Raw genomic sequence first — 57,671 nt, 5'->3', positions numbered from 1 at the left:
AAATTTTTGCGTTAAACAAGAAAAAAATAACTGCTGTAGATGATTTGACCCTTCATATAGAAGAAGGTGAGATATATGGAGTGATTGGATACAGCGGAGCGGGTAAAAGTACGTTCGTACGCCTGCTTAATCGATTGGAGGAACCTTCATTCGGAAAGGTAACCATCGATAATCAGGAAATAACAGGATTAAGTACAAAGCAGCTTCGTCTGGCCAGACAGGACATTGGAATGATTTTTCAGCATTTTAACCTGCTTTGGTCGAGAACGGTTGCAGATAATATCGCATTTCCGCTTGAAATAGCGGGGATTCCTAAAGCAGAGCGCGCTGAACGGGTACAGCAGCTGATTGATCTTGTTGGACTTAGCGGCCGAGAGAAGGCATATCCTTCCCAGCTGAGCGGTGGGCAGAAACAGCGTGTCGGCATTGCACGGGCATTGGCGAATAATCCAAAGGTATTGCTGTGTGATGAGGCGACATCTGCATTGGACCCAGAAACGACAAACTCCATTCTCAATTTATTGATGGATATCAATCAGAAGTTCGGGTTGACGATTATTCTCATTACCCATGAAATGCATGTCATTCGTAAAATTTGTAATAAGGTTGCTGTCATGGAGCAAGGGAAAATTGTCGAACAGGGGCAAGTGCTTGATGTTTTCACCCATCCAAAGCAACAGGTGACAAAGAAATTCGTGGAACAGATTATGGGTGCGAGTGAGCAGGATGATGATATTTCAGAACTGATCAGCACCTATAGTGATGGTAAGCTGCTAAGATTGCACTTTATTGGAGAGACAACAAACCAGGCTCTGATTAGCCAGGTGGCGAAGAAATTCAATGTAGAAATAAATATTTTACAGGGGAAGATAACCCAGACAAAGGCTGGCGGGTATGGAACACTATTCATCCAGGTTAAAGGGGAAGATGAAGAAATCGAAACGGCAGTTCGCTTTGTTCAGGAAGAAACCTCGGTAGAAGTGGAGGTTATCCCAAATGTTGACTAATTTATTTCCGAATATAGATATGGAGGATTTCTGGGTTGCTATCTATGAGACATTCTATATGACGATTCTTGCCTTAATCGGAACGTGCATTTTAGGTCTTGTTTTAGGATTGCTTTTGTATCTGACAACCAAAGATGGAATCTGGCAAAATAAATATATTAATTTAATTGTGGCAGCCTTTGTTAATATATTCCGGGCGATCCCCTTTATTATATTGATATTACTGCTTTTCCCATTTACAGATTTTCTGATAGGGACAATAAGGGGACCGAATGCAGCGCTTCCTGCATTGATTATCGGTTCTGCGCCATTTTACGGCAGACTTGTTGAAATTGCACTTAAAGAAGTGGATAAAGGAGTCGTTGAGGCTGCCAAAGCAATGGGCTCCAAAACAAGCACAATCATTTTTAAAGTGCTTGTACCGGAATCCATGCCCGCTCTTGTTTCGGGCTTAACCGTGACGGCGATATCATTGATCGGCTATACAGCAATGGCTGGAGTTATTGGTGCAGGGGGACTTGGTAACTATGCATATTATTTCGGATTCCAGCGCCGGGATTTTGATGTTGTTTTCCTTTGTACCATCGTGATTGTAATCATCGTTTTTATTTTCCAATTTATTGGTGACTTTATTACAAACAAGCTGGATAAGAGATAAGTTTTTTTGATTGAAAATCGGCTAAGGCCATTTCAGATATATACAACGTACAGAAGAAGGAGAGAATGTTCATGAAAAAGTTTCTTGTATTATTAGCTATAGCATTTGTACTATTCCTAGCTGCTTGTGGAGGAAATGACTCAGATGATGGGTCAAATGAAATTACGGTAGGGGCATCAAGTGTTCCGCATGCGGAGATACTGGAAGAGGCTAAACCGTTATTGGAAGAAGAAGGAATCACGTTAAATATAGAAGAGTATCAGGATTATGTATTACCGAATGACGATCTGGATAACGGCACACTGGATGCAAACTACTTCCAGCATATTCCGTACCTGGAGCAAACAGTAGAAGATACAGGGTATGAGATTGAGTCAATCGGCGATATCCATGTGGAACCTATGGGTGTCTATTCCAAGAATATCTCCAGCACAGAGGATATTCCAGAAGGCACAGAGGTAATTCTAAGCAATTCCATTGCAGAACATGGCCGCATTCTATCCTTGTTTGAACAAGAAGGATTAATCACCTTGGATGAAAGTGTAGAAAAATCAGCTGCAACAATAGATGATATCGTGGAGAATCCAAAAAATCTGACTTTCTCACCAGACTACGAGCCGGCATTTTTGCCTGAGCTCTATGAATCAGAAGAAGATGCTTTAGTTGTAATCAATACAAACTATGCAATTGGAGCAGGATTAAGTCTGCTTGAGGATGCGCTGTTCACTGAAGGTGAAGAATCAGAGTATTTCAATGTTATTGCCGTAAGATCTGAAGACAAAGACAATGAAGCATTAAATAAGCTGGTTGACGTTTTACAATCAGAAGAGATTCAGAACTTCATGATTGAGAATTACGAAGGCGCAGTTGTGCCGGTCGGCGACGAAAACGAATCAGCTGAATAATAGTTGGCCGTCAGTTTCCTGTTGTTGCAAAGTGTATGATTCCTTTCAGCTCTTCTGTCTTATGAAATGTGGTTTAAACCAAAGTTGAATAGGGAATCGTCCTTTTGGAAATGATGAAACAAAATCGAAAGGATGGTTCCCGATTAATAGCGGAATGGATTTAAATTATACGTCGGAAATGGAAAAGGGATTAGCTCAATCACGTCATATTGGACATGAGGAATATGGCAGAAAACTCGATAAGCGCATCGAGGTTGAGAAACAGCGTGAACAGGAATATAAAGAAGCCAAAAAGATTGCCGCTGAAATGGATAGCCAACTACCTAAGTAAAGATCTGAAATGCCGAAGCTCATTTTTTGAGCTTCGGCATTTTTTGGTTTATCCTGTACATATTGCAGATATGAAATGGGACATGGCGGTACTCATTAAAGATATGCTATTTTTCAATTAGACCAACTTGGAAAAGTGGGAAAAAATCCCCGTAATCTGCTAATCTAAAAGAGTTGATAATTAATTTGAAATGCTTTAAGATTATAATGAGAATAAATTAAGAATGGATGTAATTCCATTTAAAATCTAGAAAATACAGTATTTGGAGGTATAAGTTATGTCAGGATCAGTTTTAGAAATTAAGAATCTTCATGTATCCATTGAAGACAAAGAGATATTAAAGGGTGTTAACCTTACAATAAAGGGTGGAGAATTCCACGCAATTATGGGACCTAACGGAACAGGTAAATCAACACTTGCCTCTGCAATCATGGGTCATCCAAAATATGAAGTTACCGAAGGAAGCATTCTTCTGGATGGTGAAGACGTACTTGAAATGGAAGTTGATGAGCGCGCACTTGCCGGACTTTTCCTTGCAATGCAATACCCAAGTGAAATCAGCGGTGTAACTACTTCAGATTTCCTTCGTTCAGCAATCAATGCACGTCGTGAAGAAGGCGACGAAGTATCATTGATGAAATTCATTAAAGAATTGGATAAAGATCTTGATTTCCTTGAAATTGATCAGAACATGGCTACACGCTATTTAAACGAAGGCTTCTCTGGCGGAGAGAAAAAACGTAATGAAATTCTTCAATTGATGCAGTTGAAGCCTGCCATTGCAATTTTAGATGAGATTGACTCCGGTTTGGATATTGATGCCTTGAAAGTTGTATCAAAAGGAATCAATAAAATGCGCGACGATAATTTTGGTTGCTTAATCATTACCCACTATCAGCGCTTATTAAACTATATTACACCGGATTTCGTCCACGTTATGATGCAAGGCCGGGTTGTTAAATCTGGTGGACCTGAGTTAGCGAAACGCCTGGAAGAAGAAGGCTATGAGTGGATTAAAGAAGAGCTTGGTATCGAAGACGAAACAGTGGAACAAAACGCGTAACGTTAGGAGGGGTAATATGACTGTTGAAACAAAATTTCCATTTGATAAAGAATATATAAACCAGTTTTCCGAAGAACGAAATGAGCCAAAATGGATGAAATCGTTACGCGTGAACGCATTAGAACTAGCTGAAACACTTGAAATGCCAAAACCTGATAAAACAAAAATCGGTAAATGGAATTTCAGCAAGTTCAAACATGAGTTCACTTCAGGTGATGCGGTATCCTCCATTAAGGATTTGCCTGCAGAGATGCAAGCCTATTTTGACGGAGAAAATATTACAGAGAACCTTTTGATTCAGCGGAATCATTCTGTAGCATATGCGACATTAAATGAAGAGCTTAAAGCAAAAGGTGTCATCTTCACGGATATTTTCACTGCATTGAATGAATACAGTGAGCTGGTGGAAAAATATTACATGAAGGATGCTGTAGCTGTTGATCAGAACCGTTTAACGGCACTTCATGCAGCATTAATGAACGGTGGGATATTTGTTTATATTCCGAAAAATGTTCAGGTTGAAGAACCATTGCAGGCTATTTTCTGGCAGGAAGATCATGAAACAGCACTGTTCAATCACGTATTGGTTGTAGCAGAAGAGGGCAGTTCCCTTACTTATGTAGAAAATTATATTTCACAAAATGCTGAACAAGAAACTGTAGCAAATATAATAACCGAAGTATTCGCGCATGATAATGCACAGGTAGCATATGGAGCGGTTGATAATTTTGCTGCTGGAACGACAACATATGTAAACCGTCGCGGAGTCGCCGAGCGTGATGCGAAACTGGACTGGGCTTTGGGACAAATGAATGACGGAAATACAGTTTCTGAAAATATTACGTATTTGCTCGGTGATAATGCTACTTCTGAAGCAAAAGCCGTTTCGGTAGGACGCGGCAAACAAACACAGAATTTCACATCAAGCATCCGTCAGTATGGAAAGCAAACAGATGCATATATCTTACAGCGTGGAGTTATGAAAGGCAGTGCAACAACAATCTTCAATGCGATTGGTAAAATAGAGCACGGTGGATCGAAATCGAATTCCGAGCAGGAATCCCGTGTACTTATGTTAAGTGAAAATGCACGCGGAGATGCAAATCCAATTCTTCTGATTGATGAAGATGATGTTACTGCAGGCCATGCTGCATCTGTAGGACGTGTTGACCCGCTTCAAATGTATTATCTGATGAGCCGCGGATTGAAGCAGGAAGAGGCAGAACGTCTTGTTATTCATGGTTTCTTAGCACCTGTTGTATCTCAAATTCCTATTGAATCTGTAAGGAAGCAATTGACACAGGTAATTGAAAGGAAAGTTAATTAATGGATATTAAAGCCATTAAAGACCAATTTCCTATCTTAAATCAGGAAGTCAATGGACATCCATTAGTATATCTTGACTCATCGGCAACATCACAAAAGCCATTATCTGTCATCGAGGCAGTCAACCAATATTACCGTGAGGATAACTCGAATGTTCACCGCGGTGTGCATACCCTTGGTACAAGGGCAACGGATAAATATGAGGGAGCCCGTGAAAAGGTTCGCGGATTTATCAATGCGGAGAGTACAGCAGAGATTATTTTCACTCGTGGAACGACTACATCGATTAACACGGTTGCATATAGTTATGCACGAGCCAACCTAAAAGCAGGCGATGAAATTGTGATTACGCCAATGGAGCATCATAGCAATATCATTCCTTGGCAGCAAGCGGCAAAAGCAACTGGTGCAACATTGAAATACATTCCATTGCAAAGTGATGGTACGATTTCATTGGATGATGTCCGTTCTACGGTTACTGAAAACACTAAATTAGTTGCTGTTACCCATGTTTCCAATGTACTTGGCACAATCAATCCGATTAAGGAAATTGCCAGGATAACACATGAAAAAGGTGCAGTGATCTTAATTGACGGTGCGCAGGGCGCTCCGCATATTAAAGTGGATGTTGCAGATTTGGACTGTGATTTCTATGCCTTCTCAGGACATAAAATGTGTGCTCCAACTGGTATTGGGGTATTGTATGGTAAGAGAGAACTTTTGGAAAACATGGAACCAGTAGAATTTGGCGGTGAAATGATTGATTTTGTCAATCTCTATGATTCCACATGGAAAGAGCTTCCATGGAAGTTTGAAGGCGGGACACCGATTATTGCAGGTGCTATTGGTCTTGGTGCAGCAATAGATTTTATTACAGAGGTCGGCCAGGAAAATATTCTGGCACATGAACAGAAATTAGCAGATTACGCAATGGAACAATTGCGGTCAATCGATGATCTTACCATATATGGTCCTGAAAAACGCGCAGGACTGGTTACATTTAATCTAGATGATGTGCATCCGCATGATACTGCAACAGTGCTTGATTCTGAAGGTATCGCAGTACGTGCCGGCCATCATTGTGCACAGCCATTGATGAAATGGTTAAGTGTTTCAGCTACTGCACGCGCAAGCTTTTATCTCTATAATACCGAAGAAGATATTGACTTGCTTGTGAATGGACTGTTAAAAACAAAGGAGTATTTTGGGAATGTCTTTAAATAACCTCGATACACTTTACCGACAAGTTATTATGGATCATTATAAAAATCCGAGAAACCGGGGAAATATTGATGGTGATTCCATCACAGTCGATATGAACAATCCCACATGCGGTGACCGGATTCAACTGCAAATGCAGGTCGAAGATGGTATCGTGAAGAATGCCAAATTCGATGGGGAAGGCTGTTCAATCAGTATGTCATCTGCTTCCATGATGACCCAGGCGGTAAAAGGGAAGAAAGTGGAGGACGCTCTAAGAATGTCCCATGAATTCTCTGAAATGATGCTTGGAAAAGATGTAGATACAGAGGGATTTGATTTGGAAGATATTGAAGCACTGCAAGGTGTCTCCAAGTTCCCTGCAAGGATCAAGTGTGCAACCTTGGCATGGAAGGCAATGGAAAAGGGTGTACGCGAAGATTAAGGTATGTAGTATTAAAATACCAAGAGGAGGTATTATGAATGGCTAAAAAAATGCCGGAAATGGAAGAATATAAATATGGATTTCATGATAAAGACGTCTCTATTTTCCGTACTGAAAGAGGCTTAACACGCAGAGTCGTTGAAGAAATCTCCAAAATGAAAGAAGAACCTCAATGGATGCTGGATTATCGTCTGAAAGCATTGGAGCATTTCTACGAACGCCCAATGCCGCAATGGGGTGGAGATCTTTCCGGACTGGATTTCGATGAGATTGTCTATTATGTAAAACCATCTGAGAAGCAAGGTAAGACTTGGGATGAAGTACCAGAGGAAATCAAACAGACTTTTGACAAATTGGGAATCCCTGAAGCGGAACAAAAATACTTGGCTGGTGTGTCAGCACAGTATGAATCAGAGGTTGTCTATCACAGCCTGAAAGAAGACCTTCAGGAGCTCGGAATTGTATTTAAAGATACAGATACAGCATTAAAGGAAAATGAGGATCTTTTCAAAGAATATTTTGGTAAAGTAATCCCTTATTCAGACAATAAATTTGCTGCATTGAACTCAGCAGTATGGTCTGGCGGATCCTTTATTTATGTACCAAAAGGCGTACAGACTACTACACCGCTGCAGGCATACTTCCGAATTAACTCAGAAAACATGGGACAATTTGAAAGAACGCTGATCATTGTGGATGAAGGTGCTTCTGTACACTATGTGGAAGGCTGTACAGCGCCTGTTTATACAACTAATTCACTTCATAGTGCGGTTGTTGAAATCATTGTTAAAAAAGATGCGTATTGCCGTTATACAACGATTCAAAACTGGGCAAACAATGTCTATAACCTGGTTACAAAACGTGCAGTGTGTGATGCCAATGCCACAATGGAATGGATTGATGGTAATATTGGGTCCAAATTGACCATGAAATATCCAGCAATCTTATTAAAAGGTGAAGGTGCACGTGGTAACACGTTGTCCATTGCCATTGCTGGTAAAGGCCAATTGCAGGATGCCGGTGCTAAAATGCATCACTTGGCGCCAAATACGTCGTCGACTATTGTATCCAAATCTATTTCCAAGCAAGGTGGTAAAGTATCTTATCGCGGCCTTGTTCATTTTGGACGTAAAGCAGATGGAGCACGTGCGAACATCGAATGTGATACGTTAATCATGGATAATGAATCGACTTCTGATACTATTCCATACAATGAAATTCACAATGATAACATTTCTCTGGAGCATGAAGCGAAAGTTTCCAAAGTGTCTGAGGAGCAATTATTCTACCTGATGAGTAGAGGATTGTCTGAAGAAGAAGCGACAGAAATGATCGTTATGGGCTTCATTGAACCATTCACGAAAGAACTACCAATGGAATATGCCGTCGAAATGAATCGATTAATCAAATTCGAGATGGAAGGCAGTATTGGTTAAAAGAGAAATAGCCTTTTTATAACAAGGCTTTGAGAGGTTTTTATAAAGTATGAAATTATCGGCGTGCCGATTTTATGCCGATTTGAATTTATCTTTTAGTGTAGGAGGCGAACTTTTTAAGTTCGTCTTCTTCTATTTTTTCAGTAATATCCAGATAAGTGTCCGCCGTTGTTTTATGGACTTATGCCCCAAGCGATTTGATACATATATAAGGCTTACACCTGATTCGAGAAGCAGTACAGCGTGTGTATGTCTAATACCATGTGTGCCTTTATCATTAACACCTGCTTTTTTTATTGTAATAGGTTTTACTATTTGAAATAATTGTTATTGAACGAACAGGAGAGGTAATTTAACAAACAATTAGGGATATGTGTTACCAAATATGCAAAGGGGGTGCAAAAATGAAGAATATTTTTAATCAATCACATGCAGAGGAAATTTTAAACCGAATTGACAATTTAAGTCCAAATTCAAAACCGCAATGGGGTAAAATGGATGTAGCCAAAATGCTGGCACATTGTTCATCCTTTCAAGACATTGCAATGGGAAACACTTCTCCTTCGAGAGGTTGGTTAGGGATATTAATTGGAAAGTTCGTAAAACCAATTTTTTATAATGACAAGCCACTAGCCCAAAACATGTCAACAATCCCTGCCATTATAATTGTAGATGAAAAAGAATTTCAAACCGAAAAGGAAAAGTTAAAACATAAAATAATGATGTTTCAAAATAATGGCCCTCAAAAGTGTACAAATCATCCACATCCTTTTTTCGGTAAACTTACTTCCGAGCAATGGGGAAAAGGAATTTATAAGCATCTTGACCATCATTTAAAACAGTTTGGTGTTTAGTAAAACCAATGTGGAGACTTTTTTCACTAGCGGGAGCATTATTACTTCAATAAGACCCTTCAAACTGTCCTGCTTATCATCTGCGCTCGCATATAATGTATTCCCACACCCGACAGACACACGCATATTTATTCTTTTTCTGGATCACATCGAGAAAAATTTACCCAATTATCTTGTCGCTGATGCAAGTTATGGAAGTGAACAGAATTAAAAAGATGCCACCGAGAACCGAAAACTTACTCCGCTGATTACATGTAGCATGTATCGGAAAGAAAAAGAAAGATAAGGTTAACGCGTTTAACCTAGCCAATTGAGAATATAGAGAAGAAGACGACTCATTTACCTGTCCGAATGGTAAAAAATTGGAATTCCAATATCTATCCAATCGAACTGGCAAATATGGTTTACATGTTAATACCCATCCATTCGACAAATTTCGGGGAGTGACAGGCACTGTGATATAATGGTTTATGAATGTTTATCCTGAGGGGTTATATAAATGGAAGAGAAACTTTACTTTTATTATACGAATGATTTACATAGTAACTTTGAACAGTGGCCAAGAGTGACCGGATTTTTAAAAACGAAAAAAATCTGCGTCAGCGTAATGGGGAATCGAACTGGATCATTGATATTGGTGATCATGTTGATCGTTCCCATCCGATAACGGAAGCCTCTATGGGTAAATCCAATGTGCAGCTTCTTAATGATGCAGGCTATGATTTTGCAACGATAGGGAACAATGAAGGGATTACTTTATCACATGATGATCTCTATCATTTATATGATGAAGCAGAATTTCAGGTTGTCTGTGCCAATTTGACGAGCCTTGATGATATCGTTCCACCATGGCTGCAGCAAACAATTAATCTGCAGACAGTCAATGGCATAAAAATAGGAATGATTGGTTTGACTGCACCATTTAATGCATTTTATGAATTGCTGAATTGGCATGTCACACCAGAATTTGATGCGCTTGATAAGCATATCGCCAAATTGAAAGCATCAGCCGATATCATTATTGTATTGTCGCACCTAGGGATAAGTGTCGATCAGGAGATTGCAAGAAGATATGATGATATTGACGTAATTATCGGTGGACATACCCACCATCTGATAAAAGACGGTGAATATATAAATAATGCGGTGATCACCGCAGCGGGCAAGCATTGTTCCTATATTGGAGAAGTCGTCCTAACATGGAGTCATGAGAAGAAAAAGCTCGTGAAGAAAGAGGCATATGCCACAGATATCACAGAGGTGGCGAAAGACATGCAAACAGAGCGGAAAATCCACAAGATGCAACTGAAAGCAGAAGCATTTCTAAGTGAAAAAGTGGTGCATCTTGATAAGCCATTAGAAGTCAGCTGGTATACCGAAACAAAGGTAATGGAGGAATTGACAAATACAATCAGGGAATGGACAGAGGCAGATGCTGCCATGCTTAATTCCGGGCTGCTGCTGGATGGCTTGCCGGCGGGGAACGTCACCTATAGAGACGTTCATCGTATCTGTCCGCATCCAATCAATCCCGTTGTTGTCGACCTTAAGGGGGCGGAACTGATTGAAGTGATCCGTGCGTCGCTTTCTAAGGAGTTTATGGAGTATAGATTAAAAGGATTTGGTTTCAGGGGTGAAATGCTTGGAAGGATGGTTTTCTCCGGACTTGAAGTTGTGACGGGATTACACAAAGACGGTAATGAATATGTCCAGCAGGTGATGCTGGACAATGGTCAGCCTGTCGATCCGGATAAGACATATTATATCGCTACAGCCGATACCTTTACATTCGGGAGACTCTTACCCGAAATTGCCAAATCGAATACAAAGCAGTATTTTGTGCCGGAGTTTTTAAGGGATTTGCTTGCCGATACATTACGCAAAAAATTCGGCTAGGAGCAGTCATTCAAGCCCGTTTCAGTCAGGATTGTGACACGATGCCTCCCATTTGCATATTTATATAAAGTAAAATGTGAAGGAGGCATCATAATTATGATTACGATCAATCCGCTTGAAGTCGATGGCATGATATTTACTGCAGTAAGTGTAGAACTTCCAAAAACGACGCTGTTAACAATATCCAATGACATCGGATATATTATGTGTGCTGCATTGGACGTGGATATTTTCAATGAGATTCCCAAATTAAAGGAACGTGAAGTGGTTGCAGGCCGAGCTGTTGGGGTACGAACGATTGAACAGCTGCTGCATGCACCGCTGGAAAAAATCACAGATGCTTCAAAGGCCTATGGATGGGAAGTCGGTATGACAGGAAAAGAGGCTCTGCTGAAAATATCGTAGTTAAGAATGTCTTCCAGCCGGGAGACATTTTTGTTTTTGGCTGTTTTCTCAAAGATTGTTGTTTTTCATAAAATATATAAATTGCGAAGTAACTTGATGATGTGCTTTATCTCCACTCCAGAAATACACTGCGCTTTCCGCGGGCTCGCACTAAGCCTCCTCGCTCGCAAAGTTCGCTCTCTGCGGGGTCTTAGCGTCTTCGCTTTCCCGCAGGAGTCTCCGTGTATTTCCTCCGTTGTGATTTGGCTTTCTGTATCAAATTGCTGATATTCGATTATAAGGCTAATTGATTGTAGCGCAGGGCAGTCGACTCCAGCGGGAAAAGCAACGGCTGAAGATCCCGCAGGAAGTGGGTTTCTTCCGAGGAAGCTGAAGCGGTGCCCGCGGAAAGCGACTGCTCGGAGCGGAAATCGGCAGAGTCTGTTACGTCACAGTATCCATCAAATACAAAGTTAGAAATAACAACAATAATTACGAAAAGAGCCTTGTTTTTAGTTTAATTTAGTCGATGGAAAGTGTATTCATTAATATTTTCTTGGCAAATCTCTATGTTTTCTGATACTATTTAATAAGACTATAGTCTCATTTTGTTGAATCATGTCGACGTTAGGGGATCACTATGAAACTTGCGAGTACGAAATCTATTAAGCCTGGAACAATTCTTGCACAGTCTATTTATAATGAGAATAGTGTTGTGCTGCTGGCGAAAGGTATGTCTTTAACTGCCAAGATGATAACTAGGCTATTGGATCAGGGTATAACATACATATATGTAGAAGATGAGTTTACGAATGATATCTACCCAGAGTCCGTTATCCCGGATAGGCTGCGGAGAGAAGCTACAGAGTCACTCAAGAGTACCTTTAAGCAAATCAAACAAGAAGGACCACTTCGGAACTCTTATATATTAAATAAAAATGAGAAGAATCTTGGCAATATCGTGGAGCAGATCCTTGCTGAGATACAAAACAATGAAAAGTCTTTAACCCTTCTTTCGGATATATTTATTTCAGATGACTATATCTTTCAGCATTCGCTTAATGTAGCAATTTATTCCCTGGCGATTGGCGTAAAATTGAACTATTCAAGGAAATCCTTAGTGGAAATCGGAGTCGGAGCCATGCTGCATGACGTCGGTAAGATTTTTATCGATCCGGAGATTTTGAACAAACCAGAACAGTTAACAGACAATGAATTTGAAATCATTAAAAGTCATACACAGATTGGATATGATTATCTGAGGAAGCAATCAGATCTTTCTGCTGTTGTGGCGCACTGTGCCTATCAGCATCATGAACGGTTGGATGGCTCCGGCTACCCGCGTGGAATCTCAGAAAAAGATATGCTGCCGTATGCCAAGCTTATTGGTATTGCTGATGTCTTTGATGCTGTTACAAGCAATCGAATCTATCGGGATGCTATGCTCCCGCATGAAGGCTTGGAAATTCTTTATGCTGGTGCGATGAATCTTTTTGACAAGGAGATGGTCGAGGCATTCAAGAAGAGTATTGCTGTGTATCCGGAAGGCTTGTCTCTTGAGCTTAGTGATGGCAGGCAAGGCATCGTTATCAGACAGAATAAGGAGCTTTGCGACCGGCCAGTCCTTAGAATTGTAAAGGAAAATGGCAAGAAGCTGACAGATACCTATGAGTGCAATCTAGGAAAAGTCGTTAATCTTACAGTAACGTCGGTTTTGACGGATTAACCTATTCCCTTGCTCGAAGCAACAAACCACTAAAAAGACAACTTGGTTTTTAATATTCTAACCCCCTTAAAACAAGCATAAATTGTTTTGAGGGGGTTTTAGGTTTGAGACATAAGCGGCGTTTTCACAAAAAATTTTCATTGCCTCCAAGGAATTATATTTTGTTGCTTACGTTAGTGATTTTTGCAAGCAGTGTGAGCTTCAGCATATGGTTTATCGATAAACGGATTGAACCGGTATTGATGGATATAGCGGAAAGAAAAACAGATGAGTTTGCCACCAGGGCAATCAATTCAGCTGTCCGATTTGCAGAAGAATATAGCTTTGAAGACATGTTAAATATTTCCTATGATAACGAAGGTAATTTTACTACATATAACTGGAATCCATCTGTTATCAGTGAAATTAATCGTGTGGCAACAGATCGCGTGGAAGAATTTTTCCTAAATGTAAACAGGGGTGACCCTATATCCTATGATTACTCCCTCCATGATCCTTATAATTATGGGGAAGGAGCTGAAGGCCGCGCGGAACAGGACCCAACATTGGTGGAAGTGCCGCTCGGACAGGTAACTAATAATACGGTGTTGGCTAATCTTGGCCCGAAAATACCTATCAATCTGGAAATTGTAGGTGCCGTGCGGACAAATATCGTACGGGAGGAAGAGGAATTTGGAATAAATGGGGCATGGGTATCACTGTATATTAATGTGGAAGCAGATGTTCAAATTGTAATTCCCTTTACATCAGAAGTAAAGACAGTGCACACCGAAATTTACCTTGATGGCGGAGCGATTATGGGTAAAGTACCTGATTTTTATGGCGGGGAAGGTGATGGTCCTTCCATTGCAGTTCCGAAAGATGACTTGCAGAGTGAATGAAAATCTTGTATAGTAAGGCTATAATTAAATTATAAACCTTATCAGATCGGTGAGGTAGAGGCGCAGACAATATGAGTAGTCAACTGGAGAATGACAACTGTGATGGTTGATAAAAGGATTGTTTGCCGAAGCGTAATGAGGGTCAGACTTATTATTGCTGGTACATCTTTGAACAGGGGATGCACTGTCATGCTAACGAATGTGCATGGAGAACTACTGATCGAAATGGAGGATAACGTATATTGTAAAAGCAATGATGGGTTATTTTCTGTCGTTGTTTTTTTGTGCTCTTTTTTAGAGTATCAGACGTATGCCCTATAAAAGCATTTCGTACTCAATTCGTTCATTCCCGGCACATTCAAAAAAATTCGTGGAGGTAATCATCAATGGAAGGCACAATTTTTTCGATTATTCCAGCACTGCTAATGCTGATACTTGTAATCTTAACAAGAAAAGTATTACTCTCATTAGGTGCAGGAATTATTGTTGGGGCGTTAATGGTTCATGATTTTAATATTTTAGAATCGATTACAGAAATATGGACTGTTTTTTATCAGATTTTCTATTCGGAGGGAGCCTGGAATACAGGTAATCTGCTATTGCTTGGTTTCCTATTATTGTTAGGTATAATGACAGCATTCCTGCAAGCTTCAGGCGGGAGCAGAACGTTTGGGGAATGGATGATCCAAAGGGTCAAGACACGTACCGGCGCACAGGTGATGACAGGTGTTTTAGGAATAATCATATTTATCGACGATTACTTTAATAGCCTGGCTGTTGGGCAAATAGCAAGACCATTAACAGACCGTCATAATATTTCAAGAGCAAAGCTTGCTTATTTTATTGATTCTACATCGGCACCGGTAACGGTTATCTCGCCGATTTCGAGCTGGGGTGCTTATATTATAGGTATTCTAGGTGGGCTGTTTGCGGCCAATGGAATTACGGATATGAAACCATTGCAAGCATTCATCCAGATGATTCCGCTCAATTTATATGCACTCTCGGCCTTATTGCTCGTATTTATGGTGGCCTATTTGAAAATGGATATCGGACCGATGCGCCGTCATGAGGAACGCGCCATTCGAACTGGTGCTGTATTGAATCCGGAACAGGATAACGTAGCAGGGGACTTAAGCGATACATTCGATCCCCATCCATCCGGGAAGATCTATCACTTGATTGCACCAATCATCGTATTGATTGCAGCCACCGTATTGTCTATGATTATCACAGGTGCAAATGCTAGTGATGGCAATGCAGATATTCTATCGATATTTGCAAACACAAATGTTAATTTATCCTTATTTATTGGCGGGGCAGCAGCCGTGTTCACTTCGCTTATTTTCCATCTCGAATTAGGCAAGCCAAAAGCGAATATAGGAAGAATTTTTGCTGAGGGTATTAAAACGATGCTTCCGGCTATCTATATTCTATTATTAGCTTGGATGATTGGAACCATCATCGGAACACTTGAGACGGGTACCTATTTAGCACAGATTGTAACCAATGCGTCAATCAGCGCGTCCATGATCCCGCTTCTTTTCTTCGTTATCGCTGGATTGATGGCAGTTGCCACTGGAACATCTTGGGGAACATTCGGTATCATGCTGCCGATTGCCGCAGAAGTTGCAATTGTATCTGACATCGACATGCTGCTGCCATCTTTAGCAGCAGTACTTGCCGGGTCTGTTTTTGGGGATCACTGTACACCGATTTCCGATACGACAATTCTATCTTCAACTGGTGCCGGCGCGAACCATATTGACCATGTGCTGACACAATTGCCATATGCATTAATTGCAGCTGGCGTATCGATTATAGGCTATATCCTGATAGGCTTGACAAATACCACGATTATCCCATTGCTCGTTACGCTTGGATTTGTTCTGATCATCGGATTTACCGTTCATACAGTTAAAAATGGAAAAATAAAAAAAGCATAAACCTTGAAAGATAATCTCCCATTGCCTTGATGGGGGATTTTTCTATTCTATCAAACTAATAGCAGTAAATATTATTTTGACATAGTTAAAAAGTACCGTTATAATACAATAAAAATCAGAAAAAATAAAAATATTGAAACATTCTATGTTTCTGATTTTTGAAATAGGATATTAGAGAAGAAGGGGAGGAATATCGATGGAAGCACGTTCTCAGTGGGGGACTAGAGCTGGTTTTATTCTGGCAGCAGTTGGATCGGCTGTTGGGCTGGGTAATATTTGGCGTTTTCCTACAGTCGCATATGAAAATGGAGGAGGAGCGTTTTTCATTCCATATTTATTTGCACTGCTCACAGCAGGAATACCAATTCTGATTATGGAATTTACAATGGGACATAAGTATCGTGGTTCTGCTCCATTATCTTTTAAACGTATGAATAAGAAAACAGAGTGGCTTGGATGGTGGGGCGTTTTAGTAGCATTTGTGATATCTACTTATTACTCTGTCATCATTGCCTGGGCAATATCATATTCTGTTTTTTCAGTTAATTTGAGCTGGGGTGCAGATACAGAGGGCTTCCTATTTGGAGAGTACTTAAATTTATCGGTCGATCCCGGACAGACGGGCAGCTTAGTACCTGGAGTATTGATTCCGTTAATCCTTGTTTGGATTGTTGTACTGGGTATTTTATTTAAAGGAGTCAAAAAGGGAATTGAAATCGCGAATCGAATTTTCATACCTGCATTAGTAATTATTTTTCTTATTATCGTTATTTATGCATTAACACTTCCTGGTGCCTTTACTGGGCTTGAGGCTTTCTTTGCACCAGACTTCAGCAGGATAGCGGATGCGGATGTGTGGGTAGCTGCTTATGGGCAGATATTCTTTAGCCTGTCGATTGCATTTGCCATTATGATTACGTACTCCAGCTATTTGCCGAAAAAATCCGATATCACAAACAACGCGTTTATCGTTGGCTTCGGTAATTCCAGCTTTGAGTTGCTGGCAGGCATTGGTGTCTTTTCGATTTTAGGCTTTATGGCAACATCAGCCGGAGTCGCTGTCGAAGATGTAGTGGCTGGTGGTGTTGGTCTGGCGTTTGTCGTCTTTCCGGCCATCATTAATGAGTTTCCAGTATTTAATGAATTCTTTGGTTTTCTTTTCTTTGCATCACTGGTACTGGCTGGTTTAAGTTCATTAATTTCGATTACAGAGACATATGTTGCCGGACTAGTGGATAAATTCAATATCTCAAGGACGAAGGCTGTATTATTTGGTGGCGGCCTGGCAGCTATCTTATCTTTGCTTTTCGCGACCCAAGGGGGAATGTATTTCCTTGATGCAGCAGATTATTTTATTAACCAATTCGGAGTTGCATTGGTTGGATTGGTCGAAGTCGTCATGGTTGCCTGGGTATTGCGAGAGCTGAAGGGGCTTCAAAACCATGCAAATGAAATCTCAGATATCCGATTAGGGTCATGGTGGACCATCTGCATAAGCATTGTAACACCAATTGTTTTGGGATATATGATGTTTGGTCTTTTCAAACAGAATCTCATGAGGGAATTTGCAGGCGATACTGGTAATTATGAAGGCTATTCAGACACATTTATCCTCTTTGGCGGATGGGCTGTTGCTGCCGCGGCATTGCTAATAGGTATCCTGATTTCATTCAGCAGATGGAAAACTTCAGAAACAATAGAAGAAGAAATCCAAAAGACTGGGGAGGCAAAATAAATGAGTGCTGGAGCAATTATTGTGATGATCCTCGGAATGCTGATTTTATGGGGTGGACTTGCAGCAAGTATTTGGAATGCTATAAGAACAAAATGATTTAAATAAAAGGGCTGTACCGAAAGTTGATTTAAGACTTTTGGTATAGCCCTCTTCTTATTGGTCCTTTTGTTTAGCGATCCGTTCCCACTTTTTCAGATAGGGAAAAGGGTCAAATGACCATTCACTGTACCCATTATCCTTATACATTCCGTAATGTAAGTGTGAGGGGAATTTTCCGGATGTCCCAGGTGGTCCATATCCTGTCGACCCGACACTGCCAAGTACATCTCCCGGCTTCACAACCTGACCGACCTTTATATCCTCACTGAATCCGGTCATATGTGCATAATAGTGGTAGATATTGAATATATCCCTAATTCCAACACGCCACCCGCCATACAAGTTCCAGCCCATCATTTCTATCACCCCATAGGTAGTTGATTTTACAGGCACACCATGGTCTGCGAAGATATCTGTTCCTTCGTGCTGGCGCAGTCCGCCAAAGCCTCTCCTGTCACCCCACGTGCTGCGGAAGCTATAATTATAATCGGTGGATACCGGAAAATCCCTGTCCGTTAAATTGATTTCTTGAAAGGTCTCAAATACTTTAGAGGTATTCATAATGGTTTGAACGGTTAAATCGCGTTTATAGTGATGCCAAAGTGCAATTTTGATATCATCCCTGTCAGGACCATATTCAAGCAGTATCATTGCCATCGTATACAGAACATCTTCTTCATTACTTGGATCAGCAACTCCGTCACCATTACCGTCTTTTCCTTTTCCGCTAAATGTATCAATTACAGTGACATCTTTTAAGAAAGTACTGTTTCCTGGTCCATACCAAATTTCCGGCTGAATGTTTATTGAAATGACTTGCTCAGGATCATCGCTGTTTTGAACATTGCGTTCATAGTTATCAATAGCAGCAAAGTAGTACCAGGGAATCTGTGTCAGTGCCTCTGTCTTTTGGAAGAGAGCCATGCGTTGATCATAGATCGTTTCTTCTGCAAGAATTTTAGCTGGCAGCAATAGTAACAGGACAGTAAATAATGCTAAGGGTACCCGAAAGGGCATTTATCTCACCTCCATATACATTTTATTTTTTGTTCGAGTCGTAATTGGAAAATTATTGTACTGGATTTCCCTGATTTTGACTGCCTTGAGAAGATTTTTGCATCTCTTTAATGATCAGATTAATCGTATTATCATAATTTCGGTTCTCTGATGAAGAATTATGCAGACTTTGAATATCCTGCATTAATGTTTCGTTATCAGATACGTAAATATCAAAATAACTAGGCATGATTGACATGGCTGTTTTTTTGGTGATGTCTGCAGCTTTTTGCTCATCTGTAGCTTCTGAGCGCTCATAAGCAATGAGAACTTCCTGATCTGTAACAAGTGTGGCAACCTCTTCAAAGCCATCGCTTCTTAGAATGATCCTGGTAATCATATCGGCCATTTCATTCCGATCGATTGAAATGGCCTTATCATTATTCTCATCATCGTTTTGGAATTGATCCTTGGTATATCGAACATAGCCTAACTGTGAGTTCATGTCCTGATTAGTCGGTTCCGGGGAATTTCTTGCCGGATCCAGTTCATCTGCAATCTGATCGTTTTTATTCATTGTATTATTTGTCGTGGCACATCCTGTAAGGAATATCGCAGCAGTAAGAAATAGTGTTAGTGTATATAGAAATTTCATCTTTTTTCCTCCTACAAATTAAAGTTTTCCGTTAAAGTTCCTGTTTAGTTTTTATTTTTGTTCCATTTTAGTTACTATTTTAGTTTCTTTAAAAAGCAAAAAATAATGCATGCAATATTTCTGGTTTACGCATCAATTCCTGTGGTAAACTGGAAATAGGCTAAGTGGGGTGAGTTTCTTGATCGAATTGAATGGAAAGAACTATGAAGTCATAGAAGATATAAAAGATGGTTTTCAGGAAGAAGCTTTAAAACTTCGGTATTCCGATATCCTGGCGAAATACGACTATATTGTCGGGGACTGGGGATATGATCAGCTCCGTTTGAAGGGATTCTACAAGGATAAAAATTCAAAGGCGTCGATTGATTCTAAAATTGGCTCATTGGATGATTACTTGCTGGAATACTGTAATTTCGGCTGTGCATATTTTATTTTGAAGAAAGTACCAAAGTAGATAAGAATAAGGACTGGAATTCACGACATCGAACCCAGTCCTTATTTTTATTCCATCGTTTCTTCATCATGAGGAGGATGTGCACCCTCGGCTTGTCTAGGCAATCCATCATGCTGATTCTTATCCGGAAAGACATATGCACTGTCGCGATACTGGCCTTCTAACCACGGGGAGTCCTTTCCAGTAACCTTTTCTTTTTTATGGATGGATGAGCCATAGGAACCTTCTGGGAACTCTTCGGGTATTAACTGATTTTTTTGCCTGTCTACATTACTGAAATCTGAGAATTCCTTGTTATCATCCTTCATCTTTGTTTTGCCACCTTTCTCCACAAAAGGGAGGGATGATTCTGTAATAGTATGTACGGCATTGGAATGTATTATGAAGCCCTAACCAAGTGAAAATGTAAGTGCTCCAAAAAAGCAGCCAATCCAATGGAAAGGCTGCTTTTTCTGATTGTTATTTATAAGTTACTTTTCACAGCGTACATAGCCTCTGTATTTTTTCTCGAGCAGCTTGCCCAGACGGAATAAGGCATCCTCATTGCCATTTGCGCTCATGATTTGAACACTGATTGGCATATTATTCTCATCTAGTCCTATAGGAACAGTTAATGCTGGAAGTCCCCATACGTTGGCATATGCTGCATATGGCATGAACTGCAGAAACGTTTTTCGAACCGAAAAGATTTCCTTAAATACCTGACCGTGAAGTGATGCACCTGAATGGTAGACAGGAAAAATCAGCAAACGATTTTTCAAGTAGCCTGCCAATAATTCATCGCCCTGCTCCAATGTTGCTTCAATTTCACGGATCCGCTTTTTGGAGGGGCGGAACATCTTTGCGCCGATGATAGCCCATGAAAGGTATGGATGTACCTTGGTCCGCTGGGTTAATTTTTCCTTGAAGAAAGAAGTGTAAACATTCGATCGATCATTGTTGTATGCCTCTTTTTCAATTAGCTCGCTACCTTCAACGGACAAGATTTCCTGCCAGATTAAAGAACTGTTTTTGAAATAAGGAGGAATAGCACGCTTTGTTGAATAAGTCTTTTCAAGAAAGGTTTCCAACTGATTCAATAATTCCTTCGTTTTCTCGGATAATGGATAATCGGTATTTCCAGGCAGGATTTCGATTCTAAATTGCTGCAAGGGCTTGGATTTTAAGGATTTACCTGAGAGAATACCATATATTAATTTCATATCCTGTACCGATTTTCCCATTGGTCCGATGGAAAGCATTCGGCTCTGCAGGGGATTGACAGCTTGCGGAAAATGGCCTGCAGAAGATACACTGTACATTCCCGGCCTGAATCCGATAACCCCGTTAAAATGAGAAGGAAACCGGATAGATCCCCCAATATCAGAACCAATGCCAGCAGCAGCTCCACCGACTGCCAGGAGTGCACCTTCACCACCACTGGAGCCACCGGCCGTCCGCTCCAGATCCCAAGGGTTATTTGTTCTGCCGTATAATTTATTATCTGTTTCCTGACAAAAACATAGAGCAGGTGTATTTGTTTTACCCAATATAATAGCGCCGGCATTTTTAAGCAGGCTGACAACCTCTGCATCTTCTTTGGAAATCAGGTCCTGCCGATGCTCGAGCCCGCCAGTCGTTTTCATGCCTAATACATTTAAAGATTCTTTCATACTGATTGGCACACCGTGCAACGGTCCTTTTATCTGATTTTTTTCAAGCATGGCATCGAGTTCCTTCGCTTCTTCCAATGCTTTATCGAAGCGTTCCTCGACCATTCCATTAATCTCCGGATTTACTCTCATAATATGTTCGATATATGTATGAACAACATCCACGCTCGTCAGTTCACCATTTCGGATGGCATTTCCCAAACTGGTTGCATCCATGTCTATGATCAATCTAGCTTCCATTTCCTACCCCTCGTTAAACGTATTGTTAATTTTAAATATATCATGTTTTAGCTTATAATCAATAAAGATTATGATATGATAAAATTATAGGCAGATATTGGGGGTAATATGTATGTATTTTGTAGATCGCAGCAAGATTGAACAAGTGCTATCCTTTATGAAAAAAATATTGAATGAAGTGAAAAAAGAATCATCATATACGGAGTTTAAGGATAAACTAAGCCTGGAGCGAATGGTTCATGTCCTGATTGAATCCACACTGGATGTCGGTAACATGATGATAGACGGATTTATCATGAGGGACCCTGGCAGCTTTGAAGATATCATTGATATCCTTGTTGATGAAAAAGTCTTGCCGCAAGAAGAAGAAGCAGCATATAAATCATTTATCGGGCTTCGAAAAATGCTGATCAATAACTATACAGAAGTCGATCATGCTGTATTGCTTGATAAGATGAATGAACATTTGGATGTTCTGGACCGTTTCAGTGTCCATATTGGACTATACTTGGATAACGAACTTGAAGTAGTGAATGCCTTCTCTAATGAGTGAAGGGTATGATATAAGTTTAGTGAAAAAGAAGATTGAAAATAACTATTTCCACGGGAAGATGAGCAAATCATCTTCTTTTTGGTTCGAGGAGTGTCTTACATGAAGAAGTATAAAGGTTATTTAATTGATTTGGACGGGACAATGTATCGTGGTACGGAATCAATTGAGGGGGCAGCAGAATTTGTGGATGAGCTTTCCGGTAAAGGCATCCCATATTTGTTTGTTACGAATAATTCCTCTAAGACGCAGGAGGATGTATCGAATAAATTAAATTCAATGGGAATTGCCGCATCGCCGGATCAAGTGGTGACAACGAGCCTGGCAACGGCAAACTATATCCGGTCCAGAAAGGAAAATGCTCGCTGCTTTGTTATTGGAGAAGAAGGGCTTGTCCAGGCCCTGGAATCGGCCGGCATGACAATTGCTGAATCGGAGTGCGATTTCGTCGTGACGGGAATCGATCGGCAAGTGACGTATGAAAAATTTACAAAGGCCTGTCTGGAAGTGCGAAATGGTGCACGGTTTATTTCCACAAACAGTGATATAGCTATTCCGACAGAAAGGGGACTGCTCCCGGGAAATGGGGCATTGACATCTGTTGTTACTGTAAGCACAGGGCAGTCACCAACTTTTATTGGTAAACCCGAGGCAATCATCATGGAGGAGGCACTTGCCATTTTAGGGCTAGCAAAAGAAGAAACCTTGATGGTTGGAGATAACTATCATACGGATATAACGGCAGGTATTCATGCAGGTATGGATACTCTAATGGTATTTACCGGTGTCACCCCATTTGAAGAACTGGAAAGATTGAGCATACCGCCAACACATTATGTTCATGATTTAAGAGAATGGATCGGGAGCATGTAAAAGAATTATCGAAAGGGGCAGGATTATCTTTGCTTCTTTGTTGGAAATACTCAGCGTCAATAACAGAAAACACACAGCAGCTTTATGACATCCTTCATAATGAAATTCAGTTTTGGGGAGTCATTGGGAGTGTGCTGTGTGTTTTTTATTTCATATTAGTGTTGGAAAAAGCTATAAAATGACGATTTCATCTTGATGATAAATGTCATGCATCCACTTCATCCAGGTCTTCTGCATCGCTGTGCGCCAATCTGCTGGAGGCCGCAGCGGCTATCGCACCAACAATATCGTCCAGGAAAGTATGAATTTCTCCACTGGATTTGTCATTTAATTTTTTCAGGATTCCCGGTTTTTGTTTATCGATGTAACCAAAATTAGTAAGGCCAATCGATCCATATACATTCACAATAGATAAGGCAATGACCTCATCTACACCATACAGGCCTTCATCAATCTCGATTGTTTTTTGCAATGGCTGAGCAAGTTTTTTCTGTTCAGCGAGAACATCCAATTCAATTCCTGTTAAGATTGCATTTTGCACTTCCCGTTTTGACAGAACACGGTCCACGTTATGACGGCATTCATGCATCGTCAAATTCTCATGGTACTGTGACTGCAAATAATAGACCAGTTCAGCAATATCATCGAGCTCTACACCACGCTGCGTGAGTAACTGTCTTGCCTTAACCTCTAGTTCGCTTTTATTTGTATATTTCTCCATAAGATCACCTTTTCGTTTTTTTAGTTAAATTATCTTTCATCTATTCATACACATGTATTAAAGAAGAAAAAAGGGGTGATTGCTTTGCCTTTACGAGAGATGCTGAATATCCATTATCGTATCCATACGGAAGATAAATTATTTTTAGGCGATAAGGAAGGATATAGACAGGGGGATAGCATCTATTTTACCATTTCAGGAGAGAACAGGGAAACGATACTGTTGGAGCAGGCAGCTCTTTCTTATTATCTAAAGGAAAATGATCTTGAAATGCTGGCAGTACCAATCCCAAACGCGGCAGGGGAATGGTTCACAAATTTTGCGGACAATAGCTGGATGGTCATGCAAGTGCAGCATTTATCCAAACAGAATGGTAAAACAAAAGGAATCCAGTTAGCGGAATTACATCAGACTGGTGCCAGTTTTAACTATGAGCCAAAATCAATTTCCAGTTATGGACAGTGGAAAGAATTGTGGATTGAAAAAATAACCGCGTTTGAAGGTAGAATAGAAAGCAATGCTTGGGAAACGCCATCAGAATATTATAGGCTGCTGATGGATTTCCTTCCATATTTGATCGGAATCAGCGAAAATGCTATCCAATACCTTCAGGAAAGTGAGCGGGAGCAGCGTATCCTCCAGTCGGATCAAGGAACAACGACTTTTATCCGGTATGATGGGAATGCCAATCAAACGATTATTTGGGCAGATCAGCTGATGTATGATCATCCTTCAAGAGACATTGCTGAATATATACGTTCCGTTTTCCTGAAAAATGACCGCCATGAAAAGATTATCCGATTTCTGAATGATTATCAGACCATCTCACCACTTTCAGTATTCGGATGGCGCCTCCTATACGCCCGGTTACTATTTCCAATTCACATCTTTGACTTTATTGAGCGTGGATTTGACTCGCCAAATGAAACTGAATTGCAGCAAATGATTGAGATTCAGACAGACTATCAGAAGCAATTGCGTGATTTTTATAAATTTTCAGGGGTCGATACTGCGCGCTGGGGGATTCCTGTGGTAAACTGGTTGTAAAAGATGTCAAAAGAGGCGATTATATGGGAAAACCAGCCATTTATATTACGAGGAAAGTACCGGAAGATTTGCTGTCGAAGTATGAAAATCAATTTTCAATCAAGATGTGGGAGAAAGAGGATGAAAGGGTACCGAGAGGAATTTTATTAAAAGAGGCTGAATCTGTTGATGGTTTATTGACAGTGCTTAGTGATCAGATTGATGAAGATCTTTTGACAAATGCCGCCAATTTAAAGGTTGTCGCCAATTTGGCGGTGGGGTATGACAATATTGACTTGTCTGCTGCCGATAAACATGGGGTTGTTATTACAAATACCCCAGACGTGCTGTCAGAGACGACCGCAGATCTTGGATTTGCACTCTTAATGGCGACAGCAAGACGGATTGTCGAGGCGAATGAGTTTGTAAAAAAAGATAAGTGGAAAGAATGGGCACCATATTTACTTGCTGGCACAGATATCCATCATCAGACTATCGGAATTCTCGGTATGGGAAGAATTGGTGAAGCTATCGCCAGACGGGCCGCGGGATTCAATATGAACATTCGGTATCACAACCGCTCACGGAAGATGGAAGCGGAAAAGAATTTAGGGGCAGTTTATTCTAGCTTTGAAGATCTGCTGACAGAATCTGATTTTATTGTTTCTGTTGTTCCATTAACCGAAGAGACAGCAAATATTTTTAATAAAAAGGCTTTTGAAATGATGAAATCAAGTGCAATTTTTATTAATATATCACGCGGAGCAGTCGTAGATGAAGCAGCATTGCTAGAGGCATTGAAAAGTGGCGAAATTAAAGGGGCAGGTCTTGATGTGTTCCGTGAAGAACCCGCTGGCTCAGAAAATCCTCTTGTTGGTCTTCAGAACGTTGTCTGTTTACCGCATATTGGATCTGCAAGCGTCGACACCCGTACAACCATGATTAAGCTTTGCTTGGAAAATATAAATGGTGTTATCAGCGGAAATGGAGCGAAGACACCTGTAAAATAGCCCATTAAAAAAGGCAGACAATAACATTTGTCTGCCTTCTGATATATAAAGTTCTTTAGAATACCTGTTCAATCTCTCTTACTCCAGGAACTTCTGCCATCAAGGCACGTTCGATTCCTGCTTTTAATGTAATGGTAGAACTTGGGCAGTTTCCGCATGCACCCATGAGACGAAGCAGAACGACACCATCATCATCCACATCGATTAACTCCACATCTCCACCGTCACGTAGTAAGAATGGACGTAATTTATTCAATACTTCCTGTACTTGCTCTTGCATGATCCACCTACTCCTTTCCATACTTTCATTATAAATTGAATTCGATTAAAAATCTATCTGAAATTATTTATTCATATACGGTCATTTATATTTTATCTTTATATAAAGATTTTGTAAAATAAAAGAAACTACACAAAAAAATGAAGGCAGGACCGTTTAAGTGAAAAATCGAACCATTGAATGAAGCGGTATTCACCGGTTTACAGAAGGGGGTCAGAAAGTGGATAATGAAAAAGTGATGATAACTGTCTATGGGGCAGAGCAGATTTGCGCCAGCTGTGTTGGAGCTCCCGGGTCGAAGGATACATACGAATGGCTGCAGGCTGCAATTGGGAGAAAGTATATTGATGATGCAATTACATATGAATATATTGATATCAATCAGCCTCCCGATGAGGAAAAACACAAACAATTCGTCGAACAGATAGTGGAAGAGGATCTATTCTACCCGATTGTTTTTGTCAACGATGAAATGGTCGCAGAAGGGATACCTCAATTGAAGACAATCTATAAATCCTTGGATAAACACGGCATCCGACTACAGGTATAAAAGAAAGCAGGGAATGATAATGGAAATACCTTTTATCAAAATGCATGGACTTGGTAATAATTATATATATATTGATTTATTTCAGCATCAATTGGATGAAAATCTGCTATCAAATATTGCAGAGAAGGTGTCAAACGTAAATACAGGAATCGGATCAGATGGCATGATATTGATTCATCCCAGTGAACATGCAGATCTTGGTATGAGGATATTCAATAAGGATGGCTCTGAAGGCAAAAGCTGCGGCAATGGGTTACGCTGTACCGCAAAATACGCTTATGAACATGGTATCATTTCAAAAGAAAAATTCACGATTGAAACAAAAGCAAATATTGTGGAGTCGGAAGTTCTGCTTGCAGATGGTCAGGTTCAGGAAATAACAATCAATATGGGAGCACCGCTGCTGCGCCGTATGGACATTCCGATGATGGGTAATGATGATTCACAGGTGGTATCTGAACCATTTATCGTGAACGGCAAGAAGCTGGAAGTGACAGCTGTGTCTATGGGAAATCCTCATGCAGTATTCTTTGTGGATAATATTCATGATGCACCATTGCATGAACTGGGACCTGTAATTGAAAAGGATATGCGATTCCCGGAAGGAGTCAATGTTGAGTTTATCGAAGTGGTGTCAGCCAATGAAATAAATTTCGCCGTATGGGAACGTGGATCCGGTATAACACAGGCATGCGGTACAGGTGCATGCGCATCTGTTGTCGCTGCCATTTTAAATCAACAAGTGAACCGAGATGAGGATGTGATTGTCCATCTTGCCGGCGGAGATCTAACCATTAAATGGGATGAAAAAGGGGATGTCTGGATGACTGGTGGAGCAGATGTGATTGCAGAGGGAGTCTACCAATATCAAATAGTTGAATAACACGATTTCTATTTGTATACTTAGAGTAGTAATAAAAGGAGGAGGTCCGTCATAATGGTCATTAATATTACGGATAATGCCAGCACCCAAATCAAAGAGATGATGAAGGAAGAATCAGAAAATGTGCATTTTCGCTTTGGTATCAAAGGCGGCGGCTGCAGCGGATTATCCTATTCAATGGGCTTTGATTACGATATAAACGATGAACTGGATGTAACGTCTGAAATAAACGGAATACCAGTTGTACTTTTCAACCAGGATATCCCGATCATAGAAGGAACGACAATTGATTTTAAGCAAAACATGATGGGCGGGGGATTCAGTATTGATAACCCGAATGCTATCGTATCATGTGGTTGTGGATCATCCTTCCGTACGGCTACAAACGTAGGCGCACCAGGGGATTGTTAATAGAAACCGGAGTGTAACGAATACGCTCCGGTTTTTTGCTGGAGAAGTATGGAAGCAAGCCCGTGGTCAGTGTGGGTCGAAACGAATGCAGTAGCTCGGGCTGGGTGCGGAGCGTGTGGTGTGCTCGGCGGAGTGTGCTGTTTTGAAGGTGGTTTGCGCATTCGAGGCTTTGATCACTGTCGCACTTGAGTGATTTACTGTCCGAATTCAAGGAAATTCAGGCTGGGGACAACAGTAAAATATCGATCTGAAAGTGATAGCCATTCTTCCATGGAAGGCGCAGATCATGAAAGAAATGATAATCCTGTTCAACGAAGTTCAGGTGGTAAAGCAATGACCGTTCTCCATGATAACCTGCATAAGCGATGCGGAGATCTTCTTCTATACGATTACGTGCGGGATGGTCGGGAGGCAGTCTGCTCAGTAGCGATTCTTTTTAACGAATGGAAAAAGGAAAGGAATAATCTTTCTGATTAAACAATGTATCACTCAATGTATGAATTATATAAAGATTCGCTGTTTCTCTTCCAAGATCCTTCTCTTATAGCAAAGAAATTGAGAATTAAAAACGGAACGGCTGCAGCACTATTGCTTCTATCAAATTTTCGTTCTTTTCATTCCTTTCTTTCTTTCTTTCTTTTTAACTTGCAGCTGATAAAAAAAAGACCTCCCAGTGCCCGAGGCTGCTGAAAGGTCTGTCTCCAGTAAATTTGTAGCCCTTAAAACATGGCTGTAGAATGCTTTGGCTGAATACGTGCTTTTGGATCGATATAATTTTTGGCATTATTAATGGCTGTTGGACCTTCGCCGAAGCCCGTTACAATCAATTTGACTTTTCCTTCATAGGTGCAAATATCACCTGCTGCGTATATTCCTGGGATATTTGTTTCCATTTTTGTGTTGACAAGGATGCTGTTTTTTTCAATGTCAATTCCCCATTCCTTGATTGGACCAAGACTTGAAATAAAGCCATAGTTGCAGATAATATCATCTACTTCAAGTTCCAGTTTTCTTTCACCCTTTACTTCATCGAGGATGATCTTGTCAATTTTATCGGAAATGATAATGTCTGAAGGTGTAAATGGTGTCAGCACCTCTACAGAAGATGCCATTAATTGCTCCACACTATGTTCATGGGCACGGAATTGATCGCGGCGATGAACGAGTTTAACACTTTTTGCAACCTTCTCCAGCATGAGAGCCCAGTCAACAGCAGAATCTCCGCCGCCTAGCAGTACGACATTTTTGTCTTTGTACTGGTCCATGTCTTTGACATAATAATGCAGATTTTTGCCCTCAAAGCTTTCACTTTCACCGAGATTAAGCCGGCGTGGCTGGAATGCACCGTTTCCGGCAGTAATGATGATGGTTTTTGTATAATGAACTTCTCCTGTACTGGACGTCATTTTAAAGGAATTATCTTCAAGGCGTTCCAATTTGTCCACTGCCTGTCCAAGTACAATTTCCGGATCGAACATACTTGCCTGTTCCTCGAGCCTGTCCACGAGTTCTTGCGCCCGGACCTTTGGAAATCCTGCGACATCATAAATATATTTTTCCGGATACAGGGCAGTCAATTGTCCGCCTGTATGTGGTAAGCTCTCAATAATTTTGACACTTGCCTGGCGCATTCCACCATAAAAAGCAGTGAATAATCCTGTAGGACCAGCACCAATAATAGTAATATCATATATTTTTTCAGACATAGCAAACCCTCATTTCTATCAATAAATTTTCCATTCCCATCGTACCACAAACCCTGAGAGCATGGTATTATTGCAAACTTTTTTAAGACCGATCCTATATTTTGAAAACAATTAAAATTGGAAAAGAGGGCTTTGGGGTTGAATTACTTATGCAGAAAGGCTAATATGGGTAGGTATATTTTACAGAATGATTACAAATAGATGATAATTTGGTTACTTTTAATATATTGATAGGTTGTTTGCAAATAAGGACATCAGAGAAAGAGAATGATGGAAACAGAAAATGGAGTAGTGAGAAATATGAAAAAACCACATATAGTTATCCTGGGAGCGGGATATGGAGGGATGATGACTGCTGCAAAACTGCAAAAGAGCATGAAAGCAAATGAAGCAGTCATTACCCTCGTTAACAACAATGATTACCATTACCAGACGACATGGCTGCATGAAAATGCTGCAGGAACACTTCATCATGAGCGCACTAAAATTAAGATTAAGGATGTCATTGATTCGAGAAAGATTGAGTTGGTATTGGATGAGGTTATATGTATTAAGCCAGAAGAGAAATTGGTCAAGCTGGCGAAGCAGGAACTGACATATGATTATCTCGTTATTGGATTGGGGTTTGAACCAGCAACATTTGGAATTCCTGGACTTGAAGAAAATTCATTTAGCATTGGAAACATAAATAATGCCCGTGCTATCAGGGAGCATCTTGATTATAATTTCGCCAGTTATCATAATGAGTCGGAGAAGAATGCTGCCCGTCTTAATATTGTAATCGGCGGAGGGGGATTTACTGGAATCGAATTTGCCGGGGAATTGGCAAATCGTATACCTCAGCTTTGCAAGGAGTACGATATCGAGAAAACCCAAGTGCGTTTAATTGTCCTTGAAGGAGCATCAACGGTTCTTCCAGGATTTGATGAGAAGCTTGTAGCCTATGCCATGAACTCATTGGCTTCAAGAGGCGTGGAATTCATTAATGAGGCACTATTGCAAGAATGCAACAGTGACAGCATTGTTTTTGAAAAGGACGGAAAACGGACGGAACTTCCAACGATGACTACCATTTGGGCTGCAGGAATTCGTGCAAATACAGTTGTGGAGAAATCAGGATTCAGGACAAATAGCGGCAAAGTGGAGGTACAAAGCGACATGTCTACTCCAGACTTTGACGATGTTTTCGTGATTGGTGATTGTTCGCTCATCTTGGACCATGACACCGGGAGACCATTACCTTCAACTGCCCAAATTGCAATACAGCAGGCAGAAATCGTTGCACATAATGTAAAGGCAAAGGTTAGAGGCTGGAAACTGAAAACATTTGTGCCCAACCCTCTCGGAACAATTGCATCACTAGGAAATGATGATGCAATTGCTGTCGTTTCAGGCCGCCGATTATTTGGCTGGAAGGCATCGGTCATGAAGAAAATGAGTGATAACCGCTATCTTCTTAAGCTTGGTGGTCTTGGTCTTTTGATGAGAAAAGGTAAGTTTAATTTCTTTTATTGATATTTAGTTTGGACAATAAAGCAAAGGCAGGCGTACTGCCTTTGCTTTTCCATTGTTTTATTATAGAATTACAGATGTAACTTTACATAGAAAAAGCGAGAGGAGCTATCGCAATGATTCAGTTAATCGTATCCATTATGCTTTATTTGGTTATATTTTTTGGAATAGCTTTTATTCTGAATATGCTTTTAAGGCAAACATGGCTTATGTCATTTCTTTACCCATTTGTTGTAATCATAATCGTTGATAATATCTCCACACTGGAATATTTTACAAATACTGGAGAATCTTTCAATCAATTGGGAGCAAAAATCACTAGTTTAGAAGTTGCAGACGTCCTTATTTTAGCTTCTGGTCTAATTGGAACGATTGTTTCTGGTATCGTCATTAAATTTTTGAGGAAGAGCGGATATCAAATGTTTTAATGATTGATGAATAAAATTTTAATAGATTGGAAATGATGACATCCAAGAGGTGTTATTTATGAAAATCAAAAATTTTATTTGGCATGTCGGAATGCTGACGCTGATTATGGTTCTATTTTTTCAGGCAGCCACATCCGTCCAGAACGTGGAATGGAGCGAAAGAAAGGCTGCAGCAGCAAGTGTTCAGCTTGATAAACTAACCGCTAAGGAAACACCGGAGTACAGACAAAGCGCATTAAAAGCAAAGGGCTTGAATATTGCCAAGACAAAGCAAAAGTACATTTCAAGCGACGAGATAGATGGACCTAAAACAATTGAAGAAGCAATCGATTTCCAGCAGTTTCCAACGGCAACCGTTTCAGCTACAGGATATACAGCCGGAGTGGAATCGACCGGCAAAACAGCTGATCATCCGGAATATGGCATCACATATTCAGGTGTGAAGGTGAAACGAGACTTGTATTCTACTATTGCAGCAGACTTGGACGTCTTTCCAATTGGAACGATCCTGTGGGTGCCTGGATATGGTTATGGTGTGGTTGCAGACAAGGGCAGTGCCATCAATGGCAATAAACTTGATTTATATTACCCTACAGTTGATGATGTCTATGCGAAATGGGGGAAAAAAGAGCTCGAGGTCTATATCGTGGAAATGGGCGATGGAACCCTGTCGGAAGAACAATTAATGCAACTGAATGAAAATGAAGCACTGCAGGTATTCAGACAGCAAATCAATGAAAGCTAAAATCCAGAACAGTGAAGAAAAAATGGCTCCCAGAGATGGGGGCCATTTTTTAATGGAATAGCGGAAAGAGCAGAAAAGCTATAAGAACACCTGTCAATCCGCCAAAAAACACTTCGATTGGCTGATGGCCGAGCAATTCTTTCAATTCCTGGCGTTTCTCATATTCTTCCTTTTTATTCCATCCCTTCGCACTTTCAGTGAAAAATTGAAAGTCCTTGATGAGGCGGTTCAGAACGGCAGCATGTTCCCCGGCCTGTCTTCGTACTCCAGATGCATCAAACATCGTAATGACACTGAAAATACATGCTAATGCAAAGACACTTGATGTAACACCTTCGACAATTCCAATGGCAGTTGCTAATGCTGTTACAGCAGCAGAATGACTGCTTGGCATGCCTCCAGTACTGAAGGCTAGGCCAGGTTGAAATTCTCTGGTAAATAGCAACTTGATGGGAATCTTAACTACCTGTGCAAATATAATTGCCGTTAATGCTGCCCACAAGGGGAAATTGGAAAACAAAGCCATAAGCAAAATACATCCTTCCTGCTGCTTCATCCTGATTGAATACCGTCTAAGCACGGTTTATCTCCATGTATTGGTGTTATTTTACCATACCACTATGGGGAGGTAAACGGATGTCTAAGACTGCTTGGAAATTTAAACTAAACTCCTGTATTTTTTAGTGTAGCAGGGATTCTTTTCACCAGTTTTACCATAAAAAACGCAGCACAGACCGATAATACAGCATCTTTTAGAATAAAGGGGACCATCCCTGCCCACGCAATCATATAAGTGACATCGAGTCCAAGCCATGTGTTCATGGCGAGATACATGTAGGATACCCCAATCAGATAATTGACAAACAAACCAATCATAGTCGTCCATGTATAGTAGGCGATTGACAGGGCAGGGCGGCTTTCGGTGAGCCATCCTACCACATATGCGACAAAAATAAAGGAAATGATGAATCCGCCGGTCGGGCTGATCAGGGCAAAGAATCCTCCCTTCATTCCAGCAAATACAGGTACACCTGCCGCACCAATAAGCATATAGACGATCATTGCAATGGCACCCAGCCTTTTGCCGAGCAGCATTCCTGCTAATACTGCAAAGAATGTTTGCAGTGAAACTGGTACGGTAGCTCCACCGATTGGAATAGTCAGAAAAGGAAACCAGACGGCAATATTTGCTCCAATGACCATAAGACATACAAATAATGCACCGTATGTTAAATCAATAGGTCGTAATTTCTTCATGTTCTCTTCCCCTTTTTATTTTGGCTGTTTTCTTATAGATTGTTGTTTTACATTAAAGATATAAACCGCGTTACTGATAGACGCAGGTGCATCTAGCGGGGGCTTAGCGTCTTCGCTTTTTCTGTAGACAAAAAAGCCAAAGTAAATTACCTCATTCTATGATGCTCTGTCAATTATTTATAGCAATTATAGTGTGGTATTCCCCACTCCGGAAATACACTGCGCTTTCCGCGGGCTCGCGCTAAGCCAGGGTACGACTTGCGTTTACTTCCTTGTTCCCTTGCACCGAGGAAGCCTGCTTCGAAGCGTTGCTGGAAGACGTAGGTGCATCTAGTGGGGTCTTAGCGTCTTCGCTTTCCCGCAGGACAAGGAAGGCTACGGCAGCTTAACACCGCACGCAGAAATTGCGAATGCAATTTCAAGGAGTCTCCGTGTATTTCCTCCGCTATGATTTGGTTTTCTGAGTCAAATAACTGATATTCATTATTAAGCTGATTGATTGTAGTGCAGGGACAGTCGACTCCAGCGGGAAAAGCAACAGCTGAAGATCCCGCAGGAAGTGGGTTTCTTCCGAGGAAGCTGAAGCGTTGCCCGCGGAAAGCGACTGCCCGGAACGGAAATCGACCGGAGCAGTTATCGGGTTTACTGAGTGCTTTCTTTATAGAATAAATCCATAAAAAATTTGAGATGGTTGGTAGAAGCCAAGAAGCTGAAGCGTTGCCCACGGAATTCAACTGCCCGGAGCGGAAATCTATCCTCTGCTGTTACATCGCAGTTTCCATCAAATGCAAAGTTCAGAATGCACAATACTTAAGAAAAAGCCTTTATTTTTGATAATAATCGGTTAGGGGAATAATGTCAACCTAATTTAAAAATAGGGTGACAATCAAAAGCAGACTGCCCAATTCTGGACAGTCTGCCGGCATAATTCATTATTTGATGATTGCTTCCAACGCGATTTCCATCATTTCGTTGAAAGTTGTCTGTCTTTCTTCAGCCGTAGTTTCTTCTCCGGTGATGACATGGTCAGATACGGTCAGCACAGATAATGCCTGGCGTCCGTATTTTGCAGCCAAGGTATAGAGTGCAGTTGATTCCATCTCGATTGCAAGCACTTGATATTTAGCGAGCAGTTCATTGACTTCCTTAGCATTGTCGCGGTAGAATGTATCACTTGTAAAGACATTCCCGACACGTAGACGAAGTCCTTTTTCTGTTCCGGCGTCATAGGCATTTTTAAGTAAATCGAAATTGGCAAGTGGTGCATAGTCCATGCCATTAAAAATCAATTGGTTCATTTTGGAGTCAGTTGTAGCTCCCTGTGCCAAAATCACATCGCGGACTTTGACATCTTTTTGAATGGCACCACAAGTACCAACCCGAATCAATTTTTTTACATCATAGCTTTGGATCAATTCATTAACATAAATGGAAATGGAAGGGACACCCATCCCAGTGCCTTGTACAGAGACACGTTCTCCTTTATATGTACCGGTGTAACCATACATTCCCCGTACTTCATTGTACAGCGTTGGATCCTCCAGAAAAGTTTCAGCAATATACTTTGCACGGAGAGGATCTCCCGGCAAGAGAATCTTGTCAGCAATTTCGCCTTGTTTAGCACCTATATGAACACTCATTGTACTTCCTCCTTGTTTCATCAAACGTAACTATTCAAAATAAAGTTACCACACCAACTGCCTAAAGACAACTATCCTCCTCGGCTAAGATTTCATGTTCTTACTGTTTACTAGGAATGTTTTGTATCACAGGAAAAAGCAGCAACGGCCGACTATCCCTTTAATCATCCGCTTTCCGCTCCGGTCGCTTTCGCATTCCTCAGAAGCAAGTCCGGCTTCTTATGGAATTTCAGTGCGAGCCCGCTGAAAGCACAGAGTATTTTCAGAGGTGGGTGAAGCTTATCATCAAATTTCATCAGTTTATAGATTTATCGCCGTATGTTCTATTTTCTTCGGCAAAAACAGTAATCTTTAAGAAAACAGTCATTTTTTAGAGATATTTGTTTCATAAATGATTGAAATTGTATATAATATACTTAGGTTTATGTGAACCAATTAACAGGAATGGTTTAAAGAATAAACAAATATAGCGAATAGATTTGGAAGGATGAGACAAAATGAAAGCACAAACATTTACGATTACAGCTGAAACTGGGGTTCATGCGAGACCTGCAACTTTGTTGGTTAACAAGGCTGGACAATATGATTCTGAGGTAGAGGTATCCTATAAAGGCAAAAAAGTGAACCTGAAATCAATCATGGGTGTTATGTCACTTGGAATTCCTAAAGGTGCTGAAATCGAAGTTATTGCTGAAGGTAATGACGAAGAAGAAGCATTGAACGGTATTGCAGAGGTCATCAAAGAACATTTAGGTGAATAATTTACGAAAGCTAGAGTTCATATTATGTTCTCTAGCTTTTTTATTTTTTGCGGCATCTTTACAGTTGATGCTGAAGTTTTAATAATACATTTGATAATACTGCTTTTCCAGACCATCCAATTTTTTCAGGGATGCTGCTCCAAATTCATTCTCCTCTGCTTCCAACTTTTGCCTGTAACTTGCGACTGCCTGCTTTAGGGAACTTCCATATGCTGGTATCTGTTCGTTAAACGAATGAACGGCAGCTTTTTTGACATTCATCTTTTCGTGGAATGCAAGGGCCTTACGCTGATGGAAAAAGACATCCTCCAGCTTGCCGTAATTGTGAAGATCACCCTGCAGCGGATGTTTAATAACGGCAAGTACTTCAATCAGATAATTCTGTCCGCGGTCCTCTTTAACTTCTCCGATATATGTGCCTGAATGATAATGTGCTTTTACAATTTCTCCAATTGCGGCTTCTGTCATAAATATCACTCCCCTTTGCTACATTGTGCCAAAAATTCAACAGATTGGCGAACTTTTTACGTTGCATCGGGAAATTTGCTATAATGGACATAGAAGGATGTGAAGCTATTATGATGCCATTTCTTTATTTTCCGGAAGATAAATCGGAATATATTCCAGCTGTGATAACACTTGCGATCTTTATGATTTTAGCTGTGATGGCTTTATATTTTATGATAAAAAAATCCAGAAAAGATGAACAGGATTTTAATCAGCAATACAATCAGCAATTAGATCAAGTCAACGACACAAATAAATCGAATCATTAAGCCGAGTCTCCTTATTTTTGTTAAAAGATAGGGAGGCTTTTTTGGTTAGTTTATCTCTTATTTGCAGATACTTAGAAAAAGAATGCAAAAGGAGCTGGCAATATGCGTTTTCTTATTTTTATTCTCATTTCCTTATTGGCAGCGTGTCAGCCGGACAGCCCAACAAGTCAAAAAGTGGAAATGTACAATGCCTCCGGCGATATGGTGGGAACAGCAACTTTGAATGAGCAGAATGACGGGGTAGGAATCGAACTTAAACTAGAGGGGCTTACACCTGGATTTCATGGGATACATGTACACGAATTTCCAAAATGTGAAGGACCTGATTTTACAAGTGCAGGCAATCACTTCAATCCGGAAGGGAAGGAGCATGGATTAATGCATCCGGATGGTCCCCATCTGGGAGATCTGCCTAATATCGAAGCAGATGCAGGTGGTCTTGCAAATGCAGAACTGATGCTTGCAGGCGCGACACTGCTCGACGGGAAAAATTCGCTTTTGAATGAGGAGGGCGTATCATTGGTTGTACATGAAGGACAGGATGATGGGGTCACTCAGCCAAGCGGGGAGTCGGGAGTAAGAATTCTCTGCGGAGAGATTAAAAAAGATAATGATAGCGGCACATCCGAAGAGTCGCCAACAGACCCAACAGAGTTTAATGAAGAACAGGAAGAAGAATAGGTGTCTGCAAGGCCATGCGCTAGCAGCCTAAATAAAAATGCAGCAGCCGAAGCTGCTGCATTTTAAATGGAATTTACCGCTTTTATGATACGGTTTACACCCTCTTCAAGTGTTGCGCGTGGGCAGGCAATATTAATTCGCATGAAATGCTCGCCTTCTTCTCCATAATCGACACCGGCATTTAGACCAACTCTGCCTTTTTCAATCATGAATTTTTTTAATTCCTTACTATCCATCTCCAGTGCACTGCAATCAATCCATAGTAAATAGGTTCCCTCTGCATGGATGACTTTAAGTTTGGTATTTTTTTCAAACATCTCCTTTACGTAGCTTGCATGGCTATCAAGTATTGTAACGAGTTCGTCAAGCCATGCTTCCCCATGCGTATAGGCTGCTTCAAGTGCTGTGTTGCCCATCGTATTTAACATATTATGGAATCCCTGCTTATTGAATATGTTGTCCAGTTTTTCCCGATTGTCCTTATTCGGTGTGATGACATACGATGCATCAAGCCCAGCCAGATTAAAGGTTTTAGAGGGAGCCATACACGTAATAGTCTGGTTCGCAATTTCCTCTGAAAGGGATGCTATTGGATAATGCTTCTGACCCGGAAATATAAGATCGCTGTGTATCTCATCGGATAAAATGATAACATTATATTTTAGGCAGAGTCTTGCTATTTCCAGCAGCTCTTCCTTTTTCCAAACCCTGCCGACAGGATTGTGCGGTGAACATAAAATAAAGGCCTTTACACCGGTTTTTAACTTCTCTTCAAAATCGTCAAAATCTATCATATAATAGTTGTCCACATTCTTGAGCGGATTCTTCACAACGATTCTGTCGTGTTCTGTAATAACATTGTAGAACGGATTATAGACAGGAGTTTGGATTAGTATCCTGTCACCTGGTTCGGTAAAAGCCTGTACAGCCATATGTAAGCTTGTTACGACACCTGGACTGTAGGAAAGCCATGTTTTATTTATGGACCATTGATGTCTTTTCTCAAGCCAATTAATAATGGAACCAGATACATCATCATCGATAACGGTATAACCATAGATACCATGCTCCGCACGTTTGATTAAGGCGTCATTTACTTCTTTCGGTGCTTTAAAATCCATGTCTGCAACCCACATTGGATGGACATCCTCAGACTGGAATATTTCCTTCAGCATATCCCATTTAACAGATCTTGTGTTTCTTCGATCAAAGATTTCTTCAAAGATACTCATCATCATCCTCCTCGTGTTCATTATTGCTATTATAGCGAAAATACATAAAAAAAAGCAAAGCGCTGATACGCTTTGCCTACAGGGGGAATACGAGAAAGTCTTACAATTATAGTATTACCCCGTCCGAAATAATATAAACAATCTTTTTTACTTTTTTAATAAATATGGAACTTTTTCATTTATTATTCCATACAAAGAGAATTATAAGAGAGATTTAGAATCAATTAACGTTATTACAAACGTTTTTCCAATTCTTCTTTTTCTTTTTCAAATCCAGGTTTTCCTAGCAATGCAAACATATTTTTCTTGTATGCTTCCACGCCTGGCTGGTCAAATGGATTGACTCCAAGCAAGTATCCGCTGATTGCACAAGCTTTTTCAAAGAAATAGACCATATATCCGAATGTATAGGCATCAAGTGCAGGTACTTCCACAATCAGATTTGGTACATCACCATCCGTGTGGGCAAGCATTGTACCCTGGAATGCTTTATCATTTATCTCGTGAATTGTTTTTCCGGCAAGATAGTTCAAGCCATCTGAATCATTTTCTTCAGCTTCCAATATCAATTCTTTTTTTGCACTGTTGACATGAAGCACTGTTTCAAAGATATTGCGACGGCCTTCCTGAATATATTGTCCCAATGAATGAAGATCTGTTGTGAAATTAGCGGAAGAAGGATAGATAGCTTTCTGATCTTTTCCTTCGCTTTCGCCGAATAACTGTTTCCACCATTCAGAGAAATATTGCAAGCTTGGCTCATAATTAATAAGCAGCTCGGTTACCTTCCCTTTGTTGTACAGAACATTTCTAACTGCAGCATATTGATATGCCGGATTTTTTTCTAGGGATGGCTCGGCAAAATCATTCATGGCATCTTTTGCACCTTGCATCATGTCATCAATCGAAATCCCGCTCACTGCAATTGGCAGCAGACCAACAGCGGTCAGGACGGAATAACGGCCGCCGACATCATCAGGAATGACAAATGTTTCATATCCTGCCTCATCTGCAGAGGTTTTTAATGCGCCTTTTGCCTTGTCGGTCGTTGCATAGATACGGCCTTTAGCTTCTTGGGCACCATATTTTTCTTCTAGGTATTTTTTAAAGATGCGGAAAGCTACAGCAGGTTCTGTTGTTGTTCCGCTTTTTGATATCACATTAATGGAAAAATCACGATTCTTCAGTATGTCAAAAAGCTCGCTGATATAAGTGGAACTTAAATGATGGCCGACAAAAATGATTTGCGGCACTTTGCGTTCCTCTTTAGATAGCAGGTTCTGGAATGAATGGTTAAGCATTTCAAGTGCTGCGCGTGCACCAAGATAGGAGCCGCCAATCCCGATTACAAGCAGGATATCGGAATCGCCTTTGATTTTTTCTGCACTCTTTTTGATTCGGGCATATTCTTCCTTATCATAGTTTTCCGGTAAATCAATCCAGCCAAGAAAATCATTGCCGGCACCCGTTTTTTCATGAAGCATATGATGAGCTGCTTCAACGAATGGGCTCAGGTTTTCGACTTCCTGTTTATTAAAAAATTTCAATGCTTTATCATATTTAAATGATACATGTGTCATGGTTATCCTCCTTGTAGCTGCAGTAATTATACAACTTTACTTTAAGCTATTGGAATTGTAATATCAAGAACAATGCTAGTTTCGGGGAAAATAGTTGATTTGGTGTTTGGGAAAAGGGAGGAAAAACAGAAAAAAAGAGGCCTACTCTGGTATGTCATTTCACCAGGTATGCCTCGTTCTTTTTACTTCTTTTCAGATTGGTCGATCCATTCTTGAAGCTTGTCTTTCAAAGTATTGAAACCAGCTGTATCATTTTCCTGTTTGAAAGCAGGTTGTGATTTTTTAGCTTTTGCTGCAGGTTTCTTCGGTGCTTCTTCTGTAGCGCGAATAGAAAGAGATACTTTATTTCTTGCATCATCAACATTCATCACTTTTACTTTAACGTCGTCTCCAACTGATAAATGTTCGTTGATATCTTTAACATATCCGTGTGTGATTTCTGAGATGTGAACCAAGCCTTGATTTTCTTCGTCTAATGCAACGAATGCTCCGTATGGCTGTATTCCTGTAACTTTTCCGTCTATTATTTGACCAGCTTCAAATTTGTTAGTCATGCTGAACAACTCCTATACCAATATTCGATTCTTTATACACAATATATTATTATAGCACAATAACTTTAATCTAGCTAGAAGTAAATTTACCATTTCGTTAATGATATAAGAATATCACCTTTTAATAGAAGGAAGTTTGCCTTTGGGTGGATATAATGCTCATTTTCACGAATGATTCCGATTAGCAGTCTGCCTTTAGCCAATAGATGATTTAATGCCGTCTGATACGTCTTATTCTCACATTCGACCGGAAGCGTAATATGTGAGAACTGCTGTTGGACCAGTATCTGAATCACATCTTCAAATGGTGTAGCGGATTTGCTGTGGGAGAGTTCATGAAAAAATAAACCGCTCATAAAGTCATTGGAACGGATGATTGTCGAGGCTCCTGCCCGCAAAGCATTTTCAATCTGAATGCGAGAGAGGATCTCTGCAATGATTGGTATATCTTTGTTATTGCCCCGTGCTGCAATTGTTGCGAGTATGGTGTAATTATCTGCCTGGCGTTCATTCTTGGCTATATCGGCGCTAATCAGGACACGGGCGGCATAAGCGATATTAGCTTTAGCCAAAACGCTGTCCTCGGTTGCATCTCCATGAATGAAATGGACCGGAAAATCAGTAAAACTTATATGCCGCAGCGTCCTATCAATTAGCACCATACGCATGCTGGGATACTTTTGTGCAACAATATCGATCAATTGCCTTGTTCTTTCATTCCAGCCGATGAAAATATAATGGTTGCTTCCCCGGAAAGGAAGTCTTCCATATTCAAGATCCTGCTCACGCTTTACCGTAGCTGCTGACAGAGATGTAATATAGAAGGCAAGCAGTCCTCCGCCAGACAATATCAGCAGAATGCCGACAATTCTTCCTGTGGGGGTCAATGGGACATAATCGCCATATCCAACTGTTGCCCCGGTCACAAAAGCCCACCAGATGCCATCGAATATAGATGGGAACTGAGCAGGTTCTGTTAAATGGATCAGTAGTCCGAAGAAACTCATGAGGAGGAAAATGGTAATCAACAGCTTAACAGCGGTTGGAAGACGGAAATAGATATGTTTCAGTAACCGAATGTACATAGCTTCACCTGTGTAATGGATTTTTCATTAGTATGTGCGAAAGTGGGGGAAAGGTATACAGAGTTGTGATTGCATACAAGCAGTAGCGGATCGGTTTTCTTCCCGAAATTTGATATCAGCGGTTGGAGTATACTCTTCCAATCGCTGAATTGGATTGTTATTGCAATACTTCCTTTAAGCTCCCGTAAACGTCTGACCAGAACTCGGTATGATCCCGATATGATTTAGTCATGAACAGATGGACTTCACTGGATTTTTCTTTGAAGTCTTCTGCATCCTGTGGAGGCAGTTTGCTGCGGGAGTGATCGACAAATTCCTGGACTCTGGCTGCACGTGGACCCCATTTGGCTGTTTCATTTCCGTTTTCGTCAATAAAAATAAAGATCGGAATGGAACGAGATTTACCGTTTGTTAGATATTGATCCATTAGTTCGAGATTCTGATCCCGTAAAAGCATTTTCACTTGAATATCAGCCGCTTCTGAAATCCTTAATAGAATGGGGATGTTCAGCATGGCATCTCCACACCAGTCTTCAGTGAGAACTATTGCCCTGAGATTTTGATTTCTAATTTTCTCGAAAAATGCTTCATCATTCGGAATGGTAAAGTTGTCATAAATATAGAGAAAATCCTCTTTATGCTTTTCCAATGACTCAATGTAAAGATCGGGAATCATACCTTTTTCAAACCATTCATTCAGATTCATATCAAAAACACTCCTCATTCCAGCAAGATAGAAAGCTTGTACTGAAAGTTTACCCATAATCTAGTAACGAGTAAACAAAACTGCTCTTCCATGCTATGATGGAGCTAAATAAGGAGGAAGTATCATGTCAAAAGTAAACCAGAACTTTTTAATGGAACTCTTGAAAACACCATCACCGTCAAGTATGGAAATGGAAATTCAAAAGAAGTGGATGAATTATGTGAAGGATTTTGCAGATGAAATCAGGACGGATAATGCAGGAAATGCTATTGGCATTTTGAATCCTGAAGCTCCATTTAAAATTTTGCTTGCAGGGCATTGTGATGAAATTGCGCTTGTCGTGAACCGAATTGATGAGAGTGGTTACCTGCACTTTGATAAAATGGGTGGAATTAATCCAAAAGCAGCAGTAGGCATGATGGTAACCGTGCTAGGGTACAGTAAAACAGTGACAGGGGTCATAGGAGTTAATGCACAGCATCATGGGGGACTAAAAAACGATTTTGGTTTGGAAGACCTCTTTATCGATTGTGGATATAAGTCAAAAGAAGAAGCAGTGCAAGATATACAAATCGGTGATTTATGTGTCTACAAAACGGAGCCGGAGATTCTTATGGACCGCTATGTCGCAGGACGCGGACTCGATAACAGAACCGGTGCATTTATAGTAGCGGAAGTTCTAAAACGCCTATCGGAAACAGACATCAATGTCGGTGTATATGCTGCCAGCACAGTTAATGAAGAGACCAATTTGGGTGGTGCGTACTTTGCAGCTGCAGGAATTGAACCAACCATGGCCATCGCCTGTGATGTGACTTTTGCCACAGACTATCCGGGAGTCAATAAAGATAAATACGGAGATATCACGCTTGAGGGTGGGCCGGTACTTGCAAAAGGAGCACCAATTAATATTAAGATCAATAAATTGCTGGAGCAAGCTGCCAAGAAGCTGAATATGGACGTTCAATATGAACTGACCCCAAGAATGACAGGAACAGATGCCGATAAAATGCGGCTGACAGGCAAGGGAGTGCCGGTTTCCCTCGTATCATTGCCATTACGTTATATGCATTCCCCAGTGGAAACAGCAAGTCTTGATGATATTGAAGAAGAAATTGAACTAATGGTAACAATGATTGCTGATATGACCGGAAAGGAGAGTTTAAATCCGCTCGAGGATTAGAAATAGGACCTGCAATTTCCCGTCCGGAGAATTGCAGGTATTTTTATGCAAAAAACACATCTAGTTAAAAAGATTCAGTGATACACAATCTAGTACATTAACCCCGCTTAATCATGGCTGCTGACTTGAATGGTTACGGTCAATAGTCCTGTTTTTCCTCTTTTCAGAAAACGATTCCCCCCAAAAAAAGATTTCATTAGTCATTTTGATGCATTTTTTCTTTTTCACTTCCGCAAAAGGAAGGTAAACAAGCCAGAAGACCTGATAAATCATGAAAAATGGCTATTTTGAGATTGAACACAATCCAGAAAAATTCCTACTTATCTATCAATTTAGAAAATTCGGATTTTATTCGACTCCGTTCGACATGAATACTCATTACACTCAACTATAATTGTTTTAACAACGAGATTCTACATACACACCGCAATTGCTCGAAAATCGACATGATTTTTTGAAAAGGAGGTTACGGTGTTTTTTGTATGCAAAGATGTCGTATTTTGAGCTTGTGAGGGAGCATGGTTTCAAAAATTGAGGGGAGGAAAAAAATTGAGACTGAAGAAAAAGCGCCAAGTAAAAGCCTTTAGTATTGCAGCATCATTTTTAATGACATTTTCTCTAATTACACCAGGGCTCACACTAGCTGAATCAAACAGTAAGGCAAGCTATTCTCTAAATGATTCCAATAAGGTTTCCGAAGTTAAACTTAGTGAGCGCCTGCTGACGAAATTTAAAGACGACAAAAAAGTTACTTTCCTTGTTAAATTTAAAGAATCAGCTGATGTAGAGAAGGCAGTCGCTGCAGCAAAGGAGAGTGCAAAAAAGTCTAGTCTTTCTGCACAGAAGACAGAACATATTCAGCGGTCTGCGGTTATTTCAGAACTGAAAGAAACAGCCTTGACATCACAGCAGGAGGTTAAGGCATACTTGGAGACAGAAATTGAAAAAGGGAATGCAGAAGCTCTCAAATCCTACCATATTGTCAATGGTATGGCAGTTACTGCGACAAAGGAAGTAGCAGAAAAGATAGCTACATTTGCCGATGTAGAAAAAATCCTTCCGAATGAAACGCGTGAACTCAATACGACAGTATCCAAAGACACAGAAGCTCCAAAATCCGATATCGCTAATGTGGAATGGAACGTTGATCGTGTTGGCGCACCTGGAGCTTGGGATATGGGATTTGATGGTTCAGGTGTCGTTGTAGCAAGTATTGATACCGGTGTTCAATATGATCACCCAGCACTTGCAGAAAAATATCGCGGGTATGATGCAGCTACAGGAGAAGTTGATCATACGTATAGCTGGTTTGATGCAACTGCGGGCGAAGGAACACCCTATGACGATCAAGGCCATGGAACGCATGTGACAGGAACAATGGTCGGCAGTGAGCCGGATGGAACGAACCAGGTTGGTGTTGCTCCCGGCGCAAAATGGATTGCTGTTAAAGCATTCACTGCAGCGGGCGGAACAGATGCTGATTTACTGGAAGCGGCTGAATGGATTCTGGCTCCAAACGGTGATGCTTCGATGGCTCCAGATGTTGTAAATAACTCATGGGGCGGCGGACCAGGTCTTGATGAATGGTATCGCGACGTTGTCATTGCATGGAGAGCGGCAGATATCTTCCCTGAATTTTCTGCCGGTAATACAGATCTATTTAACCCAGGAGGGCCTGGATCGATTGCTAACCCTGCAAACTATCCGGAATCTTTTGCAACCGGTGCGACAGATATCGATGATAACCTAGCATCCTTTTCTTTGGAGGGACCTTCACCATATGAGGGGGATATCAAGCCGGATATATCTGCTCCTGGCGTGAATATTCGTTCTTCCGTCCCAGGCGGCAATTATGAAGGGGGATGGAACGGCACGTCCATGGCAGGTCCTGCTGTTTCGGGTGTTGCTGCGCTACTGATTCAGGCAGATGCAAGCCTTTCGATTGAAGAATTGGAAGAAATCCTTACAACTACAGCACAGCCACTAACTGACAATGAATATCCGGAGTCTCCTAATATGGGATTCGGCTATGGTTTGGTTAATGCATATGATGCGATTTCATCCATTGTATCCGGTCTTGGAACATTGGAAGGGCAAGTGACAATGGAAGGGGAAGATACAGAAGCCCCTGTATTTGAACATGAGGCACCAGTGGAAACCTATGAAGGTATGAAACTTGACTTGACTATTCATGTAACTGACAATGTCAGTGTCGATACGGTAGAAGTAGTCTATGGCGATGGTGAAGTCATTGAAGCTGAACGTATAACAGGCGACTTTCTATCTGGTGAATATGCAGCAACGATTCCACGTGAGGCAATAACTGGAGACTCATTCAGCTACCATATTGTAGTCAATGACTTTGGCGGCAATGAAGTAAGCAGTGAGGATTATACGGTTGCTGTCCACCCGGGCATCACGACAGGATATTCAGTTGATTTTGAAACGAACCCGGCTGGATGGACTCTATTGGGAACAGATAATAACAGCTGGAACCATGGTATACCATCATCAGGACCTGGTGAAGCGGCCTCCGGTGAATATGTTTATGCTACAAACACCGAAGGAACATATGCGAATAATGAAGACTCAAGCCTTGTTATGCCTCCAATTGATTTACCTGAAGGAGAATCCTACCTGCAGTTTAATCAATGGTATAACATTGAAAATAACTGGGATTTCGGACATGTTTTTATATCAACGGACCAAGAGAATTGGACCCAGCTATTACGTTTAACCAATACTTCTGATGGATGGGAGCAAACGGAAGTTGACCTTTCAGAATATAGTGGAGAGCGTGTCTATATTGCTTTCAATCTTAATACGGATGGAAGTGTATTGAAGGATGGCTGGTATCTTGATGATGTAGCATTGTCAAATACATCATTAGGCTTAGAAGAGCCAGCGGCATCTTTGGGGATTATTGGCAATGGCAACAGTGCCAATGAAACTAAGAAGAAAGAAGAAAAGGTGAACCCAGATAAGCTGCAGCCTAGCATGGAGAAGGCCCAATCTGAATCAGCAGCTGACGATACTGGAGTTCATCCAATGCTGCTTCCGCTTGGTGCACAAGTCAGTGTACTTGAAAGCGGACGGTCGGTAAATACAAATCCTGCAGATGGAAGTTACACCTTCATGCATGCTGCCGGTGAATTTACAGTAATTGCTGAAGCATACGGCTACCATTCCGAGGAGCAAGCCGTAACAATTGAAAACGATGCTTCAACTAATGCCGATTTCACACTGGAAGAAATTGACCAGTATACCGTCTCAGGAACGATTACAGACGAAAATACGGGTGAAGCTGTTGAAGGAGCAACTATTCTATTGGTTGAAGATGCTAACATTGAACCTGTTGAAACAGATTCAGATGGCAATTTCTCCATGACAGTATATGAGGGAACGTACACATTGAAAGTTGTTGCACGAGGATATCATGGTACGGAAGCTGAAGTAGACCTGGCAGGCCAGGATGCTGAAGTTGATATTGCGCTTGAGCCATTCTACACTGTTCCTGGCGGAGAAATCGGATATGATGATGGAACCGCTGAAAATGCGCGTGCATTCTATGATGCAGGTAATGGCTGGGCAGTAAAAATGTCCTTACCTGAAGGAGAGGAATCAGCTGTTGTAACAGACGGTGTATTCCAATTCCACGGAACAGATTGGCCAACCCCAGGTGGAACTGAATTTGCAGTGGAAGTTTGGGATGCTTCTGGGCCAGATGGTACACCGGGCCAAAGACTTGCAGGTCCAATCGATGCCACTGCCATTAGAAGCTTGGATGAATGGACAGTTGTTGATCTAAGCGAACACGCCATTCAAGTAGATGGAGATTTCTATATGGTATACATTCAATCGGGGGCCAATCCAAATGTACCTGGTCTGGCAACAGATGAAAATGGACCAAATGCCGAGCGCAGCTATCAATATGTTGGTGGAGCTTGGTCACCAGCTCCGGCAATAGAAGGTAATTATATGATTCGGGCCCGTTTAGCATACGGAGTAGAGAATCCTGTCATTACATCACCTGCTGAGGATTTCATTACAAATGAAACAGAGTTGACAGTTGAAGGATCTGCTTCTCCAACAACTACCATTAAGTTAACGAACAATGGAGAAGAAGTTGATACAGCAGAAGTAGGTGACGACGGAACATTCGCCATACCAGCAGAACTCGCTGAAGGTGAGAATGAACTTCAGGCAGTGACGCTGATAGACGAAGCAGTGGTTGGTGAATCTGAATCAGTGACAGTTACACTCGATACAGAAGGACCTGAAATTACCATCGATTCACCAGAAGAAGGAGACAAAACAACACGCGAAACAGTCACCGTCGAAGGTACTGTTGAGGATGCAAACCTTGACTATGTCGAGGTAAATGGTCAAGAAGCCCCTGTAGAGGATGGAAGCTACTCAAAACGTATTTTGCTGGATGAGGGTGAAAATACAATTGAAGTGGCTGCAGCAGACTTGGCAGGAAATTCAACCACTGAATCGTTGACCATTGCGGCAGACTTCACAGCACCTGAGATTGCAAACGTAACACCTGCCGAAGATGTAAATCTGGAAACAGGTCAAAGTGTCAAGATTGAATTTGAAAGTGAACCAGGATTGAAGGCTTCCTTTATGGTCCATATGCCGCTTACAAATCTAAGAGTTTCCAATGCTACAGAACTTCCAATGATGGAAACATCCGACGGAACCTATGTAGGATATTGGACAGTACCAAGAAATACAGCAGCTGACGGCGCCGTAATTGAAGTAAAAGCCGTGGATGACTTCGGAAACGAAACCCGTGAACAAGCGGAAGGTAAATTATATATCGGAGACGAAGATGAAACCAGCTCAAAAGGAAAAGCTAAAGGGAAAAACAATGGAAAAGGGAATGGGGAAAATTAATTTCAACTCCTAAACCATTCAAAAGATGCAGTGGTGCTAAACCACTGCATCTTTTTGTGGGGGAAAATACGCGAAGGTGATTGCAGCCGGGAGAACACGGGCCGCGTAATTGTCGTTGGGAGCGCGGAGTTGTTGTTGGGAGCGCGGAATAACAGGGAGAACCGCGGAATTACCGCCAGAAGCGCGGAATAAAGGAAAGAATCGCGGAATAACAGGAAGAACCGCGGAATAACAGGGAGAAGCGCGGAATTACCGCCAGAAGCGCGGAATAATCGGAAGAAGCGCGGAATAATCGGAAGAAGCGCGGAATAATCGGAAGAAGCGCGGAATAATCGGAAGAAGCGTGGAATAATCGGAAGAAGCGCGGAATAATCGGAAGAAGCGCGGAATTACCGCCAGAACCGCGGAATAACCAGCAGAGCCGCGGAATAAAGAAGAGAATCGCGGAATAACAGGTAGAAGCGCGGAATAATCGGCAGAGCCGCGGAATAAAGGAGAGAACCGCGGAATAATCGCCGGAATCGCGGAATAACCGCCGGAAACGCGGAATAACAGGGAGAAGCACGGAATAATCGGCAGAAGCGCGGAATAAAGGAGAGAATCGCGGAATTACCGCCAGAACCGCGGAATAATCGGCAGAATCGCGGAATAACAGGAAGAACCGCGGAATAACCAGCCAACCCCAACCCCAACCTACTCAGTCTTATCTGAGATTTATCTCTTGCAATGAACAAAATATCTTGTATAATTGATTTTAACAATTAAATAATCGATTCCAATCTTCGGGGCAGGGTGAAATTCCCGACCGGCGGTGATAAGTGCATGATTGCTTAAAGTCCGCGAACTGCATAGCAGCTTGCTGTGCGGTTGACCTGGTGTGATTCCAGGACCGACAGTTACAGTCTGGATGGGAGAAGATGTCGACCTGATTTTGATGCGTATTTATTGGATGCATCATTATTTACCGATGAATTTATAACCCTAAAGCCCCTTTGCTTTAGGGTTTTTCTGATTTTTTTCGGTGAGTGCAGGGCCAGCAATCCTTCATGACGAGATCGGAATCGATGAGATGAAGGAGGAATATGATGATGCAAAATACAAGCAAGCAATCATCAGGTTTATTAAAACTTATTATTTTAGCTTTACTGGGGACGATTTCCCTCGTATTATTTTTCATAAACTTTCCGTTGCCGTTTTTACCTGCCTATTTGAAAATTGATTTCAGTGATGTTCCGGCATTGATGGCTGCGCTCATATTTTCGCCATTTGCAGGTGTTATAGTGGTTGGTGTCAAAAATATCCTTTATTTGGCAGTATCGGGTGCAGGAGATCCAATCGGTGTCTTGGCAAATTTTCTGGCTGGGGTTATGTTCGTTTTACCTGTTTCCGTTTTATATCACAAATTTAAAGGTGTAAAAAGTATTGTTACCGGATTGGTTGCCGGGACGATCATTATGGCAATTGGCATGAGTGTGCTGAATTATTTCTTTATCCTGCCTGCATATAGCTGGTTTATGGGCTGGGAAATGACTGACGCGGTTATTTGGACATCTGTATTTGTAGGTGTACTTCCATTTAATATTATTAAAGGAATTGTCGTTGCATTATTGTTTGTACCGATATTTATCAAAATGCGCAGCTGGATTGAGAAACAACAAGCTAGATTTATATAAGCTTTAGCTGAAAAGCTGACCGTCATCTGAAATTTCCCTGTGAGGATTTTCAGATGGAGGTTGGCTTTTTATTTTGGATTCAGGGAGCGGGAAAGTGGGCAAACGCCAGTAACTTACCAGTAATTTACCAGTAATTTAAAAGAGGTGGAATGAAATTATGCTGGAAAACAATGTCATAAGGCAGGCAAAATAAAATCACCCTTTGCATACAGCAAAGGGTGAACACTATTCTTCTTCACCGACCAAATTCTTAGCAGTAGGCATTACTTCAAGTCTTTCTTCCGGGATCGGTTTTCCGGATTTTTCACTGATGCCGTATGAACCATCTTCAATACGTGCGAGTGCATCTTTGATTTCCTGAAGCTGGTCCTGCCATACGAGTTCCAGTCCGGCGTCACGTTCCTGCTCGAATTGCTCGGTGCCCATGTCTGCAGGATGATTGTCGTAATCTGCGAGCTCTTGGACAGAATCATTTGGTCCGTTATTGTTGGTCGATTCTATTCTCTGTTCGGTTTCTTTCTTCAATTGTATAAGTTTTTCTTTAAAATAGGCTAGCTTTTCATTGCTAAGTTTGCTGCTCATCATTCCATCCTTCCTTTCTGTCCGGAGGTGGTAATTTAGCCTCAAGCTTAATCAAAGTTTATATCAGCTCTGCAATAAGCAGTGAAATACCTAATAGAAAACCATAAAAAGTATTTGTTTTTGCAGTTGCGGCCATGGCAGGCATCATTTCAATTGCTTCCGTTTTCCCACGGAACTTCTTCAACACTTCCCGTGCCTTTATAGCACTGATAAACGTAATGATTGACAAGATGGGCAAAATACCAAGAATAATCAAGATTGCGGTAAGACCGTATGCAATAATAAATAAAACTGCGAGCAAAGTTATCGAGCTTTCTCTGCCCATTAACACAGCAATTGTCTTTCTGCCGCCCAATTCATCCCCGTCGCGGTCGCGGATATTATTGGATAAATTGATACTGCCGATAAAAATCGTGATGGGAATCGAAATCCAAACCATAGCTGCTGTAAGGACACCTGTCTGGATAAAGTAAGTAATCCCGATAATTACCGTTCCCATCAATACACCGGAGAACAATTCTCCAAAAGGGGTATAGGAAATTGGAAGCGGCCCTCCAGTATATAAATAACCGAATGCCATACAAACTAAACCAATAGCAGCAATCCACCAGCTTGAAGCCATACAAATATAGATTCCCAGAATGACTGATATGCCATAGAAAGCAAAGGCCAGATTTCGGATTTTTTTTGGAGCTATTCCGTCCCTGACAATGGATCCGCCAATGCCGACTGATTCATCGGTATCCAATCCGCGGACAAAATCGTAATATTCATTAAACATATTCGTTGCAGCTTGAATGAGTATGGATGCAATTAACATTGCAAGAAATAACCACCAATTGATGGGGCCTTCATTAAAGGCGATCATCGTTCCGACAAAAACCGGAACAAAGGAGGCTGTTAATGTATGTGGCCTTAATAGTCGCCACCAAACGTGAAAACCCTCCCGTTCATTGAGTGCCTGTTTCATTGTTGAATTATCTTTCGACTGCATGTATCTGTATCCCCCTGGTTGATTTATTAGGCTTTTTGCAAGCATTGTTGATAATAATTAATCCTTGCAGTACTGGAAGCTAACAGGAATGCTATGGGATTGAAACCACAACCTGGCATTCGCGTATTTCTTCAGTATGGAGTAAGCGCATCATTTACTGTCTATATACTGTTTGTCAAACAACATTTTTTTGGAAAACAGCCCTTTTTAACTAACTATTAGTATTAAAATTGCACCTGACTAGGCTTGTTAATATCATATTAATTTTAGGGAAATAAAATGGGGGTGTCAATGCATTCTGAAAGAAGTCAATGTCTTTTTTATAGAAGTATGAAGGGATCCGCTTTAAATGCTGCTGTTGCTTCACAAATATTTCGTTTGTAAGGCTTCCGATTCTTATACTCCCATCGTCTATGGCATGAATCTCTAGCAGGGATTTTTGGAGGATTTTCAGCTGCTATTTTCAGAAGAGCAGCTGCCATCCACTACGCCGACCCACATAATTGAGTCGTGCAGGTTTCAATCCAGCAACAGTGATTTTTATTGAATCGAAAGGCTTTTCTTGAGAAACTGGCAAAAAGAGAATAAAATAAGATAGGACGTCTGTGACACATGATATGACGGAGGTTTATATAGATGATTGATTTGAAAGATAAACAAGTCGAAACAGTATTGGAAGAGGCAATAAAAGAGCTTCAAACCGATGATGAATGCAGACTTGTCAGTATAACAAAAAAAATAGATAAAGTGGATCCCCTGCATTTTTTTATGGCCGCAAAACAGCTTGGTGGTAACCGGACTTTCTGGACAGACTCCAAACAGAATCTCTGGCTTACTGGAGCTGGGAAGGCACATCAATTCAGTGCCGAAATAGACCGTTTCGAGGAGACGGAAAAGCAGTGGAATGCCGTATTGGATCAGGCGATCATTCATAATCCATTTACGGTTCCGGGAACGGGAATTGTTGCATTGGGCGGCATGTCGTTTGATCCAAAGAAGCAGCCGACGGAGTTGTGGAAGGAATTTAGGCCTAGCCAATTTACCATCCCTGCATTTTTATTGACTCGATATAAAAACGATCATTATCTGACAATAAATATTTACGTTAAAAAGAATGATCATGCAATACAGTTGGCGGACGAGCTTAAGTCAATTGAAGCAAAACTTCTTTTGGGCCGCGTAAATCATTCCGATTCATTAACCATCACCGATCAGTTGGAAGTGGAACCGGAAAAGTGGAAAAATAGTGTGCGCGAAGCAACAGAGGAAATCCGCAATGGAATAGTCGAGAAAATAGTATTGGCACGCGAAGTCCGTTTAAAATTCAATCGGCAGGCAGATATTGCAATTATTTTATCTAATCTAATAAACGCGCAGCCTAACAGCTTTATTTTCGCTTATGAAATTGGGGATAATTGCTTTGTAGGTGCATCCCCTGAAAGACTCGTAAAACTGGAAGGAAAACAGCTGCTATCAACTTGTCTTGCTGGCACTGCCCCACGCGGAAAAACGAAGGATGATGACATCAGGATCTGCAATGAGCTGATGAATGATGAAAAGAATCGCCAGGAACATGCTTTTGTAGTGACAATGATTAAGCGCGCCATTAAAGATTATTGTACAGAAGTGGATATCCCCGATGAACCAGTCATCTACCCACTGAAGAATCTGCAGCATTTATATACACCTGTGGAAGCTAAGTTGAAAGATGATCACAGTATCTTTGATATCATTAAGCAACTTCATCCAACGCCAGCGCTTGGCGGGACTCCCCGTAAGGAATCTTTGGCATTTATCCGTGACAATGAATTACTTGATCGCGGCTGGTATGGAGCACCCATTGGCTGGCTCGACAGCAATCAGAATGGTGAGTTTGCAGTAGCAATCCGCTCAGCACTCATCCAAGGGAATGAGGCTTCTCTTTTTGCGGGATGCGGGGTTGTAATGGATTCTGATCCGGAAAAAGAATATGAAGAGACAAAAATCAAGCTTCTCCCGATGTTAACTGTTTTAGGAGGCAAACAATAAATGGATCATATAGAGACATTGACCAGATATACGGCAAGCTTTGTAGATGAATTGATGAAAAGCGGGATTACCGATGTTGTTATTTCACCAGGGTCACGCTCAACTCCGCTTGCACTGACATTTACAGAACATCCATCAATCAAAGAATGGGTCATTATCGATGAACGTTCAGCGGCATTTTTTGCATTAGGACTAGCCAAACAATCAAACCGGCCTGTTGCTCTTGTTTGTACTTCCGGGACGGCAGCAGCAAATTATTTTCCAGCGATAGTGGAAGCGCACTATAGCAGGGTGCCACTGATTGTACTGACAGCAGACCGTCCGCATGAACTTCGGGATGTTGGTGCACCACAGGCAATTGAGCAATTTAAGCTGTATGGAGATTACACGAAGTGGTTTCATGAAATGGCCCTTCCTGAGGCATCCCCGCAAATGCTCAGCTATGCACGGAATAAGGCTGCAAGATCTGTCTATATGGCACAGGAAGGCAACCCTGGTCCGGTTCATCTTAATTTTCCTTTTAGAGAGCCTCTTACTCCGGACTTTTCATTAGAAGATATCTGGGGTGATAGGGAAACTTCCGAATCTCTTCAGACACAATCTGTCAATCCTGTTATGGACGGGAAAAAACGTTTGGCAGAGGAACAAATTAAGCAGCTCGCAGAAAAGTTCGGCAATGGTCGAAAAGGGCTGATTGTTTGCGGACCTCAAAATGATTCAAAGCTTGCCGCTGCAGTAACAGAGCTTGCTGGTAAACTGGGGATTCCCGTTCTGGCAGATCCTTTATCACAAGTCCGTACAGGCAGTCACCGTAAGGATCAGGTGATTGAAGGATATGATGCCTTTTTAAGGAATAAGCATGTCAGGGAGCAGCTTAGCCCCGATTACATTATTCGCTTTGGGGCCATGCCGGTATCGAAGGCTTATCTGTTTTACGTGAAGGAATCTAATACAGCAAAACAGTATGTGGTTGAAAATTATACTGGATACAGAGAACCTACCGGAAATGTTACGGAGTTTATTTTTGCTGATCCAGTATTGCTATGTCATGATTTGGCGGCAGCGTCAGGAGAAACAGCAACAGATACGGAATGGTTGAATAAGTGGCAGGAAATGAATCGAATTTCCAAAAAACATCTGATGGGCGGTATGGAAGCTGCCATTACAGAAGGAGAAGCTGTTAGGGGATTAAGTAAGGTTATCCCGGAACACAGTATACTTTATGTAGGCAATAGTATGGCAATCCGAGATGTGGACAGCTTTCTGATGACCACAGAGAAGCCTGTTTCCATACTGGCCAATCGTGGTGCAAACGGGATTGATGGCATGGTTTCGAGTGGTGCTGGAGCTGCGGCTGCAGGTAGACCGGTGACACTGCTGCTGGGCGATCTATCCTTTTTCCATGATATGAACGGTCTGCTCGCTGCGAAGCATTACAGCCTTAACATTACCATCTTGCTTGTAAACAATAATGGAGGAGGCATCTTTTCCTTCTTACCACAGGCAAATGACAAAAAGCATTTTGAAGCATTGTTCGGGACGCCGGTAAATATTGAATTTGAAAAAGCCATATCCATGTATGGCGGCACATATGCCTTGGCCAAAACAGAAGAACAGTTGGAAGAACACCTTCAAACGGGTTATCAGCATGAAGGACTATCGGTCATTGAAGTGAAAACAGACCGGGCAGAAAACGTGGACTGGCATCGTCAAAAATGGTATGAAATAGAGCAGGAAATCCTGCAGGAAAAGGACTGATCATTTTGTATTTTTCCAAAGGCGATGCAACCTATTGGTACGAAATACATGGACACGGAATTCCAGTGGTACTGCTGCATGGTTTTACAGGCAGCACGGCCACATGGCAGGATTTGGTGGATGAATGGGATTCAGACTATCAGCTTATTACGGTAGATTTGCCAGGACATGGAAAGACCCGGACACCATCACTTGCGACAATGGATGATTGCTGTAATGATCTGGATAAATTATTTCAGTATCTCGAACTGAAGTCTTTTCATATGGTCGGTTACTCCATGGGTGGGCGGACAGCATTATCGTTTGTAAGGCTTTACCCGGACCATATCCTTTCATTGACGCTAGAGAGTGCATCGCCAGGACTTGCCTTGGAGGAAGAACGAGTGCAGCGGATTGAGAAAGATGAACACCTTGCAACACGCCTAGAAAGGGATGGTATCGAATCCTTTGTAGATTTCTGGGAGGATATTCCCTTGTTTGATTCACAAAGAAGGCTGCCGTTAAACGTTCAGGAAAAAATTCGCCAAGAAAGGCTATCTCAATCTCCCCAAGGATTGGCACAGTCACTTAGAACAATGGGAACCGGCAGACAGCCTTCATGCTGGGAAGTGCTCTCAACTATCGATAAACCGGTCCTTCTAATAGTCGGTGAATTTGATTCCAAGTTTATCCACATCAACAAAAAGATGCAAAATGAACTAATATCAGGTAATCTGATAATATGTGAGGATGCAGGACATGCAATTCACGTGGAAAAGCCTGCAGTATTTGGTAAGATAGTTAGTGGGTTTATTGAGGCTAACAAGGCTTAGATAAATGGATGCAATTACATAATTATGTATATGGAGGGATTTTATATGACTGTAGAATGGCAAAACGCCAAGAACTATGAAGAAATAATTTATGAAAAATATAACGGAGTCGCAAAAGTAACGATTAACCGGCCAGAAAAAAGAAATGCTTTTACCCCACGGACTGTTCAGGAAATGATCGATGCATTTGCGGATGCACGCGATGACTCTTCAATCGGCGTGATTGTACTTGCAGGTGCTGGAGATAAAGCATTCTGTTCCGGTGGAGACCAATCCGTACGGGGACATGGTGGATATGTGGGATCTGACAGTATTCCACGCTTGAATGTACTTGATTTACAAAGCCTGATCCGCAAGATTCCTAAACCAGTCATTGCGATGGTTTCCGGTTATGCAATCGGTGGCGGACATGTGCTGCATGTTGTATGTGACTTAACAATAGCGGCAGACAATGCCATCTTCGGACAGACCGGACCAAAGGTTGGAAGCTTTGATGCTGGTTATGGTGCAGGGTATCTTGCACGCATGGTCGGACATAAACGAGCTCGTGAAATCTGGTATTTATGTCGTCAATATAATGCTGATGAGGCATATGAAATGGGCATGGTCAATAAGGTAGTTCCCCTTGACCAATTAGAGGACGAAACCTTGCAATGGTGTAGTGAAATACTGGAAAAATCCCCAACTGCTCTCCGCTTCCTGAAAGCATCGTTTAATGCGGATACAGATGGACTTGCTGGTCTCCAGCAGCTTGGCGGAGATGCAACTTTGCTTTACTATACAACGGAAGAAGCAAAAGAAGGCCGAGACGCTTTTAAAGAAAAAAGAAAGCCGGACTTCAAGCAGTTTCCAAGATTCCCATGATCAATGAGTTATATCCAAA

At 41.3% G+C, this 57,671-nt stretch carries 58 protein-coding genes, 1 pseudogene and 2 riboswitches (1 of these 61 running past the window's edge); of the genes and pseudogenes, 40 read left to right on the top strand and 19 right to left on the bottom strand.

The genetic code is table 11. The features are described from left to right. The 9 genes from OMHG_RS00660 to sufB all read left to right on the top strand — a co-directional run. A protein-coding gene (locus OMHG_RS00660) for a methionine ABC transporter ATP-binding protein (protein ID WP_010647379.1) crosses the window boundary here: on the top strand, positions 1–1,007 show its 3' portion. It extends 25 nt beyond the left edge of the window; only the last 1,007 of its 1,032 coding nucleotides appear in the window; its start codon lies off the left edge, out of view; the stop codon is at positions 1,005–1,007. Then, entirely contained in the window at positions 997–1,665 is a 669-nt protein-coding gene (locus OMHG_RS00655; RefSeq protein WP_010647377.1) for a methionine ABC transporter permease, read from the top strand. The genes OMHG_RS00660 and OMHG_RS00655 overlap by 11 nt, the downstream gene beginning before the upstream one ends. Before the next feature lie 71 nt (positions 1,666–1,736). Further along, a complete protein-coding gene (locus tag OMHG_RS00650) occupies positions 1,737–2,570 on the top strand; it encodes a MetQ/NlpA family ABC transporter substrate-binding protein (RefSeq protein WP_010647376.1) in 834 nt (277 codons plus the stop codon). A gap of 154 nt (positions 2,571–2,724) precedes the next feature. Next, positions 2,725–2,901, top strand: a complete 177-nt coding sequence (locus OMHG_RS18660) for a YuzK family famiily protein (protein WP_010647374.1) — start codon at positions 2,725–2,727, stop codon at positions 2,899–2,901. A 277-nt stretch (positions 2,902–3,178) separates the two neighbouring features. After that, positions 3,179–3,964, top strand: coding sequence for a Fe-S cluster assembly ATPase SufC (sufC, locus tag OMHG_RS00645; protein ID WP_010647372.1), 786 nt, complete (start codon positions 3,179–3,181; stop codon positions 3,962–3,964). 16 nt (positions 3,965–3,980) lie between these two features. Next, positions 3,981–5,291 carry a Fe-S cluster assembly protein SufD gene (gene sufD / locus OMHG_RS00640; RefSeq protein ID WP_010647370.1) on the top strand — a complete coding sequence of 437 codons (1,311 nt, stop codon included), beginning with the start codon at positions 3,981–3,983 and terminating at the stop codon, positions 5,289–5,291. Further along, the gene (locus OMHG_RS00635; protein ID WP_010647368.1) at positions 5,291–6,514 is read left to right on the top strand and encodes a cysteine desulfurase; all 1,224 of its coding nucleotides are present in this window, start codon (positions 5,291–5,293) and stop codon (positions 6,512–6,514) included. Before sufD ends, OMHG_RS00635 begins: the two co-directional genes overlap by 1 nt. Beyond that, complete coding sequence (gene sufU, locus OMHG_RS00630) at positions 6,501–6,935, top strand: Fe-S cluster assembly sulfur transfer protein SufU (RefSeq protein WP_010647366.1); 435 nt, start codon at positions 6,501–6,503, stop codon at positions 6,933–6,935. Before OMHG_RS00635 ends, sufU begins: the two co-directional genes overlap by 14 nt. A gap of 38 nt (positions 6,936–6,973) precedes the next feature. Next, positions 6,974–8,371, top strand: coding sequence for a Fe-S cluster assembly protein SufB (gene sufB / locus OMHG_RS00625; protein ID WP_010647364.1), 1,398 nt, complete (start codon positions 6,974–6,976; stop codon positions 8,369–8,371). A 132-nt stretch (positions 8,372–8,503) separates the two neighbouring features. On the opposite strand, the gene OMHG_RS18855 is transcribed toward sufB, so the two are convergent. Beyond that, positions 8,504–8,608: a hypothetical protein gene (locus tag OMHG_RS18855; RefSeq protein WP_237566139.1), complete on the bottom strand. Its 105-nt coding sequence runs from the start codon at positions 8,606–8,608 to the stop codon at positions 8,504–8,506. A 167-nt stretch (positions 8,609–8,775) separates the two neighbouring features. Between OMHG_RS18855 and OMHG_RS00620 the strand changes: the two genes are divergently transcribed. The 9 genes and pseudogenes from OMHG_RS00620 (at position 8,776) to OMHG_RS18155 (ending at position 17,889) form a co-directional block, all read left to right on the top strand. Next, a complete protein-coding gene (locus tag OMHG_RS00620) occupies positions 8,776–9,225 on the top strand; it encodes a DUF1569 domain-containing protein (RefSeq protein WP_010647363.1) in 450 nt (149 codons plus the stop codon). Between the two features lie 85 nt (positions 9,226–9,310). After that, positions 9,311–9,629 (top strand): annotated as a pseudogene (locus tag OMHG_RS18850) (IS5/IS1182 family transposase); the annotation flags it as partial. Positions 9,630–9,780: 151 nt separating this feature from the next. Continuing rightward, positions 9,781–11,121: a bifunctional metallophosphatase/5'-nucleotidase gene (locus OMHG_RS00615; protein WP_010647360.1), complete on the top strand. Its 1,341-nt coding sequence runs from the start codon at positions 9,781–9,783 to the stop codon at positions 11,119–11,121. A gap of 96 nt (positions 11,122–11,217) precedes the next feature. Then, the gene (locus OMHG_RS00610) at positions 11,218–11,526 is read left to right on the top strand and encodes a YunC family protein (protein WP_010647357.1); all 309 of its coding nucleotides are present in this window, start codon (positions 11,218–11,220) and stop codon (positions 11,524–11,526) included. Positions 11,527–12,145: 619 nt separating this feature from the next. Next, positions 12,146–13,231, top strand: a complete 1,086-nt coding sequence (locus tag OMHG_RS00605) for an HD-GYP domain-containing protein (RefSeq protein ID WP_010647356.1) — start codon at positions 12,146–12,148, stop codon at positions 13,229–13,231. 104 nt (positions 13,232–13,335) lie between these two features. After that, positions 13,336–14,112 carry a sporulation protein YunB gene (gene yunB / locus OMHG_RS00600; RefSeq protein WP_010647354.1) on the top strand — a complete coding sequence of 259 codons (777 nt, stop codon included), beginning with the start codon at positions 13,336–13,338 and terminating at the stop codon, positions 14,110–14,112. A gap of 47 nt (positions 14,113–14,159) precedes the next feature. Next, positions 14,160–14,336: riboswitch (Lysine riboswitch) on the top strand. Positions 14,337–14,498: 162 nt separating this feature from the next. Further along, a complete protein-coding gene (locus OMHG_RS00595; protein ID WP_010647352.1) occupies positions 14,499–16,058 on the top strand; it encodes a Na+/H+ antiporter NhaC family protein in 1,560 nt (519 codons plus the stop codon). Positions 16,059–16,254: 196 nt separating this feature from the next. Beyond that, positions 16,255–17,793, top strand: a complete 1,539-nt coding sequence (locus OMHG_RS00590; RefSeq protein ID WP_010647350.1) for a sodium-dependent transporter — start codon at positions 16,255–16,257, stop codon at positions 17,791–17,793. Then, positions 17,794–17,889 (top strand): methionine/alanine import family NSS transporter small subunit, encoded by a 96-nt coding sequence (locus OMHG_RS18155; protein WP_147628986.1) that lies wholly within the window; start codon positions 17,794–17,796, stop codon positions 17,887–17,889. 57 nt (positions 17,890–17,946) lie between these two features. Here OMHG_RS18155 and OMHG_RS00585 read toward each other — a convergent pair whose 3' ends face one another. Continuing rightward, positions 17,947–18,909, bottom strand: a complete 963-nt coding sequence (locus tag OMHG_RS00585; protein ID WP_010647348.1) for a M23 family metallopeptidase — start codon at positions 18,907–18,909, stop codon at positions 17,947–17,949. A gap of 52 nt (positions 18,910–18,961) precedes the next feature. Next, positions 18,962–19,543, bottom strand: coding sequence for a YhcN/YlaJ family sporulation lipoprotein (locus OMHG_RS00580; protein WP_010647347.1), 582 nt, complete (start codon positions 19,541–19,543; stop codon positions 18,962–18,964). Positions 19,544–19,721: 178 nt separating this feature from the next. On the opposite strand from OMHG_RS00580, the gene OMHG_RS00575 reads away from it, so the two are divergent. Continuing rightward, positions 19,722–19,997: a YutD family protein gene (locus OMHG_RS00575; RefSeq protein ID WP_010647345.1), complete on the top strand. Its 276-nt coding sequence runs from the start codon at positions 19,722–19,724 to the stop codon at positions 19,995–19,997. Positions 19,998–20,044: 47 nt separating this feature from the next. On the opposite strand, the gene OMHG_RS00570 is transcribed toward OMHG_RS00575, so the two are convergent. After that, positions 20,045–20,305 carry a hypothetical protein gene (locus OMHG_RS00570; protein WP_010647342.1) on the bottom strand — a complete coding sequence of 87 codons (261 nt, stop codon included), beginning with the start codon at positions 20,303–20,305 and terminating at the stop codon, positions 20,045–20,047. A gap of 162 nt (positions 20,306–20,467) precedes the next feature. Beyond that, on the bottom strand, positions 20,468–21,889 hold the full coding sequence (locus OMHG_RS00565; RefSeq protein ID WP_010647340.1) for an amidase: 1,422 nt from the start codon (positions 21,887–21,889) through the stop codon (positions 20,468–20,470). Between the two features lie 112 nt (positions 21,890–22,001). Between OMHG_RS00565 and OMHG_RS00560 the strand changes: the two genes are divergently transcribed. Together OMHG_RS00560 and OMHG_RS00555 are read left to right on the top strand one after the other, a co-directional pair. Continuing rightward, positions 22,002–22,442, top strand: coding sequence for a DUF86 domain-containing protein (locus tag OMHG_RS00560; protein ID WP_010647338.1), 441 nt, complete (start codon positions 22,002–22,004; stop codon positions 22,440–22,442). Positions 22,443–22,541: 99 nt separating this feature from the next. Then, the gene (locus OMHG_RS00555; RefSeq protein WP_010647337.1) at positions 22,542–23,312 is read left to right on the top strand and encodes a TIGR01457 family HAD-type hydrolase; all 771 of its coding nucleotides are present in this window, start codon (positions 22,542–22,544) and stop codon (positions 23,310–23,312) included. A 205-nt stretch (positions 23,313–23,517) separates the two neighbouring features. Here OMHG_RS00555 and OMHG_RS00550 read toward each other — a convergent pair whose 3' ends face one another. Further along, entirely contained in the window at positions 23,518–24,033 is a 516-nt protein-coding gene (locus OMHG_RS00550) for a phosphatidylglycerophosphatase A family protein (RefSeq protein WP_010647336.1), read from the bottom strand. Between the two features lie 84 nt (positions 24,034–24,117). Between OMHG_RS00550 and OMHG_RS18550 the strand changes: the two genes are divergently transcribed. Both OMHG_RS18550 and OMHG_RS00540 read left to right on the top strand, forming a co-directional pair. After that, positions 24,118–25,080 carry a protein kinase family protein gene (locus tag OMHG_RS18550; protein WP_010647335.1) on the top strand — a complete coding sequence of 321 codons (963 nt, stop codon included), beginning with the start codon at positions 24,118–24,120 and terminating at the stop codon, positions 25,078–25,080. Positions 25,081–25,103: 23 nt separating this feature from the next. Then, positions 25,104–26,069: a 2-hydroxyacid dehydrogenase gene (locus OMHG_RS00540; protein WP_010647334.1), complete on the top strand. Its 966-nt coding sequence runs from the start codon at positions 25,104–25,106 to the stop codon at positions 26,067–26,069. Positions 26,070–26,124: 55 nt separating this feature from the next. Here the strand turns inward: OMHG_RS00540 and OMHG_RS00535 are convergent, their stop codons facing one another. After that, positions 26,125–26,349 (bottom strand): NifU family protein, encoded by a 225-nt coding sequence (locus OMHG_RS00535; RefSeq protein WP_010647333.1) that lies wholly within the window; start codon positions 26,347–26,349, stop codon positions 26,125–26,127. A 220-nt stretch (positions 26,350–26,569) separates the two neighbouring features. On the opposite strand from OMHG_RS00535, the gene OMHG_RS00530 reads away from it, so the two are divergent. The 4 genes from OMHG_RS00530 to OMHG_RS19500 all read left to right on the top strand — a co-directional run bounded on the left by OMHG_RS00530 (position 26,570) and on the right by OMHG_RS19500 (position 28,670). After that, positions 26,570–26,899 (top strand): YuzD family protein, encoded by a 330-nt coding sequence (locus tag OMHG_RS00530; RefSeq protein WP_010647332.1) that lies wholly within the window; start codon positions 26,570–26,572, stop codon positions 26,897–26,899. Between the two features lie 16 nt (positions 26,900–26,915). After that, positions 26,916–27,782: a diaminopimelate epimerase gene (gene dapF / locus OMHG_RS00525; RefSeq protein WP_044476717.1), complete on the top strand. Its 867-nt coding sequence runs from the start codon at positions 26,916–26,918 to the stop codon at positions 27,780–27,782. Positions 27,783–27,836: 54 nt separating this feature from the next. Beyond that, on the top strand, positions 27,837–28,193 hold the full coding sequence (locus OMHG_RS00520) for a HesB/IscA family protein (RefSeq protein ID WP_010647329.1): 357 nt from the start codon (positions 27,837–27,839) through the stop codon (positions 28,191–28,193). Between the two features lie 189 nt (positions 28,194–28,382). Then, positions 28,383–28,670: a hypothetical protein gene (locus OMHG_RS19500; RefSeq protein ID WP_237566121.1), complete on the top strand. Its 288-nt coding sequence runs from the start codon at positions 28,383–28,385 to the stop codon at positions 28,668–28,670. Between the two features lie 242 nt (positions 28,671–28,912). Here the strand turns inward: OMHG_RS19500 and OMHG_RS00515 are convergent, their stop codons facing one another. Then, positions 28,913–29,899: an NAD(P)/FAD-dependent oxidoreductase gene (locus OMHG_RS00515; RefSeq protein WP_010647328.1), complete on the bottom strand. Its 987-nt coding sequence runs from the start codon at positions 29,897–29,899 to the stop codon at positions 28,913–28,915. Between the two features lie 300 nt (positions 29,900–30,199). Between OMHG_RS00515 and OMHG_RS00510 the strand changes: the two genes are divergently transcribed. The 3 genes from OMHG_RS00510 to OMHG_RS00500 all read left to right on the top strand — a co-directional run bounded on the left by OMHG_RS00510 (position 30,200) and on the right by OMHG_RS00500 (position 32,584). Beyond that, a complete protein-coding gene (locus OMHG_RS00510; protein ID WP_044476716.1) occupies positions 30,200–31,414 on the top strand; it encodes an NAD(P)/FAD-dependent oxidoreductase in 1,215 nt (404 codons plus the stop codon). A gap of 113 nt (positions 31,415–31,527) precedes the next feature. Beyond that, a complete protein-coding gene (locus tag OMHG_RS00505) occupies positions 31,528–31,839 on the top strand; it encodes a YuiB family protein (RefSeq protein WP_010647326.1) in 312 nt (103 codons plus the stop codon). 58 nt (positions 31,840–31,897) lie between these two features. Then, entirely contained in the window at positions 31,898–32,584 is a 687-nt protein-coding gene (locus OMHG_RS00500; RefSeq protein WP_010647325.1) for a 3D domain-containing protein, read from the top strand. A gap of 49 nt (positions 32,585–32,633) precedes the next feature. On the opposite strand, the gene OMHG_RS00495 is transcribed toward OMHG_RS00500, so the two are convergent. The 3 genes from OMHG_RS00495 to deoD form a co-directional block, all read right to left on the bottom strand. Continuing rightward, entirely contained in the window at positions 32,634–33,110 is a 477-nt protein-coding gene (locus OMHG_RS00495; RefSeq protein ID WP_010647324.1) for a divergent PAP2 family protein, read from the bottom strand. A 137-nt stretch (positions 33,111–33,247) separates the two neighbouring features. Beyond that, entirely contained in the window at positions 33,248–33,841 is a 594-nt protein-coding gene (locus OMHG_RS00490) for a biotin transporter BioY (protein WP_010647323.1), read from the bottom strand. Between the two features lie 932 nt (positions 33,842–34,773). Further along, positions 34,774–35,481: a purine-nucleoside phosphorylase gene (gene deoD, locus OMHG_RS00485; protein ID WP_010647322.1), complete on the bottom strand. Its 708-nt coding sequence runs from the start codon at positions 35,479–35,481 to the stop codon at positions 34,774–34,776. A gap of 497 nt (positions 35,482–35,978) precedes the next feature. Here deoD and OMHG_RS00480 point away from each other — a divergent pair, with 497 nt between their 5' ends. Next, positions 35,979–36,242, top strand: coding sequence for a phosphocarrier protein HPr (locus OMHG_RS00480; RefSeq protein ID WP_010647321.1), 264 nt, complete (start codon positions 35,979–35,981; stop codon positions 36,240–36,242). Between the two features lie 78 nt (positions 36,243–36,320). On the opposite strand, the gene kapB is transcribed toward OMHG_RS00480, so the two are convergent. Next, positions 36,321–36,710, bottom strand: coding sequence for a kinase-associated lipoprotein KapB (kapB, locus tag OMHG_RS00475; protein ID WP_010647320.1), 390 nt, complete (start codon positions 36,708–36,710; stop codon positions 36,321–36,323). Positions 36,711–36,793: 83 nt separating this feature from the next. Between kapB and OMHG_RS00470 the strand changes: the two genes are divergently transcribed. Both OMHG_RS00470 and OMHG_RS00465 read left to right on the top strand, forming a co-directional pair. Beyond that, positions 36,794–37,018 carry a hypothetical protein gene (locus OMHG_RS00470; RefSeq protein ID WP_237566120.1) on the top strand — a complete coding sequence of 75 codons (225 nt, stop codon included), beginning with the start codon at positions 36,794–36,796 and terminating at the stop codon, positions 37,016–37,018. Positions 37,019–37,120: 102 nt separating this feature from the next. Continuing rightward, on the top strand, positions 37,121–37,699 hold the full coding sequence (locus OMHG_RS00465) for a superoxide dismutase family protein (protein ID WP_010647317.1): 579 nt from the start codon (positions 37,121–37,123) through the stop codon (positions 37,697–37,699). A 62-nt stretch (positions 37,700–37,761) separates the two neighbouring features. On the opposite strand, the gene OMHG_RS00460 is transcribed toward OMHG_RS00465, so the two are convergent. From OMHG_RS00460 to OMHG_RS00440, 5 genes are all read right to left on the bottom strand, one after another. Then, the gene (locus tag OMHG_RS00460) at positions 37,762–38,931 is read right to left on the bottom strand and encodes a MalY/PatB family protein (protein WP_010647315.1); all 1,170 of its coding nucleotides are present in this window, start codon (positions 38,929–38,931) and stop codon (positions 37,762–37,764) included. A gap of 233 nt (positions 38,932–39,164) precedes the next feature. Then, positions 39,165–40,511, bottom strand: coding sequence for a glucose-6-phosphate isomerase (locus tag OMHG_RS00455; RefSeq protein WP_010647313.1), 1,347 nt, complete (start codon positions 40,509–40,511; stop codon positions 39,165–39,167). 182 nt (positions 40,512–40,693) lie between these two features. Further along, the gene (gene yugI, locus OMHG_RS00450) at positions 40,694–41,065 is read right to left on the bottom strand and encodes a S1 domain-containing post-transcriptional regulator GSP13 (RefSeq protein ID WP_010647310.1); all 372 of its coding nucleotides are present in this window, start codon (positions 41,063–41,065) and stop codon (positions 40,694–40,696) included. Positions 41,066–41,151: 86 nt separating this feature from the next. Continuing rightward, positions 41,152–42,150 (bottom strand): potassium channel family protein, encoded by a 999-nt coding sequence (locus OMHG_RS00445; RefSeq protein ID WP_010647308.1) that lies wholly within the window; start codon positions 42,148–42,150, stop codon positions 41,152–41,154. A 157-nt stretch (positions 42,151–42,307) separates the two neighbouring features. After that, a complete protein-coding gene (locus OMHG_RS00440) occupies positions 42,308–42,856 on the bottom strand; it encodes a thioredoxin family protein (RefSeq protein ID WP_010647306.1) in 549 nt (182 codons plus the stop codon). Positions 42,857–42,980: 124 nt separating this feature from the next. On the opposite strand from OMHG_RS00440, the gene OMHG_RS00435 reads away from it, so the two are divergent. The 3 genes from OMHG_RS00435 to OMHG_RS00425 all read left to right on the top strand — a co-directional run bounded on the left by OMHG_RS00435 (position 42,981) and on the right by OMHG_RS00425 (position 50,614). After that, positions 42,981–44,039: a M20/M25/M40 family metallo-hydrolase gene (locus tag OMHG_RS00435; protein ID WP_010647302.1), complete on the top strand. Its 1,059-nt coding sequence runs from the start codon at positions 42,981–42,983 to the stop codon at positions 44,037–44,039. 549 nt (positions 44,040–44,588) lie between these two features. Further along, positions 44,589–48,941, top strand: coding sequence for a S8 family serine peptidase (locus tag OMHG_RS00430; protein WP_010647301.1), 4,353 nt, complete (start codon positions 44,589–44,591; stop codon positions 48,939–48,941). A 774-nt stretch (positions 48,942–49,715) separates the two neighbouring features. Beyond that, positions 49,716–49,864: riboswitch (FMN riboswitch) on the top strand. Between the two features lie 165 nt (positions 49,865–50,029). Continuing rightward, positions 50,030–50,614 carry an ECF transporter S component gene (locus OMHG_RS00425; protein WP_010647299.1) on the top strand — a complete coding sequence of 195 codons (585 nt, stop codon included), beginning with the start codon at positions 50,030–50,032 and terminating at the stop codon, positions 50,612–50,614. A 225-nt stretch (positions 50,615–50,839) separates the two neighbouring features. On the opposite strand, the gene OMHG_RS00420 is transcribed toward OMHG_RS00425, so the two are convergent. Both OMHG_RS00420 and OMHG_RS00415 read right to left on the bottom strand, forming a co-directional pair. Then, the gene (locus OMHG_RS00420) at positions 50,840–51,196 is read right to left on the bottom strand and encodes a TraR/DksA C4-type zinc finger protein (RefSeq protein ID WP_010647298.1); all 357 of its coding nucleotides are present in this window, start codon (positions 51,194–51,196) and stop codon (positions 50,840–50,842) included. A gap of 58 nt (positions 51,197–51,254) precedes the next feature. Then, the gene (locus OMHG_RS00415; protein ID WP_010647296.1) at positions 51,255–52,190 is read right to left on the bottom strand and encodes a 1,4-dihydroxy-2-naphthoate polyprenyltransferase; all 936 of its coding nucleotides are present in this window, start codon (positions 52,188–52,190) and stop codon (positions 51,255–51,257) included. Between the two features lie 636 nt (positions 52,191–52,826). On the opposite strand from OMHG_RS00415, the gene OMHG_RS00410 reads away from it, so the two are divergent. From OMHG_RS00410 to menB, 4 genes are read left to right on the top strand one after another with little or no spacing between them, the layout of a single operon-like run. After that, positions 52,827–54,218, top strand: coding sequence for an isochorismate synthase (locus OMHG_RS00410; protein ID WP_010647294.1), 1,392 nt, complete (start codon positions 52,827–52,829; stop codon positions 54,216–54,218). Further along, positions 54,219–55,976: a 2-succinyl-5-enolpyruvyl-6-hydroxy-3-cyclohexene-1-carboxylic-acid synthase gene (gene menD / locus OMHG_RS00405; RefSeq protein ID WP_010647292.1), complete on the top strand. Its 1,758-nt coding sequence runs from the start codon at positions 54,219–54,221 to the stop codon at positions 55,974–55,976. A gap of 5 nt (positions 55,977–55,981) precedes the next feature. After that, entirely contained in the window at positions 55,982–56,788 is an 807-nt protein-coding gene (gene menH, locus OMHG_RS00400) for a 2-succinyl-6-hydroxy-2,4-cyclohexadiene-1-carboxylate synthase (RefSeq protein WP_010647289.1), read from the top strand. A gap of 45 nt (positions 56,789–56,833) precedes the next feature. Continuing rightward, positions 56,834–57,652, top strand: coding sequence for a 1,4-dihydroxy-2-naphthoyl-CoA synthase (gene menB, locus OMHG_RS00395; protein ID WP_010647287.1), 819 nt, complete (start codon positions 56,834–56,836; stop codon positions 57,650–57,652). Positions 57,653–57,671: the final 19 nt, after the last annotated feature.

It is taken from the genome of Oceanobacillus massiliensis str. N'diop, assembly GCF_000285495.1.
Classification (GTDB): Bacteria; Bacillota; Bacilli; order Bacillales; family Amphibacillaceae; genus Oceanobacillus; species Oceanobacillus massiliensis.
The sequence above is the reverse complement of the archived record's forward strand: the minus strand, read 5'-3'. Positions and strand labels throughout refer to the sequence as shown.

Coding starts and splice junctions, on each gene's coding strand:
- OMHG_RS00420 (WP_010647298.1), bottom strand. CDS start 51,196: ATGAGCAGCAAACTTAGCAATGAAAAGCTAGCCTATTTTAAAGAAAAA.
- OMHG_RS00470 (WP_237566120.1), top strand. CDS start 36,794: ATGGACATAGAAGGATGTGAAGCTATTATGATGCCATTTCTTTATTTT.
- OMHG_RS00605 (WP_010647356.1), top strand. CDS start 12,146: ATGAAACTTGCGAGTACGAAATCTATTAAGCCTGGAACAATTCTTGCA.
- sufD (WP_010647370.1), top strand. CDS start 3,981: ATGACTGTTGAAACAAAATTTCCATTTGATAAAGAATATATAAACCAG.
- OMHG_RS00555 (WP_010647337.1), top strand. CDS start 22,542: ATGAAGAAGTATAAAGGTTATTTAATTGATTTGGACGGGACAATGTAT.
- OMHG_RS00570 (WP_010647342.1), bottom strand. CDS start 20,305: ATGAAGGATGATAACAAGGAATTCTCAGATTTCAGTAATGTAGACAGG.
- menD (WP_010647292.1), top strand. CDS start 54,219: ATGGATCATATAGAGACATTGACCAGATATACGGCAAGCTTTGTAGAT.
- OMHG_RS00440 (WP_010647306.1), bottom strand. CDS start 42,856: ATGAATCTGAATGAATGGTTTGAAAAAGGTATGATTCCCGATCTTTAC.
- OMHG_RS00480 (WP_010647321.1), top strand. CDS start 35,979: ATGAAAGCACAAACATTTACGATTACAGCTGAAACTGGGGTTCATGCG.
- OMHG_RS00495 (WP_010647324.1), bottom strand. CDS start 33,110: ATGGCTTTGTTTTCCAATTTCCCCTTGTGGGCAGCATTAACGGCAATT.
- OMHG_RS00510 (WP_044476716.1), top strand. CDS start 30,200: ATGAAAAAACCACATATAGTTATCCTGGGAGCGGGATATGGAGGGATG.
- OMHG_RS00580 (WP_010647347.1), bottom strand. CDS start 19,543: ATGAAATTTCTATATACACTAACACTATTTCTTACTGCTGCGATATTC.
- OMHG_RS00465 (WP_010647317.1), top strand. CDS start 37,121: ATGCGTTTTCTTATTTTTATTCTCATTTCCTTATTGGCAGCGTGTCAG.
- OMHG_RS00505 (WP_010647326.1), top strand. CDS start 31,528: ATGATTCAGTTAATCGTATCCATTATGCTTTATTTGGTTATATTTTTT.
- yugI (WP_010647310.1), bottom strand. CDS start 41,065: ATGACTAACAAATTTGAAGCTGGTCAAATAATAGACGGAAAAGTTACA.
- OMHG_RS00520 (WP_010647329.1), top strand. CDS start 27,837: ATGGTCATTAATATTACGGATAATGCCAGCACCCAAATCAAAGAGATG.
- OMHG_RS00500 (WP_010647325.1), top strand. CDS start 31,898: ATGAAAATCAAAAATTTTATTTGGCATGTCGGAATGCTGACGCTGATT.
- OMHG_RS00425 (WP_010647299.1), top strand. CDS start 50,030: ATGCAAAATACAAGCAAGCAATCATCAGGTTTATTAAAACTTATTATT.
- OMHG_RS00590 (WP_010647350.1), top strand. CDS start 16,255: ATGGAAGCACGTTCTCAGTGGGGGACTAGAGCTGGTTTTATTCTGGCA.
- OMHG_RS00455 (WP_010647313.1), bottom strand. CDS start 40,511: ATGACACATGTATCATTTAAATATGATAAAGCATTGAAATTTTTTAAT.
- sufC (WP_010647372.1), top strand. CDS start 3,179: ATGTCAGGATCAGTTTTAGAAATTAAGAATCTTCATGTATCCATTGAA.
- OMHG_RS00565 (WP_010647340.1), bottom strand. CDS start 21,889: ATGGAAGCTAGATTGATCATAGACATGGATGCAACCAGTTTGGGAAAT.
- OMHG_RS00635 (WP_010647368.1), top strand. CDS start 5,291: ATGGATATTAAAGCCATTAAAGACCAATTTCCTATCTTAAATCAGGAA.
- sufB (WP_010647364.1), top strand. CDS start 6,974: ATGGCTAAAAAAATGCCGGAAATGGAAGAATATAAATATGGATTTCAT.
- OMHG_RS00585 (WP_010647348.1), bottom strand. CDS start 18,909: ATGCCCTTTCGGGTACCCTTAGCATTATTTACTGTCCTGTTACTATTG.
- OMHG_RS00540 (WP_010647334.1), top strand. CDS start 25,104: ATGGGAAAACCAGCCATTTATATTACGAGGAAAGTACCGGAAGATTTG.
- OMHG_RS00410 (WP_010647294.1), top strand. CDS start 52,827: ATGATTGATTTGAAAGATAAACAAGTCGAAACAGTATTGGAAGAGGCA.
- menB (WP_010647287.1), top strand. CDS start 56,834: ATGACTGTAGAATGGCAAAACGCCAAGAACTATGAAGAAATAATTTAT.
- OMHG_RS18155 (WP_147628986.1), top strand. CDS start 17,794: ATGAGTGCTGGAGCAATTATTGTGATGATCCTCGGAATGCTGATTTTA.
- kapB (WP_010647320.1), bottom strand. CDS start 36,710: ATGACAGAAGCCGCAATTGGAGAAATTGTAAAAGCACATTATCATTCA.
- OMHG_RS00435 (WP_010647302.1), top strand. CDS start 42,981: ATGTCAAAAGTAAACCAGAACTTTTTAATGGAACTCTTGAAAACACCA.
- OMHG_RS00515 (WP_010647328.1), bottom strand. CDS start 29,899: ATGTCTGAAAAAATATATGATATTACTATTATTGGTGCTGGTCCTACA.
- deoD (WP_010647322.1), bottom strand. CDS start 35,481: ATGAGTGTTCATATAGGTGCTAAACAAGGCGAAATTGCTGACAAGATT.
- OMHG_RS00490 (WP_010647323.1), bottom strand. CDS start 33,841: ATGAAGAAATTACGACCTATTGATTTAACATACGGTGCATTATTTGTA.
- OMHG_RS00415 (WP_010647296.1), bottom strand. CDS start 52,190: ATGCAGTCGAAAGATAATTCAACAATGAAACAGGCACTCAATGAACGG.
- OMHG_RS00550 (WP_010647336.1), bottom strand. CDS start 24,033: ATGGAGAAATATACAAATAAAAGCGAACTAGAGGTTAAGGCAAGACAG.
- OMHG_RS00620 (WP_010647363.1), top strand. CDS start 8,776: ATGAAGAATATTTTTAATCAATCACATGCAGAGGAAATTTTAAACCGA.
- OMHG_RS00610 (WP_010647357.1), top strand. CDS start 11,218: ATGATTACGATCAATCCGCTTGAAGTCGATGGCATGATATTTACTGCA.
- OMHG_RS00460 (WP_010647315.1), bottom strand. CDS start 38,931: ATGAGTATCTTTGAAGAAATCTTTGATCGAAGAAACACAAGATCTGTT.
- OMHG_RS00655 (WP_010647377.1), top strand. CDS start 997: ATGTTGACTAATTTATTTCCGAATATAGATATGGAGGATTTCTGGGTT.
- OMHG_RS00535 (WP_010647333.1), bottom strand. CDS start 26,349: ATGCAAGAGCAAGTACAGGAAGTATTGAATAAATTACGTCCATTCTTA.
- OMHG_RS00595 (WP_010647352.1), top strand. CDS start 14,499: ATGGAAGGCACAATTTTTTCGATTATTCCAGCACTGCTAATGCTGATA.
- OMHG_RS00650 (WP_010647376.1), top strand. CDS start 1,737: ATGAAAAAGTTTCTTGTATTATTAGCTATAGCATTTGTACTATTCCTA.
- OMHG_RS00445 (WP_010647308.1), bottom strand. CDS start 42,150: ATGTACATTCGGTTACTGAAACATATCTATTTCCGTCTTCCAACCGCT.
- OMHG_RS18660 (WP_010647374.1), top strand. CDS start 2,725: ATGGATTTAAATTATACGTCGGAAATGGAAAAGGGATTAGCTCAATCA.
- sufU (WP_010647366.1), top strand. CDS start 6,501: ATGTCTTTAAATAACCTCGATACACTTTACCGACAAGTTATTATGGAT.
- OMHG_RS00560 (WP_010647338.1), top strand. CDS start 22,002: ATGTATTTTGTAGATCGCAGCAAGATTGAACAAGTGCTATCCTTTATG.